Raw genomic sequence first — 55,787 nt, 5'->3', positions numbered from 1 at the left:
GCATCTCTGCCACAACCAGTCGGGCCTGCGCGACTACTGGGCCCTGACCGTGCTGCAGGGCGCCATGGCCGACGGTGTCTTCCGCCGCGAGGACGCCCGGCCGCTGCTGTCGCGCGCCCGCTCGACGCATTTCGAGCCGGGCACGCGCTATTCCTATTCGAACGGCAACTACCGCATCCTCGCCGACCTCATCGAGGACCATACGGGCCGGTCCCTGTCCGAACTCTACGACCGCAGCACCTTCGGTCCGGCCGGCATGACGACCGCGGCGCTCACCCCCGATACCAGCATCTCGCCGAACGGCGTGATCGGCTACGAGGGCAACGAAACCACGGGCTACTTCGAAGCGGAGAACCGGATCTATTGGGCAGGCGACGCCGGTATTTCGGCGACGCTTGACGACATGCTCGCCTGGGAATGCTTCATCGACCGGACACGCGACGACGACGATGGCCTCTACCGCAGACTATCCGCGCCGCAGACCTATGCGGATGGGACCGCGGCAACCTACGGCTTTGGCCTGGCCCATGAAACGATTGGCGACGTCGCGATATCAGGCCATGGCGGCGCGTTGCGCGGCTTTCGCTGCCGCCGCCTGCACGCGGCCAGCGAACGTCTGTCGATCGTCGTGATGTTCAACCATGAGGCCGACGCCCATGCCGCCGCGACGGCACTGATGAAGGTCGCGCTCGGCCACCGCGATGCCGAGGCGGAGGTCGGAGCCTGGGAAGGTCAGCAATTCGGCAGCTACCTCGAACCGGAGACCGGCCTTGCTCTGTCGACCCGACCCTTGCCAGCCGGACGGCTTGAACTTCGGTTTGCGACCGCGGGAGACGTCCTGCAGATCGGAATGGATGGTATCGCCCGCTCCGGTGCGGTCTCGCTTTCGGCAAACGACACCGGCCTGCAGATGGCGCGCGAGCGCGAGAACCTCGTAACGACAGCCCAGAGGATCGCCGGCAAGGCAAAGCCTGACATCGCCGGACGCTACCGCTCATCCGAGCTCGACGCCGAGATCGAGATTGTCTCGACCAACGGCATGCTTTTTGCCGGCTTTGACGGCTTGCTCGGCAAGGGCGCGATGCATGCGATGCAGCCGCTCGCGGACGATATCTGGCTTCTCAGCTGCAAGCGTTCCATGGATGCGCCGGCGCCCGGCGACTGGACCGTGCGGATCCACCGCGACGGACGGGGCGCCGTTTCCGGATTGACGATCGGCTGTTGGCTTGCCCGGCAGATCGGCTATATCAAGGTCGACTGAACGACAGTTCCCGGGCCTGACGAGACGCGTCGGCAACAGAGATGGACGGAGACGACCCGACGTGCGGCAGAAGCGGCCGATAGCAGGACGAAGCGAAGGCGCTGGCCGCATGACCGGCGATGTTGGCAAGCGCGTCACCATCGCTCGCGCCCTTTCCAAGCTCGGCTACTGCTCGCGCACGCAGGCGGAAAAGCTGGTGCTCGAGGGTCGGGTCAGCATCGGTGGCCGCAAGGCCACGGATCTCGCCCAATGGGTCGATATCGAAAAGGACAACCTTGCCGTCGACGGCAAGGCCGTTCAAGCCGAAGACAAGATCTACCTGATGCTCAACAAGCCGCGCGGGCTGGTGACGACGCGCCACGATCCGGAGGGGCGCCCGACGGTCTTCGATTGCCTTGGTGATAATGACGCACAGTTCCTCTCCCCCGTCGGACGATTGGACAAGGCGAGCGAGGGGCTGCTGCTCTTCACCAACGACACAGTGCTTGCCCAGCGTCTGCTTGACCCGCAAACCCATCTCGGCAAGGTCTACCACGTGCAGATCTCGGGCGAGATCGGAGACGCCAAGCTTCGGGCGATGGTCGACGGTGTCGCAGAAGGTGGCGAGCACCTGCGCGCGGCCCGCGCCGAACACTTGCGGGGCGGCGATAAGAACAGCTGGATCGAGGTGGAGCTCAAGGAAGGCCGCAACCGTCAGATCCGCCGCATGCTCGATGTCCTCGGTTTCGAGGTCTTGCGGCTCGTGCGTGTCTCGATCGGCGAGATCGTGCTTGGGGCGCTTGCCAAGGGCGCCAGCCGTTCGCTGACAACGGACGAAGTGCGGTATTTGAGGCATCGTACGGGACAACAATAGCGGCCCGAATGTCCGGCCGGATGCGACGCCGCAACATCCTGTCGAGCCGCCCGGCCCACAATGGGTGGAAATCCACCCACTGAACGAGCCTGTTGTTTCAGATTCTACCCAAACCCGGACAACCGGCGGCAGAAATGCGCAAGCGTGCACAGCAAAGCCGTTGTCTGTGCTAAAATTCCGCCCGCAAATGGGTCAACCAGAATCGGCATGGGAGGAGCCTTGCCGGCTGGTCGCTATTTCATCCGGGAGGAAAAGATGAAAACCCTGAATGCGCTTCTGGGCGCCGTTGCCGCCCTGTCGCTTTCTGCCGCTTCCGCCAATGCGCAGACCTATCCCGACCGCTCGATCACCATGGTCGTTCCGTTCTCGGCCGGCGGCCCGACGGATACTGTCGCACGGCTCGTCGCCGAATCCATGTCGAAGGACCTCGGCCAGCAGATCATCGTCGAGAACGTCGGCGGCGCCGGCGGCACGCTCGGCGCCGGTCGTGTCGCCCAGGCCGATCCGGATGGCTACACCGTTCTGCTCCACCACATCGGCATGGCGACCAGCGCCACGCTCTACCGCAAGCTCGCCTACGACACGCTCAACGCCTTCGAATATGTCGGCCTCGTCACCGAGGTGCCGATGACGATCGTCGCGCGCAAAGATCTCGAGCCGACCGATCTCAAGGGACTGGTCGAATACGCCAAGGCCAACAAGGATACGGTCACCGTTGCCAATGCCGGCATCGGCGCTGCCTCGCACCTTTGCGGCATGATGTTCATGAGCGCCATCGAAACGCCGCTGACGACCGTTCCCTACAAGGGCACCGGTCCGGCCATGACAGACCTGCTCGGCGGGCAGGTCGACATCATGTGCGACCAGACCACCAACACCACCAAGCAGATCCAGGGCGGCACCATCAAGGCCTATGCCGTCACCTCGCCCGAGCGCCTCAAGGTCTTCCCGGACCTCCCGACGACGACGGAAGGCGGACTTTCCGGTCTGCAGGTAGGCATTTGGCACGGCGTTTACACGCCGAAGGGCACGCCCGCTGACGTGAACGAACGCCTGTCGAAGTCTCTGCAGGTGGCGTTGAAGGACCCGAACGTCGTCGCCCGCTTCGGCGAACTCGGCACGATACCGTCAAGCGATGCCGAGGCGACCCCAGCAGCCCTGAAGGCGAAGCTTGAAAGCGAAATCACCCGCTGGAAGCCGGTGATCGAAGCTGCCGGCCAGTACGCCGACTAAATCGAAGTCATACCCGCCACGATCCGACGCCGCGAAAGACCAGGATCGTGGCGGGTTTTCCGCCTGATGCAGCGCATTCGCATAAGGTGGATGCTCATTCGTGCCGGAAGTTGGCTCCCGCGATACCCAAGAGGTGTTGCCCGAACATAGTCATCGCACGACACCGCCGGCACCTGGCAGTCCGAGCTTGCGTTTGGCCTTTCCGGCCGACGAAAAGCCAAAAGAACCAAATGGGGACACGATGAAATCAATCTCCTTCGACAGCACCAATGCGCTCTGCGGCGGCATTCTCACGGCCGTCGGGCTGTTTTTCGCCTGGCAGGCCTTCAACCTCGAACTCGGCACCGCCTTCCGCATGGGGCCCGGTTATTTCCCGCTGGTGCTGGCCGTCATCCTGACGCTTCTCGGGATCGTGATCCTCGTTCAGTCAACCCGGGTCGAGGGCGAGCCGATCGGGCCGATCGCGCTGCGCGGCATGCTGTTCATCCTGCCGGCGCCGGTCTTCTTCGGCCTGACGGTGCGTGGCCTCGGTTTCGTCCCCTCGTTGTTCTTCACGGCCCTGATCGCCTGCTTCGCCTCCGGCCGGATGAAGCCGCTCACCGCCATCGCGCTGTCGCTGGCTCTCACGGCTTTTTCCGTCGCAGTCTTCAGCTACGGCCTCGGCTTGCCCTTCCAGCGCTTCGGCCCCTGGACCCAGTTCTAGGAGACGGATGATGGATCTTTTCAGCAATCTCGCCCTCGGCTTTACAACGGCGGCCTCGCCGGAAAACCTGTTCTTCTGCCTGATCGGCGTTCTGCTCGGCACGCTGATCGGCGTGCTTCCCGGCATCGGTGCAACGGCGACCATCGCCATGCTGCTGCCGATCACCTTTCAGCTGGAGCCGGTCTCTTCGCTGATCATGCTCGCTGGCATCTACTACGGCGCGCAGTATGGCGGCTCGACCACGGCGATCCTTATCAACATGCCGGGCGAATCCTCGTCCGCCGTCACGGCGATCGACGGCTACCAGATGGCCCGCAAGGGCCGCGCTGGCGCAGCGCTTGCCATCGCCGCGCTCGGCTCGTTCTTCGCCGGTACGGTCTCGACTTTTCTTGTCGCGGTCTTCGCGCCGCCGCTCACCGAGATCGCGCTGAAGTTCGGCGCGGCCGAATACTTCTCGCTGATGATCGTCGGCCTCGTCTCCTCGATCGCGCTGGCACACGGGTCGATCGTCAAGGCCCTGGCGATGGTGGCGCTCGGGCTCCTGCTCGGCCTGGTCGGCACCGACATCTACACCGGCACGCCACGCTTCACGCTGGGGATCCGGGAGTATTCCGATGGTCTGAACTTCGTTGCCCTGGCGGTCGGCGTCTTCGGCATCGCCGAAATCCTGCGCAACCTCGAAAACGAACGCACCCGCGACGTGCTGATGGCCAAGGTCACCGACCTGATGCCGACGCGCGACGACTTCAAGCGCATGGTCGGCCCGGTCCTGCGCGGCACGGCCATCGGCTCGGCGCTCGGCATCCTGCCCGGCGGCGGCGCCATCCTTGCGGCCTTCGCCTCCTATACCGTCGAGAAACGTGTCTCCGACCGGCCGGAAGAGTTCGGCCACGGCGCCATCGCCGGCGTCGCCGGCCCGGAAAGCGCCAACAATGCCGGCGCCCAGACCTCGTTCATCCCGCTCTTGACCCTCGGCATTCCGGCCAATCCGGTCATGGCGCTGATGATCGGCGCGATGATCATCCAGGGCATCGTGCCCGGCCCGAACGTCGCCTCCGAACAACCGGCGCTGTTCTGGGGCATCATCGCCTCGATGTGGATCGGCAACCTGATGCTGGTGGTCTTGAACCTGCCCTTGATCGGGCTGTGGGTGCGGCTGCTGAAGATCCCGTACTACGTGCTCTTCCCGATCATCATGGCCTTCTGCTCGATCGGCGTCTACAGCGTCAACTCCAACGTCTACGACCTCTATGCCGTCGCCTTCTTCGGTCTCGTCGGCTACCTGCTTTTGAAGCTGCGTTGCGAACCCGCCCCGCTCCTGCTCGGCTTCGTCCTCGGCCCGCTGCTCGAGGAAAACCTGCGGCGGGCGATGATCCTGTCGCGCGGCGACCCGACCACCTTCGTTACCCGCCCTATAAGCGCGATCCTGCTGTTCATCGCCGCCATGGTGTTGGTGGTTGTGTTCCTGCCGAGCGTCAAGGCCAAACGCGAGCAGGTCTTCGTCGAGGAAGAGTGATCCAGGGGATGCGGCATTCTGCCCCTGCGCGGTTTGCCACATTGAGCTTTGTCAAGAACCTCGCCTATCCCTGAGCCGACAGATCGGCATAGGGATAGGGATAGGCGGATAGAATGAAGCCTCGCACGAGGACAAGAATGCAGCAGGCCATGCGCATGTTTGGCGCATTGGCCGTGCTGCTTCTCGGCTTCGCGCACCAGGCGCCCGCGGCCGCAGCGGCGCTGTCGCCGGCGGAGCGCGCGCAGTTCGTGCTCCCCGACGGTTCCCTGCCTGACCTCTGCCTGCCCGGAGCCGGCAACGACGACGGCAACGGCAAACAACTCTCCCACAGCCACTTCTGCGGCGCCTGTCGCATCTTCTGGGCCCTCCCGCCGGCGCCGGCCGGCGCCACGGACACGATCGTTCGCAAGACCGGAAAGGTCCTGCCACCGGCACAGCCGGGCGGATCCGCCCGATCGCAGCTTCCACCCAATGCGAGCCCGCGCGGGCCGCCAGCTTCAAGATTTCACATCTGAAACCCAAGTCACGGCCGATCGTGACGGAACGCTGATGCCTGATCTGTGGCGCGTCGCATAGCGACGATCCCGACGAGATCGCAATACGGATCGCCCACCCATGCCCGATACCAGCACTTTTGCGGAAACAACGCTTCCGCCGCCCCCCTCCGCCGCCTTCTCGACGGCAAAACTGTCCCCCAACCGCCAGCGTCTGGTTGGCGAACATGCCACGTTGCTGTTCCAGGGCGGGCGAAATCGCCATCTCTATCGCGTCGTCGACGGCTGTGTCGCACTGTCGCAATTGCTCGACGATGGGCGCCGCCAGATCACCGACGTGCTTGGCCCCGGGCGCCTGTTCGGCTTCACCCATGACGGTCGCAATATCGCCACCGCCGAAACACTGACCTTCGCACGGATAGAGACGCTCGCCGGCAGCAACGTCGACGATGGCGACCAGGGACCAGATGTCGCCGCCGAACTGAAGGCGACGCTACACCGGATGCAGGCGCATGCGACCCTGCTCGGCCGCAAGACCGCGACGGAAAAGGTTGCAACGGCGCTCATCGATCTCGCGGATCAATTCGCATGGCGCGGCAGGGCGGCCAGCCGGAACCTGTTCAGCTTCAATCTCTATCTCTCGCGCGCCGATCTTGCCGATTGGCTGGGCCTCACGGTCGAGACCGTCAGCCGCTGTCTCAACCGTTTCAAGCGCGACGGCCTCATCGACTTCAACCACCCAAAGACGGTGCGCATCCTCGACGAACAGCAATTGCGGGCACTGGCCGGATTGGCGCGCCGGGACTGACCCGCGCGCGACCGGCCACTCCCAACAGATCACGGCGGGCTTTACGTCCACCCCATAGAAAGGCTCAAAAACAATGATTGCGAAAATGGTCTATCACGTGCCGGTGTTCGGCTGGATGCTCAAGGAAGCGGTGCGGGGCTCCGGCACCGCCAAGGTGCTGTTCCTCGTCAACTGTGTGCTGATCTGGCTGCTGGCGATCGTCACCTTCGGTTATCCCGCCATCATCATTCCCGCGCTCGCCATGGTGCTGGTGGTCTTCGTTCTCCTGATCCTGATCACCACGGGCTAGCGGGCGTCGATCGCGTGAACCTGTAGATGCTGCGGGAAAACACGGGACATAATCCTCCGTCGAGGGGACCTCCACGGCGGGCTTCGCCCACTTGCGGCCGCGCCTTCACATAGGCCTCGTTGATAGTATTGAACCAGGCCGAGTGGCGCTGACGGTCGTGTGGCCAAGCGTCTGCTAGTCGACGGTCCATACCTTCGGCAAAACCGCGCAGAGACGGCAGGTTGTGGGTTGGCGGACCGTAGTTTTCCAGCACGAGAAGCACGGTTGAGTAGGCGTGCTCGATCGCCTGATGGAGCTGGAAAGCTGCGAGGGCGGCATCGCCTTCGGCTATGCAAAACCGCGCAACACTGAGGAAGCCTATGGCATGCGGAAGTCGGCTTTCGTAATGTTCGCGTGCGATCTTGAACTGCTCTACAAGACCGATCGGCCTCGGCTCCACCAGCGGCTCGCTATCGAGCTCGAAAAGCACAATGCCTTGCTGGCGAATGTCGCGGAAGCTTTCCCGCCGAATTGGTCGCCGGCGCGACAGGGACACTCTCCTATCGCCTTCGCAACAAAACATGACTAATTAAATCATGTTAATCATGCAACCGAAGATATTTCCATACTCGGCATGGAAGTCGCCCAAAGCGATGTCGGATGATCCGCCGATCCGCTGTGGGTTGTGGTCGATTGCAGTAGTCTGCGGCGGCCTCTCCCAACTGGGTGCGGGCTCAGACAGACGTATAATGTGCAAGGAACGGGTGTGAGATAGCGGCAATTGCCGAGGTGTAACCAGTCACCAAGGCACAAAACGCGTTTTGTTGATCGTGACTAGAGAACCTGCGGCCATCTCTGGTCAGCGTGCATGACGGTGAGAATCTCGATGTCCCGACTTACGCGGTAGGGAATGATATAGGGGATATCGGCTAACACGAGCTCGCGCGTGCTCTCGATACGACCAGCTCGCCCATTGGCAGGGTACTCTGCTAACATATCCACGGTAGTGACAATCCGCGCCACGACGCGGGCCGCCGCATCCGGATTTTCTTTCTCGATATACGCGCCGCCGCAACGCCCGAAGCGTCCAGCGAACACGCCTCCCACTCATGATTGACGAGCAGACTTGACGTACTTCCCGAAGACTTTCGCCACATCTTCATCACTCGCAAACTCACCCCGTTCGACCTCGGCCAACCCGGCTTCAATCTCGGCAAGCTGCCATTCCTGCTGATCAACGAAAGCTTCGATGGCTTCCGCAGCCATATAAGATCGGTACCGATCCAGCTTCTCAGCAAGCTGATCCAGCTTGCTCGCGGTTTCGTCTTTTACACGCACGGTAAACGCAGCGGTCATGGGGCCTAACTTTCTGTGGTTCGACTTGCTTGTCGGCGAACCACTCTGGTGCGTCAAGGTTCGGATCGCTAATGCATCCATCAGGCGCTTCATCAATCGGTTTGCTGCTCTTTAGAAACTCTCTGGTGGGCCCGTAGCTCAATTGTCTAGAGCCGTCGGCTCACAACCAACTGATTGCAGGTTCTAGTCCTGCCGGGACCACCATTGCAATTTCGCCCGGCACGATGGCCATCCATCATATTCTCGATAAGCACGTCGCCGGCGCGCCCTGCTGGAAAGATGTGGCGCGAGGAGTCTTGCATCCGAGCGGCAGGATCGACGCCTTAGCTGCACATCGTGCAGCCTTCGAACAACGGTACCGCACTCCTCGCCTCACCGGCGGTTTACCCGGATCTGTACCTGGAATTGCGTCCTCCCGGTTTGGCCCCAGCCGCTGTCACATCTCCGGCAGGCCAGCCTTTCGGAAGCCGTCGACAAAGTGGTCTCGTACAGATGCATCGCGCAGCGGCTGGGAGCTGAGCCAATGGCCGATCGTGAAATGAGGGTGGGCGATCAGGAACAATTCTGCTTCTCGCCGCGCCTCCTCACGGTGGCCCAACTGCGCAAGCGTGGCAGCCAGAAATTTGCGTGAGTTGGTACGATACGTGTCTTTCCTGCGGAGTGTAGCGGTTGCCGCCTCATAGTCACGCGCGGCGTATTGCGCCTGGCCAAGATGACAAAGATACCAGCAGGCTGGATATGGATTGAGCCTAAGAGCTTTCTCGATCTGCGCCAGACCGTCGGCAACCCTGCCGTCCAGCACGGACATGTCCGACATAGCGGCCCAGGTGTCGGCGTGGTTGGGGTCCAGCTCCAGGGCCTTGGCGAAGGCGGCCTCCGATTCCTCCCATCGCCGCTCATAAGCTAAAATGGTCCCAAGAACGTAACGGCAGCCGGCATCGTTGGGATCCAGGTCGACCGCCTTCTGCGCGAACGTCGCCGCCATCCGACGGTTAGGATCTTCGGGCTCGCCGAAATGAGTCCAGGCAAGCCAACGGTTATAGGCGAGCAGACCGACCGCCTCGGCATAGGATGGCTCGAGCTCAACCGCGCGCTGGAGCAGCATATAGGCCTCACGCTCCGTTTGCGGCGACTCTTCCGTCAGGAGGCGGGCGCGCACACACAGATCGTACGCCTCAAAGTTCTTCGGCCGATTGCGCTGAGTCGGGATGGTCAGCCGGCCGACGAGGGCTTCAACAATCTTGGCGTTCACTTCATCCTGTAATTCGAAAACATCTTCCACCGTCCTGTCAAACCGGTCGGCCCACAAGTGCTGGCCGCCAAGCGCGTCGATCAATTGGGCATTGATGCGGACACGGCCCATTGCGCGCCTGGCGCTCCCCTCGAGGACGTAGCGGACGCCGAGTTCCTGGGCGACCAGCCGTACGTCGACCGCCTTGCCCTTGTAGCCGTAGACGGAATTGCGCGCGATGACGAACAGGCCAGCCGTACGGGAAAGGTCGGTGATCAGGTCTTCGGTCAAGCCATCGACGAAAGGCGCGTCCGCTTCATCCCCACTCATATTCGTGAACGGCAATACAGCGATCGAGGGACATTCGGGCAGGGGCAATATGCTCTGCAGTGCATCCGGCCAATGCCACACGTGGACCGGTCGAGTCAGGTTTTTCAGGTAGCGTTCGCCTGCATCAAAGAACCGCTCGCCGATCTTGCCGACGATCTCGCCGTGAACTTTGGCTGAAATGCAGATACCTCCCGGCGCGGCCTGCGTCTCAAGGCGCGCCGCGACATTGACTCCGTCGCCGAGAACGTCTGAACCGTCGTCAATGACATCTCCCAGATTGACGCCTACACGCAAAAGCAGCCGCCGGTCTTCGGAAGCCTCAATAGCAGTGGTGGCCCGTTGCATTTCCAACGCTGCTACGACCGCGTCCACCGCGCTACCGAATTCGATTAGGAATCCGTCGCCCATGGCCTTGAAAATGCGACCGTTGTGGCGCATCACAGCCGGCTCGATAACGCCAGAACGGAGTTCCCTGAGGTTCGACAGCGTAGCGACTTCATCAGCCTCCATCAGGCGTGAATATCCCACCACATCGGCAACGACGATGGCGGCAAGGCGACGCTGAAGAGATTGATCCGTCATGTGAGGACAAGCCTAACGACCGAGCCCACAAATTATTGTTCAACCGCGAGTGAGTCAACAAGTGGTAAGAGGTAATGTCCAGGCGACCACCACCTCCATCTCCATAGAGCCGTCATCGTTCTTTGTGACCGACGGCGTCGAAGTGGACGGTTCTTGAACGTCTGGTGATGGACAGCAAGCGGGAGGGCTTTCGGCGGAAGTGCCCAGCTCTGTTCGCGAAATGGCGTTCCGGGGAGACCCGAACTCCAAATGCGCTAAGTCTGCATTTCCGACCAACTCTCCTGATGCGGCCAGTCTCCTTCCCGCCCAATTGAGACGCTTAGGTCGCACTGACCAAGTACCCGCTCCTGACGCTCCTCGGGCGATCAGATCACTCGACGACAGCAAGCCGGCAGCACGGATGTCTCCTATCCCTCACCTTGAAAGGAACCGAACCATCGTTGCCTCTAGGAAACTGTCGAGCTTGTGAACCAGCTACTCGGTAAATGAGCGCACCAAGTGTCGGCAGCGTCGGTGTCAGGACTTGTTCGCGCGCGGCTTGACCGGCAAAAAGGGTCGCGCGCCAAGAGGTTTAGCATAGCGCCGGCCAAGCCACCGCCAAATGAGCGAAGAATTGTCGCCGGTCGGATGCAGGTTTTTCAGCAAGCCGCATGATGATCAACGCATTGCCAGCACCATCAGGGAAACGACGGCGGCGAGCTACCCGTCGGGGGGCTCGCCCTCCCAGGCGAGCCCCGCTTCTTTGTCACGGTCTTAGAAATCCATGCCGGCGCCGGCTGGAAGCGCTGACGCCTTCTCCTGCTTCGGCTTTTCTGCAATCATCGCTTCCGTGGTGATCAGAAGGCCCGCCACGGAGGCTGCGTCCTGGAGAGCCGTCCTTACAACCTTTGCCGGGTCGATTACCCCCATTGCGAACAGATCGCCATATTCTCCGGTCTGCGCGTTCCAGCCGAACTGCAGATCAGACTTTTCCCGAAGTTTGCCAACCACGATGGACCCTTCGGCCCCCGCATTTTCAGCGATCTGGCGAACCGGGGCCTCGACCGCGCGCCGAACAATATCGATCCCGACACGCTGCTCGTCGTTGGCGAAGGCAAGATTGTCGAGGGCCTTGGTGGCGCGAAGCAGCGCCACGCCGCCGCCAGGCAGGATGCCTTCCTCGACGGCAGCACGGGTTGCGTGCAATGCGTCGTCGACGCGATCCTTCTTCTCCTTGACTTCGATTTCCGTCGACCCGCCGACCCGGATGACGGCCACGCCGCCGGCGAGCTTGGCCAGGCGTTCCTGCAACTTCTCGCGATCGTAGTCCGAACTGGTCTCTTCGACCTGCGCTCGGATCTGGGCCACGCGGCCATCAATTTCCGCCTTTGAGCCGACGCCGTCGATGATCGTGGTATTTTCCTTTTCGATCACCACCTTCTTCGCACGACCAAGCATGTTGAGGGTGACGTTTTCCAGCTTGATGCCGACATCCTCGGAAACGACCGTGCCGCCGGACAGGACGGCGATGTCTTCGAGCATCGCCTTGCGCCGGTCGCCGAAACCGGGGGCCTTGACCGCTGCGATCTTGAGGCCTCCGCGCAGCTTGTTGACGACGAGGGTTGCCAGTGCCTCGCCTTCGACGTCTTCTGCGATGATCACAAGCGGCTTGCCGGACTGCACCACTGCTTCGAGAACCGGCAGCATGGCCTGCAGGTTGGACAGCTTCTTTTCGTGGATGAGGATATAGGGATCTTCAAGCTCGACCCGCATCTTGTCCTGATTGGTCACGAAATAGGGGCTGAGATAACCCCGGTCGAACTGCATGCCTTCGACCACCTCAAGCTCGGTTTCAGCCGTCTTGGCTTCCTCGACGGTGATTACCCCTTCATTGCCGACCTTCTCCATCGCTTGGGCGAGATATTGGCCGATCTCCTCGTCGCCGTTGGCCGAGATGGTTCCGACCTGGGCGATTTCCGAATTGTTCGAAATCTTGCGGGCGTTGGCTTTCAACTCCTTCACGACGGCGTCAACGGCAAGATCGATGCCACGCTTCAGATCCATCGGGTTCAGCCCGGATGCGACAGCTTTTGCCCCCTCCTTGACGATTGCCTGGGCGAGAACGGTTGCGGTGGTTGTGCCATCACCGGCAAGATCGTTGGTCTTCGAGGCGACCTCGCGCAACATCTGCGCGCCCATGTTCTCGAACTTGTCTTCCAGCTCGATTTCCTTGGCAACCGAGACACCGTCCTTGGTGATCCGCGGGGACCCAAAAGATTTTTCGATCACGACGTTGCGGCCCTTTGGGCCGAGCGTGACCTTTACGGCGTTTGCCAAAACATCGACCCCACGCAGCATGCGTTCACGGGCATCGACATTGAATTTGACGTCTTTCGCAGCCATGTGTTCACTCCTTCAATAGGCAGCTAGATTTGACTGATGGGTTGTAGCGCCGGCCGATCAGGCGGCTTTCTTCTGTGCCGCCTCGACTTCGATGACACCGAGAACGTCGCTTTCCTTCATGATCAGCAGGTCTTCGCCGTTGATCTTGATTTCCGTGCCCGACCATTTGCCGAATAGGATACGGTCGCCGGCCTTGACATCGAGCGGCTGCACCTGGCCAGCCTCGTTTCGAACGCCGGAACCAACGGCGATGACCTCGCCTTCCTGCGGCTTTTCCTTGGCGGTATCGGGGATGATGATGCCGCCTTTCGTCTTTTCCTCGGACTCGATGCGGCGCACGAGAATGCGATCGTGAAGCGGTCGGAACGTCATGTTTTCCTCCATGGACAAACGATGATGATCAATAGTTCCCTTTCCGGGCCGGGAGACCAATCCGGAACGGGTGCCGGACCCATGAGGCATCCGGCGGCGATCGATTTAATTTTGCGGAATTCCGGTTTCAAGGGTCTCGGGCAAAAAAATAGCAGTCAAACTTCTTTGCTGCCAACCGACTGTTCCGGAACAGCAATTCGTCCCAACAACCGATTTTTGATTGCACAGCGAGTGCACCTTTGGCAGCATTGTCCGGTTCTTTGGATGGAGATGGAGCATGAAGTTTTCATCAGACCTGGAGCAACAACTCCATGGATATGGCCTGACCACAGCACATATTCTCTACCGCATTCCCGATTTCGAATCCGTGCTGCAGAGCTGTGTCTGGCAGCACTATGACGTTGCGCCAGAGTTTCCGGAGATGAGGAGATTTCTCAATTTCTGGCAGCAGACGCTCGATGGCCCACTCCATTCCATACGCTATACGCACAGACGGCTGATAGGCCCGAACGAATGGCGTCAGATCGATGGGGAGTTCGATCTGCACTAACGAAGTGTCTCGTGGCAGACATTTAGGTCATCACGCTGCAGGGCATCCTCGACGCCCTGCAGTATCATTGATCCAAGCGCCGCTGTTCCAACGCTTAGACGTTCTCGGAGCTATAGCATTTGCTGGTTGCTGCCGCGCGTGTTGCGCCCCGCGACGGCGATGTCGACTGTTGGGGCGATCAAATCATGTTTTTCCGCGAAGGCAACAAAAACGCCTCGGGCGGTCTCCGCCTCAATTTCGCCCCTCAGTGCGGCTCGGCATGCTTTCAATGCGAATGCGCGGGCTGGATCATGAGGGGAAGCTGGCCAGTCCATCAGAAGCCGGTAAGCATGCATCACCGTGCGGACTTCCGTCGGGATACCGAGGCCCGAAAGAATGGTTACGGGTGCTTCGAAAATATCGGGTTTCATCGTGTTCTCCTTTCGTAAGCCCGATCGTTGAGCGGAAAGAATGGGCGCCGACAACGGCGCCCACGCATGCACTGATCATCTCAGGCGGCCGTTCGGCTGCCGATCTTTGGAGCGTTCTGCGTCTCCGCGAGAGTTGCGTTCGTCTGGATGTCGATTTTCCGCGGCTTCATTGCCTCGGGGATTTCCCGGACCAGATCAATGGACAGCAACCCGTTAGTCAGATCAGCGCCCGAAACCCTGACGTGGTCAGCCAGCTCGAAGCGGTGTTCGAAGGGACGGCCCGCGATCCCACGATGCAGATAGCCTTCGCCCTGAGGTTCGCCCTTGTTGCCGGCAATCGTCAACAGGTTGGATTGAAATGTGAGGTTGAGATCATCCTGCGAGAAACCGGCGACCGCGATCGTGATGCGGTAGGTATCGTCACCCGTCTTGACAATATCGTAGGGTGGCCAGTCGCTGACGGTGCGGGCACGCTGCGCATTTTCCAGAAGATTGAATACGCGATCGAAGCCAACACTCGAGCGGAAGAGTGGTGCGTAGTCATAAGATGTTGCCATAGCCATATCCTCCTTGAAGCAACATGGATACGGGGGCGCCAGACGCCCCAGCACTTGCTGGCGCTTAGAGCCACCAGCGATATTGAGTTGGTTTTTATCGCCTGCAGTTTCAAGATTCTGGCTGCAAAAAATGCAGGCTTTCAAAGGCCCTTTGACAAGTCTCGGACAGCCAACGGCATGAACTGGGAATCCTTTGGAGATGACACCAAGCCTCGTATCCTCGGTCATCGACCGGGGACGCTATCGCACACTGTGTGGGTGGCTCGCACATTCCGAAAGCTGATTGGGACACACATAGTGCCCCAATCGCAGCGCTTTTCAGGCGACTGATCGCTGTCCGCCGGAGCCGGGGCGAGCGAAATTAGCTTCTGCCGCAGTCGCAGACATGCCAGCGTCAAGACAGGCGTCAACAAACGCCTCTCGAGCGATCGCAACCGGCGTTACCCGGTTCAGGGCGCGACGACAGGTTTGAACCGCACGATTGTGCTTTCTGCCGCGCAGCATAGACCAATCCGCTTCGAGGAAATCGAGCGCGTCGTTGACTGTTGAGAAAATGTGCTCGGTTCCGTCTTTCAAACGGAGTGAGACGGGCGACATCCAAATCATTTCCGGATTGAACATGGCATCCTCCTTTCGCACACACACCCGGATGAAAAAGAAGCATTAAAGATGTTGGCGCGAGCTGCATCGATGTCAAGAGCAGAATCCCATCGTTTTGCGTGGAAGAATTGGCATCTTGTCGAACGATTTCATCGCACTATCCTGTAGCAAGGAGGAGAGATCGATGCCGAAGATAACCCCGCCCAAGCTTCCTGCATGTCATCCGGACCGTGGCTCGCAGTGCCAGAAGGCACTTGAGACAGAATTCCAATTGCTGGCCTGTCGGGCCGAGGCAGCGGGTTGGTCACCTGAAGAGGTTGCAGCAGCTCTCATCGACCTCGCCGACAATCATTTCCTGTCTATGGACTCGGGTGAGGAAATGTTTGAGCTCGGCGCCGGCGTCGTCTTGATCGCCCGGAAGCGTCAATAGAGGCATGTCGCTGAAGACGTTGTGTCTTGCTCGGAAGCTGCAAAGCCGATGCCGACATTTCACCGGCACCTGACCCCACCCCCGCATCGTGTTTCCATTCACTGGTGATCGCCTTGTCGCCCAGATGGCCGGACGAAATCACACTGTCACGTCAGACGTCCGCAAGCTCCCATCAGAGCAAAGACAAATAGCGTTCAAGGGCCTCGGCGGGTGCGGGGCGCGTCCCATGTAGAGGGCGGCGCGCACGTGGCTTGAATGGCCACAACACGTGGAGCCCTTCAAGATGTTCGGAGATTGACAGTCTCGACCATTGAATCGGCAGGCGGAGGACCGATCCACACGCCTGGCGGCAACGAAGGGATACTATTCGCCAATCCATCGAGCATGCCTTGCAGGACGCTCTCGCTCAGGTCGTCCGTCTTTTCGCTTGGGCCGACCAGGCGGTCTACCAGCAGCAAAGTCAGACCATGCATCTGCGACCAGAAAATTAGAATGGCACCATCAATCTGATGTGTGTTTGCCGCGGAATTCGGAATGAGGCGCCCGAGTGCGCCATCACGTATTGCGCCCACCAGCAGCGCTTTCATGTTCTCAGCCGCGGTTCTTTCTATCGTAGGACGCCCATTATCCTGCCCCGAAAGATAACCGCCGAACATCAATCGGTAGAGCGCAGGATTGTTGACGCCGCCGCGAACATAAGCGCGCGCCATGGCTGCCAGCCGCTCACGCGGACTGTCATGTTCCTTCGTCGCATCGGCCATCTGCCTCGCAAGAAGCTCGAACCCAACGGCCGAGACGGCCGCTAGCAAATCACGCTTGTCGGCGAAGTGTTTGTACGGGGCGTTGTGACTGACGCCTGCTCGACGGGCGAGCTCCCGAAGCGAGAACTCTGTGCTTTGAGATTCGCTGAGGACATCGAGTGCGGCACCTACGATCGCCCTGTGCAGGTCACCATGATGGTAGGGGCGCGGATCTGCGCTGGTGGTGGCTTTGGTCATGCTGGTCCATCTAGGCCCTTATGTTGCGCTCGTCAACTTTTCTGCTGGAGCAATGTTGACGTCGTCTACTTTAGTCCTTAAGTGGACGCCGTCAACATCAGGCCATCGCCCTTAGAACCATCAGATTCGAAGTCCGCAGGCGAACCCGCCGGCTTTCTGATGGTTGCCAACGGCAACGGAGAAAAAATGAAGTCACTTCAAATTCTGGGAATTGGTCTCGCCTGCGCCTGCCTCGCCGCCTGCGACGACAAGACTGCAGCCACGTCGCCCGCGCCGCAACAGGTGCGGGTTATCGCGGCCGCCTCGGTTCAATATCAGCCGGGTGCGGAAATTACCGGTGAGGTGAAGGCGCGGAACCAGACCGACCTCTCATTTCGCGTGAGCGGCAGGGTGATCGACAGGCAGGTTGATGTGGGTGCGCACGTTCGCGCCGGCCAGCTCCTGGCGCGCATCAACGATACCGAGCAGCAGGCAGATGTCAGCGTTGCAAGAGCTGCACTGGCGTCGGCGCAGGCGGTGGTCAAACAGAAAACGCTGGCATTCGAGCGATCAAGGGCCCTCGTGCAATCGCAGGTCATTTCGCAGGAGACTTTTGACGAGGCTCGTAAAGACCTGACGAGTGCCCAAGCCAACTTGGAAGCTGCTGCGGCTGCGCTGGCCACAGCGGAAGATGCACTGTCCCATACGGAGTTGAAGGCTGAAGCCGACGGGATCATCACCGCCCGCAGCTTAGAAGTGGGGCAGGTTGTCTCGGCAGCGCAGTCAGTCCTCACGCTCGCTCATGACGGCCCGAGAGATGTGGTGTTCGATGTCTTCGAGGCTTTCTTTCTGGATGGCCCGCCGTTGTCGGATGTCGCGGTGGCACCGGTTGGGGATCGGGCACTCGAAGTGCACGCGAACATCCGGGAACTCTCCCCAGTGATTGACCCCAAAGGCGGTACAATCAGGATCAAGGTGAGACTCCAGGAAAACTCTTACTGGCCCCTTGGCACACCGGTGGTCGGCATACTCCGCTCCGCACCACGCGAAGGAATCGTGCTGCCCTACACCGCGATTGCCTCCGCCAAGGGCGAACCCGCGGTTTGGCTGATCAACGACGAAAATCTCTCCGTTACCCTTCGGAAAGTTGCGGTCAGCCGCTACCGCAAAAGCGACTTCGTCGTGACCGGCGGCATCGCCCCGGACGACCTGATTGTTACGGAGGGCGGAAAGTTCCTCAAGGAAGGCCAGGCAGTAGCTTGGGAAGGCAAATGACAATGATCCCCAGTCGCCGATACACCACTCTTCCTCTTTTTCTGTCGATCTCGCTCATTGCCGGCTGCGAGCAGAACTCGACCTCTGGGGAAGAGACGAGCCCCCGTCCCGTCAAATCCTTAATTGCCCGAAGTGAGCAGGAAGCTGTCGAGCGCTTGCCCGGCATAGTGCGGGCCCGCATCGAGACCGACCTAGCGTTCCGAACATTGGGACGAATCGTATCCCGCAATGTCGACGTCGGCGACCTCGTGCGGAAAGGTGATGTCGTGGCGGAAATCGATCCGCTCAGTCTGCGGCTCTCAGTCAGGAGTGCAGATGCAAACTTGCGCGATGCCCAGGCGCACCTGACGAACGCCGTTTTGACAGAAGGGCGTAAACGAACGCTCGCCCACAAGAACGCCTCAAGCATTGCCGATCACGAACTTGCCGAACAACAATTGAAGTCGGCCGAGGCCAACGTCGCAAGAGAGACCGCCAGCCTCGCCAAGGCACAAGAGCAGCTTGGCTACGCGACACTGAGGGCGGAATTCGACGGTGTCGTCACGGCCACATACGCAGAACCGGGCCAGACGGTCTCGACGGGCCAACCGGTCTTGAAACTGGCGCGTCTCGAACAGCGCGATGTGGTCGTTGATGTTCCCGAAGCGCTGCTTTCATCCGGACACCTGGGCGACAGCGTCGATGTCGCACTTCAACTGGACCGTACGGCGCAAACTGTTGGTGTCGTTCGCGAAATCGCGCCTCAGGCCGATCCCACGACCCGCACCCACCGGGTCAAACTCGCGATCGATCAGGCACCTGAGGTTTTCCGTCTCGGTGCGGTGGTCACTGTCAAGCCGTTGGCTGAAGGAAACGGATCAATCACCCTGCCAAGCACCGCCATCAGAGACAAAAATGGCGTCGATCACGTCTGGGTCGTGGATCAATCAACGAGCACGGTCACGCCAAGACCGGTTGAGCTCGCCAACCGCACCGCTGAGTTCCGCTTCGTTCGTATTCTGTCCGGGCTACGGGATGGAGAAGAAGTCGTCGTCGCCGGCGTCAACCAACTTGCCGATGGACAGAAGGTGAAACGCGTACAGGAGCGCCACCCGTGACAAAATTCAATCTTTCTGACTGGGCGCTCGAGCATCGTTCTCTGGTCTGGTATTTCATGATCATCTTCGTCGTGGCGGGCGCCTATGCGTATATGGCTCTCGGCCGCGAAGAAGATCCATCCTTCACCATCAAGACGATGGTCATCCAGGCCCAGTGGCCCGGCGCCTCCGCCCAGGAAGTAACGCAGCAGGTGACCGACCGCATCGAAAAGAAACTGCAGGAACTCGACAATCTCGAACATACCCGCAGCATCTCCACCGCCGGCCAAACGATCGTTTTCGTCGATCTGCTGCCGAAGACGAATGCGCGGGATGTGAAGCCCACCTGGGCACGGGTGCGCAACCTTATTGACGATATTACGCACGAATTTCCGCAGGGCGTTATCGGGCCGTTCTTTGACGATCAGTTCGGTGATGTCTACGGCAACATCTATGCCTTTACGGCCGACGGGCTAAGCTTCAGGGAACTGCGCGATTTCGCTGAGGACGCGCGCACGCAGATCCTCGGGATTCCGGATGTGGGCAAGGTTGACATCGTCGGAGCGCAGGAAGAGGTCATCTATCTCGAATTCTCGACCCGCAAGATCGCCGCCCTTGGCATCAATCGCGCCGACATCATTTCCACGTTGCAGGCGCAGAACGCCGTCACCCAATCCGGTTTCGTCCAGACTGGACCGGAACGCATCGCCTTGCGCGTCGGCGGACGTTTCATCTCCGAAGACACATTGCGCGGCATCAATCTCAGGGTAAACGACCGCTTCTTCCCGTTGACCGACGTCGCCAACATTACGCGCGGCTATGTCGACCCGCCACACTCGCTCTTCCGCTTCAATGGCAAGCCTGCAATTGGGCTCGCGATCGGTATGAAGACGGGCGGCAACGTGCTTGCCTTCGGGGAAGCGCTCGAAAAGACGATGGTGAGGATCATTCAGGATCTTCCGGTCGGCGTCTCCGTCGAACAGGTCTCGGACCAACCAGAAGTCGTGCACGAGGCTGTGGGGGGCTTCACCAAAGCCCTGTTCGAGGCCGTCGCAATCGTACTCGCGATCAGTTTCATCAGCCTCGGGGTCAGGGCTGGCCTGGTTGTCTCGATCGCCATCCCGCTGGTCCTGGCCATCACATTCTTGGTCATGCAGTATTCGGGCATTTCGCTGCAACGCATCTCGCTCGGAGCCCTCATCATCGCCCTCGGCTTGCTCGTCGATGACGCCATGATCGCCGTCGAGATGATGGTGTCGCGGCTCGAGATGGGTGACAGTCTCAGGAAGGCCGCCACCCATGTCTACACGTCCACCGCCTTCCCGATGCTGACCGGCACGCTCGTGACGGTCGCGGGCTTCATCCCGGTCGCGTTCAACAAGAGCAGCGCCGGCGAGTTCACGTTCACACTCTTCGTCGTCATCGCCGTTTCGCTCATCGTATCCTGGATCGTCGCGGTGTTGTTCACCCCGCTCATCGGCGTAACCATCCTGCCAAAGACGATGAAGAAGCATGCCGAACACAAGGGCTGGTTCGCGAAGGCATTTTCGGAGCTGCTTCAGTTCTGCCTGCGCTGGCGCTGGATGACGATCGTTGCGACGGTCCTGATGTTCGCGGGATCGGTCGCCGGCCTGACAATGGTGCAACAGCAGTTCTTCCCGAGTTCCGACCGGCCGGAACTCATCATCGACTGGAACCTGCCGCAGAACAGCTCAATTGCCGAAACGAGCCGCCAGATGGGGCAGTTTGAACGTGAGATGCTGGCCGGCAACCCAGAGGTCGAGCACTGGTCGACCTATGTCGGACGGGGCGCGCCGCGCTTCATCCTTTCCTTTGACGTACAGCCGGCTGACGTTGCCTTCGGCCAAACCGTCGTCGTCACCAAGGGCCTCCAGCATCGCGACAAGCTGAAGCGGGAAGTGGAAGCTTACCTTCACAAGACGTTCCCGGGAACCGATGCCTATGTGAAGCTTCTGGAAATCGGGCCGCCGGTCGGAAAGCCAGTTCAGTACCGCGTGTCGGGGGAGGATCTGCAGACAGTGCGCGAATTGGCGCAGAAACTGGGGTCTGTAGTAGGCACCCATCCTTCCATCAGGAACCTTGCCTTCGACTGGAATGAACCAGCTCGCGTCGTCAAGGTCGATGTGCTGCAGGACAAGGCGCGCCAGCTCGGCGTCTCGTCGCAGGATATCGCGATGGCACTCAACACCGTCGTGCAAGGTAGCGCTGCTACCCAAGTGAGGGACGATATCTACCTGGTCGATGTCGTCGGCCGCGCCTCGGAAATGGAGCGCCGTTCGATCGACACTCTGCTCGACCTGCAACTGCAGAGCAGCAGCGGCCACTCCGTCCCGCTATCATCGGTCGCAACCTTCCGCTATGAGCTCGAACAGCCGACGATCTGGCGCCGCGATCGGGTCTCGACCATCACGATCAAAGCCGGAATTGCCGACGCCACTCAGCCTGCGACAATTGCGAAGGCACTCGCCGACAAGGTTGCGGCCTTCGAAAAGACGCTGCCGGTCGGATACACCGTCCAGATTGGAGGAGCGGTCGAGGAAAGTGCCAAGTCCCAGGGTCCGATCGCAAGCGTTGCACCGGCCATGCTGCTCATCATGGCGACGCTGCTGATGATCCAGCTTCAGAGCTTCCACAGATTGTTCCTGGTCTTCTCGGTTGCCCCGTTGGCGCTAATCGGTGTCGTGGTGGCGCTGCTTGCCAGCAACACCCCGCTCGGCTTCGTCGCGCTCCTTGGCGTGTTGGCCCTCGTGGGCATCCTCATCCGAAACTCCGTGATTCTTATCGTGGAGATCGAGGTCCTGCGGGCGAAGGGGGTGCCGCCTTGGCAGGCTGTCGTCGAGGCAACCGAACATCGCATGCGGCCGATCTTGCTTACTGCCGCGGCCGCGACCCTCGCCCTTATCCCGATCTCGCACGAGATCTTTTGGGGTCCGATGGCCTACGCGATGATGGGTGGCATTGTCGTGGGAACGGCGCTGACCCTTCTGTTCCTGCCGGCGCTCTATGTCGCCTGGTTCCGGATTCCCTGTGAAATCGAGCAACACTGATATGACAATTTCCAGGCGCTCTTTCCCCGGGCGAAACGGCGCCCGGGGAGCGCAACGGACTGCGCGACCGTACCGGATCTCTGCAACATATGCGTTCCCACGGCGGGCGCTTGCGTTCCTGCTGGTGCTATCTATCCTCGCACCCGGCTGCGCCACTCGGGTGGAGAATGTCCTTCAGCCTCCTGAGGTGACCGCCCGCGACGCCAGCAGAGTGAACATGCTGGTTGCTACGACACGCAAGCCTTCGGGAAGCCCCGGCAAACTCTATACCGGCGAGCGCGGGACGGCGATCTCGCTCAACAGCGTCGCCGTCTCCATTCCACCGGATCGGAATCGCAAGATCGGCGAGGTGCAGTGGCCATCTCGCGTGCCGCCGAATCCGGAAAAAGAATTCGCGGTACTCGAGGTAACCAAAGCCGACACCGAACGTCAGGCGCTCGAATGGTTTCGGAAAAATCGAAACGCCAAGCGTCAGGTGCTCATCTTTGTACACGGCTTCAACAACACATATGCCGATGCGGTCTTCCGCCTGGCACAGATCGTTCACGACGCTGGAACGGATGCGGCGCCGATCCTCTTCACCTGGCCGTCGCGAGGCCGCGCGTTCGACTACCTCTATGACAGGGAGAGCGCCAACTATTCGCGTCGCGCCTTGGAAGATCTGATCCTTCAGGTCGCAAAAAGCCCTGATGTGCAGGACGTGACGATTCTCGCTCATTCCATGGGAGGTTGGCTCGCAGCAGAGGCGCTCCGGGGCGTCGCGATGCGCGAAAAGTCAATCCCGGTGAAGGTCAGAAACGTCATTCTGGCATCACCGGACATCGACATCGACGTGTTTCGTCGTCAGTTCGTCGAGATGGGGCCAAAGCGACCGCACTTTGCGATCTTGACGTCCACACGCGACAAGGCGCTCGAGGTGTCTGGCTGGCTGTCGGGCGGCGTGGACCGTGTCGGCGGATCCGATCTCAGACCCTATGCCTCCGTGCTTGAAGAACTAGGCGTTTCGGTCATCGACACGAGTACCGTCGCGACCAAAGATCCGCTCGGTCACAATACGTTCGCCGACAGCCCTGAAATCGTGGCCATGCTTGGACGTCGGCTAGCCGGTCAGACGCTGGCGAGTGGAGAGGCGACATTCGCGGATCGCGTAGGGGTCGCGGCCGCAAATTTGGCTGGATCGGCAGCGCGCGTGGCCGTCGCGGCGCCGGCCTCCGTCATCAGCGGCGAGGCTCGCGAAGTCTTGAAGCGCGAGCTTACCCCATCAACCGGCCAGATGGTGAACGGACAGATCATGTACTGAGTTCAGACCCACTTGGCAGCCGGCAGCCCCCCACGTTTGCGTGGCCGCGCTCCCGATCACCTCGACCTCTCAACGGCGCTACATGCATGCGTGCCTCAAGTGCGCAGGCCGATCGCGACCTCAAGCCCAGAAGCTACACATTCGAGCGATACCTATAGGCTCGGTGCACGGCGACAAGCCGAACCGCGCCCGTCTTTCGCTTACAACGCAATGCTGCCGCGTCCGGACGTCTGTTGTGCAAGGGAATCGGAGGTGTTGTCGCCAAATTTTACAGGCGTAAGATGATGCGGACGGCGAGGTAGAGAGACCCAACTGCCAGCGGGCCGACCGATGGTGCGTCGGCCTCCCCCGCTGCGGCCCGCACCTTCCGGCGCATCGAGATGTCATCGACTGGGGGAAAACTAAAAGTTGACGAACAGATCAGTTGTCTCTATCAGTGATTTACCGATATTTGCTTGCTGAGCTTTGGTTACCGCGCATTTAGCAACCGCGCCCTGAACGAACCTTCCTTTCAAAAATCGCTATCATCATCCGCAGCGCTTCCGCGCGGCGGTCATTCAATATGCTATGAAAGGGTTCATCATGACCACTGGCACAGTTAAATGGTTTAATTCCACCAAGGGCTTCGGCTTCATTCAGCCTGACAACGGCGGCGCTGACGCCTTCGTTCACATCTCCGCCGTCGAGCGTGCTGGCATGCGCGAAATCGTCGAAGGCCAGAAGATCGGTTTTGACCTCGAGCGCGACAACAAGTCGGGCAAGATGTCTGCCTGCAACCTGCAGGCCGTATAATCGGTAACTGCTTTCCTTTGACCACGGATGTACTGGCACTGTCGAAAGCAAATTACCAATCGAGGTCAGGCAAATTGCCTGGCCTTTTTTTGTGCCTGTTTGCCCAACAGCACGCGCTGGCTGGCGATACGGCCGTTGTGACAGGAGGGTTCAATGACGAACCAAGCCAACGAACTTCAGGCAATCAACACAGCATGGCAGATCGCCATTCAGGAAATCCTGAGGATGGTTGTTCGAGACCTCTATAAATCTGGAGATGAGGCTTCCTTCAATGCGCATATCAAACGCATCGAAGAGGCAGCAGTCGACAGCATATACACGGGGCTTATGCTGCGCGGGACCGATGAATGGACCGAGGTTCTTGTCAAGGAAAAGGCCAGCAACTTCGTGACGACGCTTTTGACGTCATTCACCTACGATAAGGCCTGATTGATTTCCCCTGCCCTTCCAGCCCCTGTCTGATGGCGCGCGGCAAACCAAAGCGCTATTTTGAAGGGCAAGGGCGGCATATTCTTTAATATCTATCATAAAAAACCTCAAAATCAGAAGGAACCAAGCCTGTGCCCGGGAAGATGGCAAAATCTATCCGGCGCTCGTCCCATAGCCATCCGAGCCCGGCCGTCACGTCTTTCGCAAGGTCGGCGTCAGTAGTGCTCAACTTAGCACTTGAGAAGCGTAACTTCTTGCCAGCGATGTTGACTGCCTCAGTGAGGCTGACCCAGGTGACTGAACGAGGGTTTTCTTCATCTGCCAGAAAAACGATTTGCGGCAACTGAGTTGCCGAAAGCTCCCTGGAACCACCAACGGATCCCAGCCGCCTTCGAAGTTAGCTCGACTGCTGGCAGATTGCGCCTCGTAAGCTATGCCGAACACTCCAGGACTGAAATCGGATGACGCTCCAGCCGCATTCGGCCGGCGATCTGCTGCGGCGACCAGCCATGCATGATCCGCTCGATCACTGAGCGGCGCACATGCGCAAACCGAGCAAGCTTGCGCAACTTGGCTCTGCGCTCAAGTGCCATCTCATTGGCGGTGACACAGTAGTAGCCGCTGAGCTCCGGCGTTTGCGCATCTTGGAAAGCATTGCGGCTGAGCTCACGGAAAATCGTCGAGCAATGCCGCCCAAGCTTCTCGGCGATCACCGTGGCGCTCAGGCCGGCCGCTCGCCACTTAGCGATCCTGCGACGTTCATCCATATCGATTTGGGAGTAGGTCCGTCTCATGAGACATTCCTTGCGAGTGACAACCCATTGGTATCTATCGCAAGTCGCACTTCATCCTTGAACCCACCACCGGGCCATAGCTTCGGATGCACTTCGGCGGAGTGCGAAACAGTTGACGACCGTCCTGTTCAACGGCACGCCAAAGCCAATGCTTGCGACCGGCGATGGAAATCACAACCTCGTCCAGATGCCAGATATCCTTTCGCGACGGCTTCTTTCTGCGCAACCGCTTCGCGTAAGCCGCGCAGTCAGCCAGCGTAACCGGCAACCTTGAACGAACTTGACTCACCTGACCTAAGAGGTCCAATCCTCCACGCGCAGGCCGGGTACGCGATCGAATTCGCGGCGATTGTTTGTTACGACTATGAGACCTCGGGAGCGCGCGTGCCCGGCTATCAACTGATCATATGGACCAATCGGCGTACCACTCCGAGCGAGTTCGGCGCGCAACTGCCCTGTATGACTTGCGGCTACCTCGTCATAGTGGAGTATCTCAAGGCGTGCGGCAAAACCCTCTATGACAGAAAGATTCCTTTCAGGCATTGCGGATTTTTCTGCGCCATAGATAAGCTCCATCAAGCTGATCGAACTCATGCACAGTTGACCATGATGGCGGTTGAACGCGTCGCGAACCTGTTGGGGACGGTTCTTCACCGTGAATATACAGATGTTCGTGTCGAGCATATATTTCAGCACTATAGAGCCTCGCGCTCCTGCAAAGCCGGCTGATCTCGCTCTGTCATGAAATCGGTTGATACAGCCTCGCCATCGAACCAACTATCCCAAGCCTCACCGGCAGGCGTTATGATCCGCGTGCGGCCGACCGCAACGATATCGACGCGCTTCACGTCTTCAGGTAGCGCTACGGCCTTTGGAAGCCTGACCGCCTGACTCCGATTGCTTTGAAACACTGATCCTTGTTCCATGATCGACACCTTTTTTGGATATGCCTCAGGTATATCCATATCGGCCCTGCGTTGGGATATGTCAATGGGATATACCGCACCAGTACAAGCTAAGCCTGCTGGTACTTCACGATTAACGCCGCAGTTCGCTGCGAACGGGACCGGGCATTTCCTGATCGACGAGGCTGAATTCGTCGATCAGCGCAATATTGGCGAAGCCGGCGGCGGCGCAGATCGCAGGGCACCGGCCTCGCATCCACAAGACTGCGTGTCATCTGCCGTTAATCCGCCTTGAAAAGAGAGCGCAGAAGCCAGGACTTCCCTTTATGCCGAAAGAGCCTTGAACTCTGCGAGGATGGTTTCGCCCATCTCGATGGTTCCGACCTGGCGTGCGCCTTCGGCCATGATGTCGCCGGTGCGGATGCCCTTGTCGAGCACGGTGGCGATCGCCTTTTCCAGATTGTCGGCTTCCTTCGTAAGGTTGAAGGAGTAGCGCAGGCACATGGCAAAGGAGGCGATCATCGCGATCGGGTTGGCGATGCCCTTGCCGGCAATGTCGGGCGCCGAGCCGTGCACCGGCTCATAGAGCGCCTTGCGCTTGCCGGTAACGGCATCCGGTGCCCCGAGCGAGGCCGAAGGCAGCATGCCGAGCGAGCCGGTCAGCATCGCCGCCACGTCCGACAGCATGTCGCCGAACAGGTTGTCGGTGACGATGACGTCGAACTGCTTGGGCTGGCGCACCAGCTGCATGCCGCCGGCGTCCGCCAGCATATGCTCGAGTTGGACGTCGGAGTATTTTGCCTTGTGGGTCTCGTTCACCACCTGGTTCCACAACACGCCCGACTTCATGACGTTGCGCTTTTCCATCGAGCAGACGCGGTTGTTGCGGGTGCGCGCCAGTTCGAAGGCAACACCGGCGATGCGCTCGATCTCGTAGGTATCGTAGACCTGGGTGTCGATGCCGCGCTTCTGGCCGTTGCCGAGGTCGATGATTTCTTTCGGCTCGCCGAAATAGACGCCGCCGGTCAGCTCGCGCACGATCAGGATGTCGAGGCCCTCGACCAGTTCGGGTTTGAGCGACGATGCGGCGGAAAGGGCGGGGTAGCAGATCGCCGGACGTAGGTTTGCGAAGAGCTGCAGGTCCTTGCGCAGCCGGAGAAGGCCGGCTTCGGGGCGAACCTCGTAAGGAACGGCATCCCACTTCGGACCACCGACGGCGCCGAACAGCACGGCGTCGGCGGCAAGCGCCTTTGCCATGTCCCCTTCCGAAATCGCCTGGCCGTGGGCATCATAGGCCGAGCCGCCGACAAGGCCTTCGTCCGTCACGAAGCCGGCGCCAAGCTCGGCGTTCATGTAGGCAATGATTTTGCGGACTTCCGCCATGGCTTCCGGGCCGATGCCGTCGCCGGGAAGGATGAAAAGCTTACGAACGGCCATATCGGCACTCCTGTTTTTTTTCGGTCTGTCGAAGTCGTTCAAGCGGCGATCTTCGGCCAGGGTCGCTGCTGCGGCCGCAGGGTCTCGAAAGAGCGCGCGAGCCGCAGGACGCCGATATCGTCGAATTGCTGGCCGATGATCTGCAGCCCGATCGGCAGGCCGCCTGCGGTGTAACCGCAATTGAGCGAGATCGCCGGCTGTCCGCCCATGTTCACGGCGACCGTGAAGGCGATGTGCTCGAACGGCTTTTGGGGATCGTTGACGGGCGAGGCCCATTCGGCCGGATAGGACGCAGTCGGTGCGGTCGGCGAAAGGATGAAATCAAAGCCGGCCAGTGCCGCGTGGATGGCATTGCGCATGGCGTCGATCTGGGCAAAGCCGGTATAGACTTCGCGGCCGGAAAAATCCTTGGCCGTCTCGATCCAGTTGAAGATGTAAGGCAGGATCTGCGTCTGCTGTTCAGGCGAGAGGCGCGAGACATCCTCCCAGCCACGCGCCCGCCAAAAGCGATCCAAACCATCGATCATCTCGCGGGTGAGGAACGGCCCAACTGGCTCGATGATCGCGCCAGCATCGGCGAAGAGTCTCGAGGCCTGGCTGACCGCAGCTTCCGTTTCAGCACTGACCTCCTGGCCAAAGCCCGCATCGAGCCACAAGCCGATCTTCAGGCCCCTGACATCGCGATCAAGGTCAAGCCAGGGAATGTCGGCATAGGGCAAGGACATGGTGTCGCGTGCATCCGGTTTCGACAGCACGGACATGTAGAGCGCCGTGTCGGCAACGGTGCGGGTCATCGGCCCGGCAACCCGGCCGATGAACGGCGGATTGATCGGGACACGGCCTGCCGACGGCTTCAGCCCGACGATGCCGCACCAGCCGGCCGGCAGGCGGACTGAACCGCCGATATCCGTACCGATATGCAGCGGGCCGTAGCCGGCCGCAGCCGCTGCACCCGCACCGGCGCTCGATCCGCCGGGATTGGTCGAAAGATCCCATGGGTTGCGGGCGAGTTTGTGGAAGCTCGACAGACCGGACGAGAGCATGCCGTAGTCCGGCATGGTGGTCTTGGCGAGAAGAATGCCACCCGCCTCAATGGTACGCGCTGCCGGCGGCGCATCCGTGGTGGCCGGCACCAGCGGTACGGCGGCACAGCCGAGCGGCACGGCCGTTCCCTTGGTCGCGATGTTTTCCTTGATCGTCACCGGCACACCGTCGATCGCGCCAAGCGGTTCGCCCTTGGTCCAACGTGCTTCCGACGCCTTTGCGGCTTCGCGCGCCGCGCCCGGATCATAGGCCCAAAGCGCATTCAGTTTCCGCTCCGAGGCTTCGATCCGCGCGATGACCGCGTCGGTTACCTCGACGGGAGAGAGCTTTCGCGAGCGATAGGCCTCGACAAGATCGACGGCAGAGAGATCGGCGAGATCAGACATGTGCGAATTCCTAGGCAAAATGACAGCGGGCAGACCAGGTCGGCGTCACCGGCTTGGCAATGGGTGTTTGTGTCAGGCAGATCTCCTGCCTCACCGGACAGACGGCGGCATAGGCGCATCCCGTCACGGTGGTTGCAGTATGCACCGGCGTTTGCGGCGGCGCGTCGGAGCGCACGCGCTTGCGGCGACCGGAAAATGGCTTGGGTACGGCCGCGACAAGCGCCTGCGTGTAGGGGTGGCGCGGGTTGTCGAACACCGCGCCTGTCGGCCCCTCCTCGACGATCCGGCCGAGGTGCATGACCGCGACCCGGTCGGTGATGGCGCGAACCACGCCGAGATCATGGCTGATGAACAGATAGGAAAGCCCGAGCTTTTCCTGCAAATCCATCATCAGGTTCAGGACCTGCGCCTGGATCGACACGTCGAGCGCCGAAACGGGCTCGTCTGCTACGATCAACGCCGGCCGAGTGATCAGTGCGCGCGCGATTGCGATCCGCTGGCGCTGGCCGCCGGAGAACTCGTGCGGATATTTGTCGGCCGACGCGAGCGGTAGGCCGACGGCCTCAAGCACTTCGGCGATCCGCCGGTTGCGCGCGGCAGCGTCGATGCCGCGCTCCAGCGAAACGACCGGCTCTGAAATGATCGTCCTGACCGTATGGCGCGGATCAAGCGAGCCGTAGGGATCCTGGAAAATCGCCTGGAAGCCCTTGCGCGCCTCACGCAGGTCCGCCCCGTTCAGCGCATAGATGTCGTTCCCAGCAATGTTGACCCTGCCGGACTGTGGCCGTTCCAGGCCCATGACGGCGCGCGCAAGCGTGGATTTGCCGGAACCGCTTTCGCCGACGATGCCGAGACTCTGACCCGCGGCAAGCTCGACGCTGACCCCATGCAGGACACGCAAACTCGCCTGTTTCGAGAAAATCGACGGCCGCGGCATCTGGTATTCGCGCACCAGATCGGTGGTTTTCAGAATGACCTCGCTCACGGCGCCACCATCCTTGCGCGGGGATGAAAACAGGCGGCGCGATGCTGCACATTTCCATCGGTATTGATCAGATCGAGCGGCGGTATCGCCCGCCGGCAATCCGGCTCGGCGAAGGAACAGCGCTCGGCGAAGGAACAGTAAGGCGGTCGGGCAAAGGGGTCCGGAACGATGCCCGGGATGGCGTTCAGCCTCGGCCTCGCCTCCCCCGCCTGCCGCCGAGCAAGGGCTGCACCATGCGGCGAAGCGGCAAAGAGCCCCCGCGCATAGGGATGCGCCATGCGTGCGAAAACATCGTCCGTGCGCCCCGTCTCGATGATCCGCCCGGCATACATGACAGCGATACGGTCGGTCATCTCCGAGACGACGCCGAGATCGTGGGTGATCAGCAGCAAAGCTGTACCGGTATCTTCGATCAGATCGTCGAGCAGGTCGAGGATCTGCGCCTGCACCGTGACGTCGAGCGCCGTGGTCGGCTCGTCGGCGATCAAAAGGTCCGGTTCGCAGGCGATCGCCATGGCAATCATCACCCGTTGCCTCTGGCCGCCCGAGAGCTGATGCGGATAGAGATCCAGATCGAAGCGCGGCGCCGGAAGACCGACGCGATCGAGTAGCGCGCGCGCCTTGGTTTCGGCATCGGCCCTGGTCTCGCCGAGATGAAGGCGCCGGCCTTCGGCGATCTGGGCGCCGATCGATTTGACCGGGTTCAGCGCGGTCATCGGCTCCTGGAAAATCATCGCGACGCGCCGGCCGCGATAGCGGCAGTATTCGGCCTCAGGCAGGCCAGCGAGATTGCGGCCGTCGAAAGAAAGCTCGCCGCGCACCCGCATACGTTCGGGCAACAGGCCCATCACGGCCAGCGCGGTCATCGACTTGCCGCTGCCGGATTCTCCGACAATGCCGAGGCGCTCGCCGCGATTGAGCTCGAGATCGACATCGCTGACGATATCGACCCGGCTCGGGCCCGCCGACAGTTCGACCGACATGCCGGCCAATTGAAGCAAGGGTCTGGTCATCTTTGCCGCCTCACGCGGGGATCGAGGATGTCGCGTAGACCATCGCCGAGAAGGTTAAGACCGAGCACGGCGAAGGTGATTGCCAATCCCGGGAAGATCGCCAGCCACGGCGCCTGATAGATGAAAGTCTGGGCATCGTTCAGCATCTTGCCCCAGCTCGGCATCGGCGGCTGAGTGCCGAGCCCGACGTAGGAGAGCCCGGCTTCGGCAACGATTGCCAGGGCGAACTGGATCGTCACCTGCACGAGCAGTATGTGGTTGATGTTCGGTAGGATGTGCAGGAGCGTGATTGCCACGTCGCCGCGGCCGGCACAACGCGCCGCCTGCACATATTCGCGCTTCCACAGCCCCATCGAGGCGCCGCGGGTGACGCGGGCAAAGACGGGAATGTTGAAGATGCCAATCGCGATCATGGCATTGGTGGCTCCAGGGCCGAAGATCGCGGTGATGATGACAGCCGTCAACAGCGCCGGAAAGGCGAAGGCAAGGTCGCTCATGCGCATGACCAGTCCATCGACCCATCCGCCGCGGGCCGCCGCCCAGGCACCGAGCGGCACGCCGATGCCGGCGCCGACCAGCACCGCGACGATCGAAACAGAGATCGAGTTGCGGGCACCGACCATGATCATCGACAGGATGTCGCGACCGAAATTGTCGGTGCCGAACCAATGGGCAAGGCTCGGCCCCTGCAGCTTGTCGCGGAAATTCATCGCTGTTGGCGAATAGGGCGTCCAGACATAGGACACCAACGCCATCGCCACGAGGATGATTGTGACGACCGCGCCGAGGGTCAGGCTTCGGCTGCCGAGCAACTTGGAAAAAAGTCCGGGTTCCGACGTGATTGCGGTATCCGACATCAGTGCCCTCCCCTCGACAGGCGCGGATCCAGATAGCCGTAGACGAGATCGACAAGGAAATTGATGGTGATGACGGATGCGGCAAGCAGCGTCACCAGTGTCTGCACGGTCACGAGATCGCGCTGCGCAATCGCCTGAAACACCAGGCGGCCGATGCCCGGCAGGTTGAAGACATTCTCGATGATGATCGTGCCGGCAAGAAGAAACGAAAACTGCAGGCCGATGATGGTGACGACCGGGATCAGCGCGTTCGGAACCGCATGCTTCCACAAAGCGCCGGCGCGCGTCAGCCCTTTGGCGCGCGCGGTGCGGATGAAATCCTCGCCCAGCGTTTCGATGACGGCCGAGCGGGTGACGCGCCCAAGAATGGCGGCGAGCGGCAGGCCGAGCGCAAAGGCCGGAAGGATGAGCGAGTGCAGGCCGTTCCAGATGCCGTCCTGCCAGCCTGAAAAGCCCGAAGCCGGGAACCAGGCAAGCTTCAGCGCAAACAGCAGAATGAAGAGAAGGGCAAGCCAGAAGTTGGGGACGGCGACGCCGACCTGGGCGATGCCCATGACGACCGTATCGCCCGTCTTGCCGCGGTTGGCCGCGGCATAGACGCCGATGGCGATGGCCACGACAACCGAGATCGCCATGGAAAGCAGAGCCAGAGGCAAGGTCACCAGAATGCGCGGCCCGAGCAACTCGCGGATGGGAACCGAATAGGTGAGGCTCGTGCCAAAATCGCCGACGACGAAACCGCCGATCCACTGGAGATAGCGGATCCAGATCGGCTGATCGAGGCCCAATTGACGGTGCAGCGCCGCGATCGCGTCGGCATCGGCATTCATGCCGAGCATGAGCACCGCCGGATCCCCGGGCAGGACCTGCATCAGCAGAAAGACGATGACTGAGGCAACCAGGGTCGTCAGAATGAGCGACACAAGGCGACCGCCAACAAAGGAAATCACATTAACCTCCCGGATTGCGCTGATGTCGACCGCCACCGGGTGCGGCGGTCGACGTCTGACCTGCATCCGCCCCTTGAGCGCAGGGGCGGACGCTCATGCGGGATGAGGAGTGCGGCGTGCCGTTTTGCCCGCCCCCTCCCCGCCCCATAAGAAACGATCAGTTCTCCCAATAGGTCTGGGTCTGGTCGTCCGCGGGCACTGGCATGTTCTTCCAGAGACCCTTCACCTTCTTGTTCCAGACGCCGATCTTGGGAAGGGCGTAGAGGAAGACGTTCGGCTCATCGGCCGCCAACTTGCGCTGCAGCTGGCCGACGAGATCGAGCTGCTCGGCCTCCTTTGAGGCGAGCGTGAAGGACTTGTAGAGCGCCTTGTACTCGGGGTTCTGGTAGTTGAAGTAGTATTTGTCGCGCGCATAGATATCGAGGTCACGGGCCTCGGCATGCGCGATGATCGTCGCGTCGAAATCCGAGTTCTTGAACACCTGGTCGAGCCACTGCGCGAACTCGATTGGAACGAGGTTCACTTTGACGCCCACTTCGCTGAGCATCGCTGCGATGATCTCGCCGCCGCGACGTGCATAGGCCGGCGGTGGCAGCATGATCGTCATTTCCAGACCTTCGGCGCCCGCTTCCTGCAGCAATTGCTGCGCCTTGGCAGGGTCGTAAGGGTAGGTTTCGTTGAGATCGACATAGCCGGGCTCGACCGGCGAGTAGTGCGAACCGATCGTGCTGCCGAAACCAGAATAGGTGCCTTCGACCAGTGACTTTCGGTCGATCGCGTGGGCGAGCGCCTGGCGCACCCTGACGTCGTCGAACGGCTTCCGGGCATTGTTGAGCGCAAGCACCACCTTGCCCGACGTGCTGCCGACCTCGACCTGGAGATTGGGATCGCTCTCAAACTGGCTGACGAGTTCTGCCGCCTGGAACATCGGGAACGCATCGACATTGCCGGCAAGAACGGCCGCTGCGGCCGCCGAGGGGTCGCTGATGAACTTGAACGTGACTTCGCTGAGCTTGGCCGGTTCGCCCCAATAGTCGGCGTTCTTTTCGAGCACGACCTTGTCGCCCTTGGCCCATTCCTTGAATTTGAACGGGCCGGTGCCGACAGGCTTGGTCTTGTTGTCGGCGGCCGACGTCGGCGCGATCATGACCGCGTCGCCCCACGCCATGTTGAACAGGAAGTTGGATGCCGGGCGTTTCAGCGTCACGACGGCCGTTGCCGGATCGGAGCATTCGGTCTTTTCGATCGGCTCGAACAGGCCCTTCTGCGCATTGGTGGAATCTGCCGAGACCGCGCGCTCATAGGAGAACTTGACGACCGAGCAGTCGAACGGTGTGCCGTCATGGAACTTGACGCCATGGCGAAGCTTGAACGTGTAGCTTTTTTGGTCGTCGGACACCGTCCAGCTTTCAGCCAGAAGCGGTTTCACCGTTCCATCCTCGACCACTCGCACCAGGCCCTCGAACAGGTTGGCATAGGTGATGTAGCGGATTGGTGCGGCGGCACCCGCCGTCGGGTCGAGGCCCGGCGGCTCCAGCACCTGGCCGACCGTAATCGTGTCCTTGGCCATAACAGGCGTCAGTGATGCGGCGATCAAGCACGAGGCAAGCGCCCATTTCGTCAAGTTCATCATGGTTCCCCCGCTTTGCGGTTGGTTGTTTATTGTCGCAGTGGTCAGATCGAAGCAATCAAATCGAACGGCCGCCGTCCACATCAAGCGCGACGCCGGTGATCATCGATGCCTGTGGCGAGGCGACGAAGGCAGCAGCTTCGGCAAGATCCTCGGGCTTCAGCAGACGCCCGAGCGGAATGGAATCGCGGAACTTCTGGCGGATCTCCTCGCTGTCCTCGCCCATGAAGGTCGTCAAAAGCGGAGTTTCGCCGGCGACCGGATTGAGCGCCACGACGCGAATGTTGAAGGGGGCGAGCTCGATCGCCAGCGCCTTGGTGGCGGAAACCACCCAGCCCTTGGTCGCGTTGTACCAGGCAAGGTTCGGGCGCGGCCGGTTGGCGCCGGTCGAGGCGATGTTGACGATCACGCCGGATTTGTTCGCCTTCATGTGCGATAGCAGCGCGCGTGTCATCAGGTAGACGCCGCGCACGTTGACGCCGAGGATCCGGTCGAACTCGTCCGGCTCCACCAGCTCGGCATTTTGAGGCTTGTGGCCGATGCCGGCGTTGTTGACGAGAACGTCGATGCGCCCGAATTTCTCGAGCCCGGCCGCAACGGCGGCCTCGACATCCGCCTGCTTGGCGATATCGGCAACGACGGCAAACGCATTGCCGCCAAGCTCGTTCGCCACGCGCTCGGCGCCCGACGCATCGCGGTCGACGACGACCACCTTTGCTCCACCTTCGATGAAACGCTTTGCAATGCCCTCGCCGAAACCGGAGCCGGCGCCGGTGATGAGAGCGACTTTACCTTCTAGTGACACATGTTCCTCCCGAGGCAATCTTGGATCGTAGGCTGGAGCGGAATACGGGCGGGAAACCGCGCGCGGTTTTCCTCGCCCCGTTTTAACCGTGGTAGACGGAAATGGTTTTCATGCTGGCAAAGCCGTAGAGAGCCTCAAAACCCTTCTCGCGACCGTGGCCCGACTTCTTGACGCCGCCGAAGGGCAGCTCGACGCCGCCACCGGCACCGTAATTGTTGATGAAGACCTGGCCGGCCTGGACGGCGCGCGCCAGACGCAGCTGCCGGCCGCCGTCATTCGTCCAGACGCCGCAGACGAGACCGTAGGCGGTGCCGTTGGCGAGCCGGATGGCCTCCGCCTCGCTATCGAACGGCATGATCACCTGCACCGGGCCGAAGATTTCCTCCTGCACCGTGCGGTGCTCGTGCGGCACGTCGCGCAGAAGCGTCGGTGCAACGTAGGCGCCGTCCACGGGTGCATCGGCGACGATCTCGCCTTGAGCGGCAACCTTCAGTCCATCCTTCTCGGCATCGGCAAGGAAGCCCTCGATAATCGTCTTCTGCCGTTGCGATACCACCGGGCCGACGGAGAGATCGGCACCCGCGGGGCCGACCTTGAGCGTGCGGTATCGCTCGCTCATGCGCGCCACGACTTCTTCGTAGACGGCGCGCTCAACAAGGATGCGCGACGAGGCCGAGCAGGTTTGGCCGGCATTCTGGATCCCGGCATTGACCAGGAACGGAACAGCTCGGTCGAGATCCGCATCGGCAAAGACGATCTGCGCCGACTTGCCGCCAAGCTCGAGTGTCACCGGAACAGCGTTCCTCGCGGCCGCCGCCTGCACCATTCCGCCTGTTCGAACCGAGCCGGTAAAGGAGATGTGGTTGATATCAGGATGTTCGGAAAGGGCCGCGCCCGCTTCCGCGCCGAAGCCAGTGACGATGTTAAGCGCTCCCGAGGGCAGGCCCTCTTCTTCAGCGATGCGGGCAAACTCAAGGATTGTCAGGCACGCCTCCTCGGCCGGCTTGACGACGGCGGCGTTGCCCATGGCAAGGGCCGCCCCCAGACTGCGACCGAGGATCTGCATCGGATAGTTCCAGGGGATGATATGGCCGGTGACCCCATGCGGCTCGTAAACGGTCAGCACGGTGAAGCCGTTCTGGTAGGGGATGGTGTCGCCATGCACTTTGTCTGCGGCGCCGCCGTAGAATTCGAGATAGCGCGCGAGCGCGACGACATCCGCCCGTGCCTGCGTCAGCGGCTTGCCGACATCGCGCGCCTCAAGTTCCGCCAAAAGGTCGATGTTGCGCAGCACCGCCGTCGCGATCCGGCTCAGCATCCGTCCGCGTTCAGTGGCGGTCATCTGCCCCCAATCGCCTGACAATGCCGAACGCGCCGAACCCACTGCCAGCTCGATATCGTCCCGGGTTCCCCGGGCAATGCGGGCGAAGACCTCGCCGCTGGAGGGGTCCCGCACATCGATGTGCTCGCCGCCGATTGCGTCCTGCCAGGTGCTCGCGATGAAATTGCCGTAAGTCTTCACATCATGCCTCGTTGTCAGTCTCGCCCCGCGGGAGCAGCGTTTTCAACCTCATGGCCGTCGCATTGATATGCGCACGCGCCAGTTTTTCGGCCCGATCGGGATCCCTGGCCGCGATCGCCTCGACAATGAGCCGATGCTCGGCAACTGCTGCGCTGGCGCGTTCGCTGGACAGCGAAAAGGCCGGCGCAAAGACCTGCGAGGTCATCCGCAGAAGCGGCCCGAGCGAAGCCAACGATGCGTTGCGCGATGCGCTAACGATGGCCTCATGAAAGACGACATTGGACTGGGTATAGGCGCCGGGCTCCCAGCGCTCGACGACTTTCTGCTGGTGTTCGATCTGCTCCGATAGTGCTTTGATTTCGGATGCGGTCGCGCGCTCTGCGGCATTGCGCGCTGCTACGCCGTCCATTGCCTCGCGCACAGCATAGGCATCCAGAAGCTTCGGCAGGTCGGCGGTGGCCACCCTGACCCCACTCCCGGGTTTGTTCACAACCAGTCCGTCGCGCTCCAGTACCCGCAAGGCCTCGCGAAGCGGCGTGCGACTGATGCCGAATTCGGCAGCGATCCGCTCTTGGCGCAACGTCGCTCCAGGCGGATAGACACCGGCATAGATGCGCTCGCGAAGCGCCTGAGCGATTTCGTCGAGAAGGCGCGACTGGCTTCGCCATTCGAATGTTTGACTCATTGACCCCTCCCAAGATCGCGCCAAATTGTATCCAGGATACAGACGATGTCAATCGCGGTTGGTCGGCCAGTGACCAGTTGCTCACATCATGTTCAGGGCCCGCGAAGAAAAGCTTGCCAAGGAATCCCGACACGCCTGATGCGGCGCCTCACTTTTCGGGTGCAATCTGGAGGTTCGACGGCGCAATGATTTTTTACCCTCGATCATCTCGCCTCGACCAGCAGATCGCGTGGGTGGCAGTCGGCGGGAAATATGGAGGATCCGCCGCACTGCCTTTGCATCGCAGAGGCGAGATCAGGTTCCCACTGGATCGATGTGGACCTTTTTGCTGCCGTCGCGTGAAATTCCCGGAACAAACCTGCGCCACTGGCGTTGGAAACGCTTCGAGCCGCAGGCAGTCCTGGCGAGATCACATGCATTTGAATTGATCTACCGACGACATGGCGGTTGTCTGCTTCATCACCTCCCTGGCCGGCCTCTGCGATTACAAACCCGGCTCCCATTTTCTGAACATGAGCCGACCTCCACTTGGCTCCGTTGGAAGGACGCATGGACATGGTGACTTTCACTTTGAACGGAAAAACACGGACTTTCGACGGCGATCCCGAGACGCCTCTGCTTTGGGTCATCCGGGATTTCGAGAAGCTCACCGGCACGAAATACGGGTGTGGCGTGGCGCAATGCGGGGCTTGCACCGTCCACCTCGACGGCATGCCTCGGCGGTCCTGCATAACGCCAATTGCCATGATCGACGGTTCGGATGTGATCACGATCGAAGGCATCGCCGGCAAGGAAGCCGAGGCGGTCCAGACCGCGTGGGCCGGTCTCGACGTCCCACAATGCGGCTACTGTCAATCCGGACAGATCATGTCGGCAGTGGCTCTCCTGCAGATGGTCCCCAAACCAACTGACGACGAGATCGACGGTGCGATGACCGGCAACCTCTGTCGATGCGCCACTTACCATCGCATTCGAGCAGCGATCCACAATGCCGCCAACGCGATGGAGGGTTGAGCTATGACCATTCATGATATCACGACCAGCCGCCGCGCATTCCTCGCCGGCACCGGGCTCGTCATCGGCGTGGCCATCGCGCCAAAATTCCTTTCAGCGGCTCGGACAGGCGTACCGGCTGGCGGCGCGGGCGATCTCAAACCGATGAATGCCTTCGTCAAGATCGGCACCGACGATACGGTCACCGTGCTCTCCAAGCATATCGAGTTTGGACAAGGTCCGTTCACGGGACTTGCGACGCTCGTGGCAGAGGAGCTCGACGCCGACTGGAGCCAGATGCGTGCGGTCCATTCGCCGACCGACAACAAAATTTACGCCAACCTCGCCTTCGGCCTGCAGGGTACCGGCGGGTCGAGCTCAATTGCCAACGCCTACGAGCAGATGCGCAAGGCAGGCGCCACCGCACGCGCCATGCTCGTTGCCGCTGCTGCCGAAGAATGGAAAGTGCCGGCCGCCGAAATCACGGTCGAAAAGGGCCGCATGAAACACGCGGGCTCCGGCAAGGAAAGCGGCTTTGGCGCCTTCGCCGACATGGCGTCGAGACAGACCCCTCCGGCGGACCCGAAGTTGAAGGATCCCAAGGATTTCGTGCTGATTGGAACAGACCTGCCGAAGCTCGATACCCGCGAAAAGACCAACGGCGCGGCAATCTTCACGCTGGACATCATGCCTGATGGCCTGCTCACCGCCGTGGTCGCCCACCCCAAGCATTTTGGCGCCGTCGTCAAGTCCTTCGACGACACGGACGCCCGAAAAGTGATGGGCGTGGTCGACATCAGGCAAATCCCGCAGGGCATTGCAGTCTATGGGGAAAATACTTTCGCCGCGCTGAAGGGGCGCGATGAACTCAGGATCGATTGGGATCTCTCCAAAGCAGAGACCCGCTCCTCGGCGGAACTGGCGGCCGAGTACATCCGCCACTTCGATAAGCCGGGCTTGGAGGCGACGAACACCGGTGATGTCGCTCAAGCCTTCCAACAGCCGGGATTGCAGACCGTCGAAGCTCAGATCGTCTTTCCCTTCCTCGCGCATGCGCCAATGGAACCGCTCGACGCGGTGTTCATCAAGGCCGCCGACGGCTCCGTCGATATCTACAATGGTGCGCAGTTTCCGGGCTTCGATCAGCAGGTCGCGGCAAAGATCCTGTCGCTCGACGAAACAAAGGTGCGGGTGAATACCCAGCTCGCAGGGGGCAGTTTTGGCCGCAAGGCGCAATTCGGCTCGCCCTATATGCAGGAGGCGGCTTCCGTCTACGCCGCGATCGGCGGCGACCGACCGCTCAAGCATATGTGGACCCGCGAGGACGACATCCAGGGCGGCTTCTATCGCCCGATGTACGCGCATAAAATGCGGGGCGCCGTCGATGCCAAGGGCCGGATCACCGCGTGGGAACAAATCATCGTCGGGCAGTCGATCATGGCCAAGGCCGACCTGGATTCCACCTCGGTGGAAGGCGCGTCTAACCTGCCCTACCGGATTCCCAATCTCAAGGTGACCTCGCACAACGTCACGCTGCCGATCCCACCACTCTGGTGGCGGTCGGTCGGTCACACCCATACCGGCTTTGCCGTAGAAACCTTCGTCGACGAACTTCTGACCCGTGTCGGACGCGATCCGGTGGAAGGCAGGCTTGCACTTCTCGACGCGGCGTCGCGCCATGCCGGCGTCCTTCGCAAGGCGGCCGAGATGGCGGATTGGGGGGTGACGCTCCCTGAAGGGCGCGCCCGCGGCGTCGCAGTCGTCGAAAGCTTCGGATCGTTCGTTGCCCAGGTTGCCGACGTCTCCGTCGGCGCCGATGGAGCACCCCGCGTGCACAAGGTCTGGTGCGCGGTCGATTGTGGCGTTGCCGTCAATCCCAATATTATCAAGGCGCAGATGGAAGGCGGCATTGGCTATGGGTTGGGTGCCGTGCTCTTCGATGCCGTCACCCTCGACAAAGGCGGCCGCATCATGCAGTCAAACTTCCACGACTATCGCTCGATCCGCATCAATGAGATGCCCGATGTTTCGGTGGAAATCATCAAGTCGACGGAAAAACCGACGGGGGTGGGCGAACCCGGCGTGCCACCCATCGGCCCGGCGGTTGCCAACGCGTGGCGAAAGCTGACCGACGCGCCCGTGCGCCAGCTTCCCATTGTCAGTATCATGTCGTCCTGAGAGGGCCACCAGATGAAGATCACGCTGCTGTTCTCCGGCATCGCCGTCAACTGTCTTGTCGTCGGCGTTGGCATCATGCTCGCGCCGGCGTCCAAAGCGCAGAACGCGGGCTCGCTCCGTCCCGTGGAATCCTTCCAGTCCATATCCGACAAACGGGCGCGCTCCGTCGCTCTCTTCGAGGAGGCCGGCAAGGTCATCCAGCACCCTCGGTGCGTCAACTGTCACCCTGCAACGGAGCGACCGCTGCAGGGCATGTCCATGCGCCCGCACCAGCCGCCGGTCTTCCGGGGCGATGCTGGCATGGGCCTGGTCGGCATGCAGTGCAACACCTGTCACAGCGAACAGAACACGCCGGTGGTCGGCCAGGCGGACACCCTGAAGAGCATCCCCGGCAATCCTGCCTGGCATCTCGCTCCCATCGAAATGGCCTGGGAAGGTAAGACCCTTGGCCAGATCTGTGAACAATTGAAAGACCAGAAACGCAACGGCGAAAAAACCATGGCGGAGATGGTCGAGCACATGGCGCATGACGAACTGGTTGGGTGGGGGTGGCAACCGGGCGACGGTCGCGAGCCCGTTCCAGGTACACAGGAGGAATTTGGCAAGCTTATCCAGGCGTGGGCGGATACCGGCGCCGCCTGCCCGTCACCTTAGGCGCAACAGCAGAGCCCAGACTGGTAGCAAGCTCATTCACCGTTTGGCGGGCGCCGGCCTATGCTTCAGAGAACTGGTCCTTGCGCACCGGCGCTCCGCAGCGGCAAGGCCATAGTTCCTGTCTCAAACGGCGTCCGCATCGACCGCGCCGTCATTCGCCATAAAAGGTTTGGGCTTCTTGCCTTTGCCGGATGTGATGGCCTGCATGGAGCGCCCCGACGCGACCGACGTTTCATTCTCCTCAACGACGGCCGCTCCGTTTTCTCGCGTGCCCCCCTCGCGCTTTTGTTTGTACATCGACAGTTTGTCACTGGTCATGGCAGTCCCTCACGCCGTTCGCCAGCCGCATCCGCTGTTTTGGTGTGGTTGTCGCGCATCAAATGTCTTCGCCACTGCGCACCGCTTCAGACCGCTTTCCCGTCCATATGGATTGGGAGTGGCGGCTGCATTTCTCAGACGTCTGCTCACATGCATCCAATCGGGGGCTGAAACGTTAGACCTTCGAACGAGCGGAGCTTTGATGTCGGTGCAACGCGAGACGATAAATCCCACAACTGTGATTGCAATCGGCGGGGTTGTGCTCGCCCTTATTTGTCTGGTCGTGTCGAAACACCCTGCAGCAAATGCGTGGACCGTGACCCGCCCAAATGGCGAAGATCCGGCTCAAGATGACGCGCATGGCCGCTTGGCGATGATCCCGGAAGAAATTCCCGCGCCGGGTTTGCGAGACGTTTTTTGGCGAGTGATGCAGGAACTATCTCAAGATCGCGTCGCGTTCATCGCCGCCGGAGTCGCCTTCTATCTGCTGCTTGCCTTGTTTCCAGCACTTGCCGCTCTTGTTTCCCTTTACGGATTGATCGCCGATCCCGCGGCGGTTTCAGATCACATGCGCGACATGGCCGGCGTGCTTCCCCCCGGAGCTTTCGACATCCTTGCCGATCAACTCCAACAACTCGTTCTAAGACGGGAGACTACGCTTGGAGTTGCCTTCTTCGTCGGTCTCGCCATTGCCATCTGGAGCACCCACAACGGCACTCTGGCAATATTCGACGCGATGAACGTTGCCTATGAGGAAACGGAAAAACGCGGTTTCGTCAGGCTGAATATCGTAGCGCTGGCATTCACAGTCTGCGCGATGATAGCCGCAATTGTTACGATCGGCATCGTAGCGTTGCTTCCCGCCGTTCTGGAATTTGTCTGGCTCGATCCGTGGAAAGAAACCTTGGCCCTTATGGTCCGCTGGCCACTCTTGCTGGCTTTGGTGTTTTCGGGGATGACGGCGATTTACCGCTTCGGTCCAAGCCGGCAACCAGCCAAGCTCAGGTGGCTGACCTGGGGCGCGGTTCTAGCTACCGCAGGGTGGCTCCTCATGGCGTTTGCATTTTCATGGTACGTCGAGACATTCGCAGACTACAACGCAGCCTATGGTGCATTGAGCGGGCTCGTCGGTCTTTTTATGTGGATCTGGCTATCCATATGCGTCTTGATCGTTAGCGCTGAACTCAACGCGGAACTCGAGCACCAGACAGCCAAGGATACAACAACCGGCCCAGCCAGGCCCTTGGGAACGCGTGGCGCACACATGGCTGATACGATCGGAAGGTCGGTGCACTAATTTGCTTGCTCGAGGCCAGTGGGAACAAAAGCCTTCTGGTCGTTACTCCGACCGCCTGCGGTTCAGTCGGCCACAGGCTTGTTGAATGGTGCTCATCGGTTGACGCCTCCCGAAGGCGCAGGTGGGCCTCTGCACCCGTAAAGTGCGTGTGGCCCCGAAGCAGCTTTCCCTAGCATGACATGTCAAAGTTAATTGCGACGTCTTCCGAACGCCTCTTAAATTCCTTGAGGATGCAGGGAGGCCTGAGTTGGCTGGCAACGAGAAGCGGCTGCGCTGCTGCAGGAGCGAATGTTAGCCCGATCTATTGCATGCAGAAGGTATCAGACTGCATCCCTTTTCGGACTAGAACGGATTCTGCAAATGCCAGATTGGCGCGCCGTAATTGTCGAGCAGGCCGAAATCGCTGTGGCGGTCGAAAACGTTGTCATAAAGGCGCTCGCGCGCACGGACCTTGCCACGGCCGAAGCATTGCGACTGTGGTCGAAGGTGGGAGAACTTTTCACCAAGGCACAGACAGTAGGGCGTGACTTGGGCAACAGTCAGGCCGACCCGGAATCCATTCGGGACTTCGAGGCCATCAAGGATATCTATCTTGCACTCCATGGGCTGCTTGATGCCCGTCTCTTCCTGATGGCCGGTCTAAGACCGACAGGACCGTCGGGAGGCCTTCACTGACCGCGAAATGGCTTTCGTGCCCTATGGCAAATGGTGGAGACGAGGTGAGCGCGTCGAACTCGATAATGGGAGGTGGATCATGTCGCTAACCGATACCAAGAAGAACATCGGCACGGTGGTACGTGGTTGGAACGCGCGTTACGATCTCGAGGAGTTCATAGACGCCTACCACCTCGCGCCTCTGGAGGCGCGCGAGATTTTTGCTCGCATCGGTCCTTACAAGGTGGACCTGGACCAGGCGATGAAAGCCCGCGCGCAGACGATCGCCAAGAAGTAAACCAGCCCCCCCCAGGGCTTGGTGTCGCTCTTCCTGCACCTCGAAGATGGTGGTGCTTGTCACCTCAGCCACCCGCCGGTTAAAGCCTCCAACCATGGCTAAAGCTGGCGGCGACGAAAAGACGAAGGCCCGTCCGCTCCCGCGCGCGATATCGATGTTGCGAAAGCGCACGCCGTCAAATTCGCTCCTCATTCTGCCGATCGCAATTCTGCCGGCGAAAGTGGGATCCATCCGGCCGTTCGCGACCGGCCTATGGAAGAATATCCAACCACTCTTGCGAGCCGGTTTGAGCGGGCTGCTGTGCGAATGGGTTTCCGATGTGGACTGGATGCCTGTGCAGTAACAGTGCGACAGCTTCAAAAAAATGAGATGCGTGCCCGACCGCAGAGCGTGGGAGTTTCTCGACAAACTCTGTCTGAACGGTTGCAAAATGTGAGGAACCGATTGTGCGTTGTGCCGTTCACTCCTTGTGGAAGCCGGCATCGTGCCGGCGAATGGAGAACCATAGTTATGTTGAAACCAATCGCTACTCTCGCCTTTGTCGCCGCCTTGGCCTGCCCTGCATTTGCACAGACCAATGTCGTCTGTGACGAGGCGTCGATCATGAGGGCCGAACAGCAGATCGCGCAGATCAACGACGGCACCAAGAAAATCGAGTCTGCCAAGGAGTTGACCATGGCAAAGGACGCCATGACGGCAAATGATCTGGAGAAGTGTAAGTCACACCTGGGCAATGCGATCAAGGGCATGGATGCCATGTAGAACCTGACGCGGGGCGGCGTCCTGTCTCCCCGCGTTCACTTTTGCAGAACCTTTCGGGAAGCCTTCCGACATGGCGTAAAATATTGCGGCACAACAACAAGAGACACTCTTCTTTCTCTGTCAGCGACTGACTTCGAGGCGGTTTATGATCTGAGCGCCAGCCACGCTCTGAAGCTGTGCACCCGCGTCGGGCCGATGCAATCGAAGCTCGATACGTTCACGCCCCTTGTTCGCCAGGCAATAAACTCGATGCCGTGATCCGGCATGTGCCCCACCGGATCTCGGGACGGCTGGAGGAGAGACACAATGCCCGAGCAAGACTTTGTCCGCTTGCCGACATTTCAGCTATTCATGGATTTCGATTTCCGCAGTGAAAACCGTACCGTTGCGGCGCTCATAGATGAACTCGCCTCGAAGCTGGCCCACGACTCCCTCGACAATACGCATACCCATTCCTGTAACGGCCGCGCCCTTGTCAAATCCGACGCCGTTATCCGCAATCACCAGGCAGGCCCGTTTGTTTTGGAGTGATCGCAACGCCACAGTGATGACCCCACTACGGTCATTCGGGAACGCGTACTTGAGCGCATTTGTAACCACCTCGTTCGTCAGGAGCGCAAGCGGCGTTGCGTGGTCTGCCGCGATGTCGATATTTTCAAGTTCATAACTGACACTAACGCGGTCGCCGCAGGCGATCAGCAGTTTGTCCACCACTGCGGGTATCAACTCCCGCGTAGACACCGTCGTGAACTGATCGCGGCTGTAGATCTGCTCATGGACCGCCACCATCGCTGCAATTCGGTCGAGGAGAGATTGCTGCATAGGTTTGGGGAGTTGCTGGGTCCGGATCAGCGATTGGACGGATTGAAAGTTGTTTTTGACGCGGTGATGGATTTCGCGCATCAAAAGTTGGTTCTCATCCAGCGCCGCAGTAAGGCGCTCGGATTTGGCCGCGTCTATGCTCAGCAGATACTTGATCCACGCACCTGCGGCCAACAATCCCACCACTGCAAGCAGCAGCACTGTTCCCGCGATGAAGACATCGTTCCAGAACCGCACCATGCCTGCGCTCCGTTCAGCCGACCCGACAGCTACGAAGTCCGTTCCTTCAACGACCGTATATCCAACGATACGGGAGACGCCGTCGGCGGGAGACACGGCCTGATACGTCCCGGAGGGAGCGTCCGGCAGGAGATCGGTGAAGAGTGTGTACTTGCTCATGTCAAGGGGGCCCGCGGGCGCAGGATACCGTGCGACCAGTTGCCCATCTCGCCGTATGATACCAACTGTCGAACCCTCACCAAGGTCGACCGTTTCCCAGACCCCCGCCAGTACCTTGCCTTGGAAGGCTACGGTCGCTACGCCGGCGAATTCACCCTTCCGATCCAAGCGTCGACTGAAGACGAAAATTTGCTCCCCGGTAAGCCGACTGACCAGTAGGTTGGATACATGTGTCTTTGCCCCCTTTGCCAATTCCGAGAAATAGGGGCGGTCGGTGATGTTCATCGGCTTGATGGCTGGATCCGTCGAATACAATGTATTCCCGTTGCGATCCACGACATAGGCCTGAACCCCGCCCGGGAGGTCGGCGACCGCACCATTGATGTCGCGAACTGTGTCGGTGGCAATGCCGATATCCGGTCCCAAGGAATCGTCGATGCGTTGAAGTGCCTGCCAGGCGAGCGCGTCGATCCAGGCCGCGTTTGTAGCCACGATCTTGGCGGCGGCCGTGGCTCGCTCTTCGGTGCGCCTGACCGAAGCCGAGTAACTCTCATGCAGCCAAAGGCCGAGAAGGATGAGAAGTGCGGCAAACATGGCCGCAATTACGGCTGTGGCGGCCGTCGCAACAGTCGGCGTACCCTGTTTGATGACCATTTGACCTCTGCTTCGCACAATCCTCCAGAGCGAGCATTATCCGACGCGTCGGCGGTTGTCACTTGTCGCCGTTGCGCCAGATCAAATCACTTTCCGCGAAAATTTACCGCAATGGACAGACTGCCTTCCCCGACACGATGACCGGCGAGGTCGGACCGTAGCAAAGGATGCCAGCACCTGCGCGCAAACGGTGCCGACTTGCTCAGATCTGCCTCCTTGCCGGCTGGGCTCTTGAGCGAGGACAGAGTGCTTAAGGTCGGTCAAGCGGGTCTTCGCCCGCGTCCACGATGTTGAGGGCTCGCATCGGCCGTTTGCTGCGCTAGACACCCTGTTTGGGTTAGAAAGCCCCAGAGGCCTTGGCCGCCGGAGGTTGCATTAGATAAGGCCGCGATGTCGCCCGGCCCTTTCCCGGACCACCGAAGGACATCCTGACCGGCTTCATCGGAGGTGAAGACAAGGCGCGGGGACGGCCCGTGGGGCTTGCCATCGCTCGGCAGGGTGCGCATTTCGTCGGCAACGTAATCTGGCGGGTGACGCCGGCCAAGTGACTTTCCCTCCGCTTCTGCGGACAGGCCGTCGAGAATTTGGAACCGCTTGCCGCGCGCGCCGTTTCCTTCCTGATACGGAAATCCGAGCCGCCTTTCCACGTAATCAATCGCGGCCAAACGCTGAAGGAGACGGCAATGTCCAACAATGTCCAAAATGGCGGCACCGCAAAGTCCACCGGTGAGAGCGAAACGGAATTTGGCATGTCCATGGAAAGCAAGGCCCAGTTTGCCGACGCGCGTCGCCAGGCCACCGATTTCGTAGGGGAAGGCGGTCCCCTCAACGTTTACCGACTGGTGCCGATCGCAGCCGCAAACGACCCTCGATGGCAAAATGCCCTAAACCAGGGCGAAGTATTGGTCGCCGCCCGTTCATCCGGAGATGCTCGCGTCGTCGCCGCAGGGTGCGAACTCGACTATATGGAAGTTGATGCAGCACCTGCCGAAGGCGTGAGCACGCTGGACGCGAGCGCGTTCCGTGACGAAAAGCTCTATACCGTGATCGAAGTCGAGCATGCGAAACCAGGATTGGTGCGTGGTCTGATGGAAGGCAACATATCGGTGGCAACGATCAAGCCGGTACAGATCTGAGCCTCCATCCACGCCAGCGATTGGTGGGAGTAGAGCTGCGAGCTCAGGTCAGAGATATTATCCTGAAGGCTCTGGGTCTTGAGGCGGCTCCCATCCGAAGACACTGCGTCCGCCGAGTGACGCTGAGCGGCTAAATTCGCCGGCAACGATTTCCTTCAGATCGGGGCCGGTCACGTAGTGTTCGAGGCGACGCGCCTGCTCATCTAGACGCCGAATCGCCTCAAGTTCTTCTGTATATCCGAGCTTGCTCTTCGAGACGGCCGACTTCATCACCCTGATCGTTTCATCATAGACCTTCAACGGAACAGGAAACGGATGACGATCCTTGCCGCCGTGAGCGAGCGAAAAGCGAGCCGGGTCTGAAAAGCGGCACGGTGCGCCGTGAACCACTTCAGCGACCATGGCCAGCGCCTCTACCGTTCGGGCGCCGACGCCGGGCGTCAGAAGCAGTTCCTGGAAGTCCTTAGGGCCTCGCTCGGATGCAGCAGCGAGTGCTGCATGCAGACGGCTCATGTTGACGTCCTTTTCCCGCACGTCGTGATGGACCGGCATGAGCAGATGGGGAAGCGGCAGCTGATCTGGAAGACTTTCAACAGCAGGGTCGGTGCGTCTGACTGCGACGACTTCGCGAACGATGCGGTCGGGACCCATGTTTGCGAGCAGATCAAGCTGACCTTCTCGCGACCGTTCCGCCCGTCGGTCAGCAAGATTGACGATGACACCCTGGGTGTTTCCTTCAATCGCCGCATGTGGGCTGTCGAGAAAGTTCTCCAGGTTTTCCGACAGCCAGTGATAGCGCCTGGCCTGCCGTTGATCGCCATTCATGCCCTGCTGGACAACGACCCAATGACCATCGTCGGTGACGATGAAGCCGTGCAGATAGAGGTCGAAACCGTCCTGAACCGCGGCACTGTCTATCTTGGCGACGAGGCGGCTGGTTGTCACAAGATGCTGGGCGTCAAGACCCACCCGATCGCCGATGGCAAGCAGCTCTGCCGGAGTTTTGCGCGACTGCGCACCTCGCCCACCGCAAACATGGAGCCCGAGCTCAGATGATATTGGCGTCAGGCCGCGCTTCAGCGCGCCGATGACGCTGGTGGTGATGCCAGAAGAATGCCAGTCCATGCCCATGACTGCACCAAACGACTGAAACCAGAAAGGGTGTGCCATCCGACGCAGAAACTCATCGCGGCCGTAGTGCAGGATAATGGCTTCGGTGATCACGGCGCCGAGCCTGGTCATGCGATCTCCAAGCCACCTGGGCACGCGCCCGCCGTGGAGTGGGAGATCGGCACTACCCGAACGTTTTGCCATGAGTTTGTCCTGTCGACACACAATGACCGAGGGTGGGCTTTAGCATTTGCGGCGCAGAAGTTCGACCGTGAAACGGACGGTCCCAGGCTGGATGGGTAAGAAGCTCGGCTGCCCTTTCGTTGGCCAAAAGGAGAAAGCGGAAAAATCCTGATGTTCTCCATCCCCATCGCGTCCGCTTGGCACAGCCTGCGACCTCTTTAGGGAACACAATCGCCGCTGGAATGTTCCACCTTCAAGTTGCGTGATCGATTGTCGGTCACTCATTTTGCTCGAAATCCGGCAACGGGAAAGGCTCGGGAAATCTCCGGCTCAGATAACGCGAACCCTTTGCGCCGAAGCGCCACGGTCGATCGACCGCCTGACTGATGCCGACCCGCGGGCCTTGACATAATTCGACCATGGAGTGACCCGCTGAAAGCCGGAACGGCGCAGAAGAGAGCGAAAGCCCATCAAGCTTCTGCGACACCGCGAGAGCCTGGCAGAGCCGCCCCGGGCCGGCACAGAGAAGATAGCCGTTGGCGGTTGCACGCCGCTGACGCATTGTTTCTATGCCAATGGTCGGTTCAAGTGCCCGGATCAGTACTGCGCTGCCTGCTTCGCAGACAAAATTTAGGCACCAATGCAACCCATAGGACCGGTAGACATAGGAGTTGCCGGCCGGACCGAACATCGCGGCATTTCGTTTCGTAGGTCCCTTATGGCTGTGGGAAGCGGGATCGGCCATTGTATAGGCTTCCGTTTCGACGATGATGCCGCCGACGCCGTCGACTTCAAACTCGGTCCCTATCAAGGCCTCGGCAACGCCAACAGCGTCCCGATTGAAAAATTCGGGCGAGATCAACGATGTTTTTCCTTTCCTGAAGCCGCCCAATAAGAGGAGGTTCGAATTCCAATGGGATTTCGCGCAAACCGGGCGCCAGATCCTAGTGGGAATAAGCAGGTTTTCCGCGCGAACGCGATATGGTTTTGTTCCGCCAGCGTCTGGCTGATGAAAAACTGACGCGCCTGGCTCTAATGATCCGAGAAGCTTTCGGCTCCCATCCCCACCTTCTCACCGGTTCCGGCAATTTGAAGTGGCAGGTCAGCGATAACCGCCATTCACGGGCTTTAGCGCCCCTTCGTCCAACGAGGCCGACGGGGTTGGCTTGCCTAGCCATGCTCCTCATCCACGTGTGAGACTTGATGGTTTCTTGAGCACTGACCACTTGCGGCGCGATCGTATTTGGGCCTGCGGCTCGCGTTCCCTAGCGTCTCGATGCACCCCAGAGGTATCCGATGAAACCGGCCGCGATGAGGACCGGGGCAAGATGGCTCCTGATCCTGTTCTGCGTCGTTTCAAGTAGAATGGCCGCCTCCGTTACAGCCAAGCGGGACGTGCCTGAAATAATCGACCCGAGCTCCCCGCGAAGGGTCGCAAGTTCTGCTCGCAGCGCCTCGAGCTGAGCCTGTGGGGTCAAAGTGGCATTGCTTTCGGAACTGGTCTCCAGCACCTCATCGACAACCCCCGCTATGGTGACATTGTCACCGGTTTCGTAGCCACTGTGACCCATAAGCCGTCTCCTCTCGCGTGAAGGCGATGCCACCCAACGGTGGAGACATGGCATTGTTCCATCGGTATGGCTCGCTGACGAAATCTGGCATCACAGTTTGAGCAGTCGTGAGAAGTGACCCTGTGGCTTTCGCAAGCGTTAGCCGCCTTGTCAAACATGATTTCGGTGACGACGATGCCAAGCCTAAGCAATCGCTGAGAGCGAACCGCGGCTGGGAGCAACAGCGGCATTTGGCCTTGATCGAATGATGGTAGAGCGATTCCGCAGGACTTGCCCCGCGCTCGCTGGAACGAGGAGCTGGCAGTTGGTTCTTACTGGCAAGACCGCTGGCAAGCGCATTGCGCAATAGCGAACGCCGCCGGCGGCGCTATCCAGTTGCAGCCGGGGCGTTCCTACCGATCGGTCGGGCGATCATGACGCTCTCCTACGGCGTGGTGGTCCCCATCGAGCCGACGGGCGAATTGGCTGCGCAGGATGTTTTGAGGCGTCTCTATCCGCATGCTGCAGCGGACGAACGCGATTTCATTTGGCTCCGTTGGCGGGCGGCGCCCTTCTTTGAACTGGTGGCGACCTGACCCGACTTCTAGAAGGCTCGGGTGGTGGAGGCCGGATCTTGACGAGTTACGTGTCCCCCGCGCGCAGGCGTGAAGTCTTGAAACGCAAGAGGCAAAGCTGACGACCGCGCGTCCATGGGGAGAAATCTGCTCCCGCATCACTTGAAGGCACGCAGTGAGCCACGTGGCAAACCGCCGGCTTCGCTCCCACTCAACGTTTACCTGTCTGGCCACCCATTCCAGCGACGATTTAGGGAACAATGACGCTGTTTCAGACTTTCCTTTCGAGCGGAGGTTGAGCCAGATGACGCGTTACTTCTTTGATCTTAACAATGGTGACGGCAAGACGGTCGACGAAGAGGGCCAGGAACTCGGTTCGCGTAACGCGATCATGCAAGAAGTCACCCGCATCCTCGTGGATGTTGCTCGGGATGAATTGCCTGTTGGCCAAGGCACTGAAATTTCAGTGTCGGTGCGCACTGGCGTCGGCAAGGCCGTTTCTGTCGCTACCCTGACTTTTGAGAACGAGTGGCTCGATTGACGGTCGCGGATTGATGTTGGCGCTCTGCGATCGACAGACCCATGAGCTGGGCGCGTCTGGTCACATGGCCGGGCAGCAATCCCGAACGCTTAAGGCAATCAAAGTAGCTAAGCCCTAACTTTCGTCCGGGAGACGCGTCGCGGGTGCCGTCACGAGTTTCTCCTTTGCGCCGGAACCCGAGCGCTCGATGGCGTCGACCACCTTGACGAGAATGCTCGATGGCTGGGCGTCGACCGCCGTCAGCGTCGTGCGCACAGCGTCTTCGATCTTCCGGCTGACGGCATCGGCATCGACCCCCGGAAATACCGAGACCCTGATCTCCAACCCCTCGCGCAGTGGTGCGAACTGGAATTGGCGCACGCCCGCCGAGCTTGTTAGCGGCGAACGCAGACGGTGGGCATGGACATTGACGGTGCCGCCGCCACGCCTGGGAAAGCGAAGCATTTCCTCCCGGCGCCCGGTGATCGAGGCGATACGCCAGAACGGAAGGCCGCAGGAACACGGTTCGGTTGCCATCGTGACGATGTCGGAGATTTCGTAGCGCACCAGCGGCACGATGCGGTTTGTCAGCGTCGTGACCAGAAGCTTTGCGCCCTCAATTCCGTTCCGCAGGGGCCGATTGTCGGCATCGACCACTTCGAACACGAACGCATCTTCCGCCAGATGCAGGCCATCGGCACAAAGGCATTCGTGTCCCATCGGCCCGGCTTCGGTGCAGACATAACTGTCTGCGACCGTCGACTGCCATGTCTCGGCTGCGATGTTGCGCACATCCTGCGTCAGCGTTTCGGCGCTGGTGCGGATCAGCCTCGGCTTGATCCGCAACCGTCCGGCCTGCTGCTCTGCGGCCAGCACGCGGACGAACGAGGGATAGGTGGAAATGACTTGGGGTTGATAGGCATTGAGCGTTTCGACGATCGTCTCGATCGGCATCAGCACATTCAGCCCCGGTGCATTGGGCCGTATAGCCCGCAGCTCGGCGCCAATGCGATGGGAGATATGGATGGGAGACGACGCAAAAACCGCCATGCTCCGTGTCGTCTCATCGATGCCGACTATTCTCTGAAACCGCAGCATGGTGGCGATCGCGGCCAGCCAGGCCGCTCGATCGAAAGCGGTGATGCCGCGCTCGCCTGTCGTTCCGCCCGTCGCTGCGACGTTAAACTCTCCGAGGAGCAGGCCTCCGGGGTTGTCGCCGTCAAGGTGCTGCTCCACCTGACGTCGGTTGAGCCGCGTATCTGTGACGATTCGGTCGAAGTTTTCCATGAGCACGCGCTTTGTCAACGCGGGAAAGTCTTCCAGGGGCGCACCGCGCGCCACCGGAGCACCGATGGTGTCACGATAATACGGCGACGAATGGACGGCGTGCCGCAACATCGACTGCAGCTCCGCCCGTTGACGAGACAGCAGTTTCTCTCGCGACCATTGGCAACGGCTGAAGAGTTGTTCGGAATGCTGCCTCAGGCTGGTGAGATCAAGCGTTGCAAGAGATGGCGACATCGAAGTAGCCTTGTTCCTGTTGCCGATCTGGCCCGGCGAGCTCGACATCACCCAGCTGATCGGGAACGCCGAGCGGATAAAGCTCTAGTCCACGACCATATCAGATCACGAAATTAGGAAACAGATTGATCGTAGCAGGTCGTCCGGGAGTCTTTGCTCCAGGCAAAGCGACCTTGCATCAACCACAGATGCTCACCTTCAGAAGCTCGAAGTTGCGGTTGGGCATATCAAGCGTCCATTCCGGCGCACAGTCAATGCCGGGTGTCAGGCGGTCGAGTCGAATTGGAGAGCAGTTGCGTCTTCTATCTCGAAGGCAATGCGGAAATCGACCCTCTCAGCATGTCATCAGAATGACGACTGGTAGCATTTTTGCATTCGCAGGCGAGCGATCTCAGACCTTGGACATCACGGCCCCAAGGGCCCCGGTTTCGGCGACCGGCGCAAGGCGATGCTCGAAGACATCGCCGTCCTGTCCGGCGGCACGGTCGTTTCCGAGGATGTCGGCATCAAGCTGGAAAACGTCACCCTCAACATGCTTGGTCGTGCGAAGAAGGTGGTGATCGAGAAGGAAAATACCACGATCATCGACGGTGTCGGCTCAAAGGCGGAAATCGACGGCCGCGTGGCCCAGAAGACCAGTTCGGACTACGATCGCGAGAAGTTGCAGGAACGCCTGGCCAAGCTCGCCGGCGGCGTGGCCGTCATGCGCGTCGGCGGCTCGACGGAAATCGAAGTCAAGGAGAAGAAGGATCGCGTCGACGATGCATTGCACGCAACCCGTGCTGCCGTCGAGGAAGGCATCCTGCCTGGCGGCGGCGTGGCGCTGCTGCGCGCCACCAAGGCCCTCGACAATCTTGCCTTCGCCAACGACGAGCAGCGTGTCGGGATCGATATTGTTCGGCGCGCGGTCGAGGCCCCGGTTCGCCAGATCGCTGAAAATGCGGGGGCGGAAGGGTCCATCGTGGTCGGCAAACTTCGGGAAAAGTCTGATCTGCAGTTCGGCTGGAACGCGCAGACCGGAGAGGATGGCGATCTGTTCGCAATGAGGGTAATCGACCCGGTAAAGGTTGGAAGGACGGCTCTCCAGGACGCAGCCTCCGTGGCGGGCCTTCTGATCACCACGGAAGCGATGATTGCAGAAAAGCCGAAGCAGGAGAAGGCGTCAGCGCTTCCAGCCGGCGCCAAAATGGCAGTCGCTGACGTGGATCAAAAGATCACGACTGTCGATCCGGCGCGCGTCGCATGGACCAAACGTACGGTTTCCGACAATTGCAAGCTTTCGCGACGCCTGGACTTTTCTGACTTTCAGCTTGTTCGAAAACAATTTCCAGAACAGATCAAATTGGCCGACTGCTCCAGGAACCGATATTTTTGATCTGAAACGAATAAACCAACGTATCGCCGTCGTTGATTCAGATCTGGAGTTTTTTCATGGATGCATTCGTCAACGATGCGGACACTTTAGCTTCCACGCAACGCCCCACACAGGAGGAAGCCGAGGCTGCTGTGCTCACGCTGATACGGTGGTCTGGCGACGATCCCCTTCGCGAGGGTTTGCGCGACACACCGATGAGAGTCGCGAAAGCCTATCGCGAGCTATTCTCCGGATACGAAGCCGCTCCTGCAGACGTGCTGGCACGGACATTCTCAGAAGTGAAGGGTTACAAGGACATGGTGATCGTCAAGGATATCCCGTTCTTCTCCCACTGCGAACACCATATGCTCCCCTTCCATGGAATGGCCCACATTGCCTACATGCCCGACCAGAGGGTCCTTGGACTTTCGAAGATGGGACGTTTGGTCGATCTTTACGCCCGCCGCCTGCAGACCCAAGAAGCGATGACCTCACAGGTCGCCCATTCTCTCGATGAGAGACTCAGGCCGAAGGGAGTCGCTGTTATGATCGAGGCTGAGCACACGTGCATGGCCATGCGCGGCATCCGCAAGCAGGGTTCAAAGACACTGACGACCACGTTCACCGGTCTATTTGAGACGTCCCCTGCCGATCAGGCGCGCTTCATGACGCTTGCCCGGGGATAACCGCCCTGCCCAGGGACACCTCTGACGGAGCACTGAATAACTGATGACTGATAATGGATCGGTTGGATGCCGGCTATTCCTGGTTTGTTACTACGGATTGCGGCGGAATTTGACGTGCCATGACGTGGGAGTTGGATGACGACGGTAAGGACGGATGATTGTCCGCCTTTCGCCGCGAAGTTCAATTTCAGCGTCAGGGATGAGGACGGTCAGTACCGCAGCAAAATCTTTAAGGTTGAAAAAGGTCGATGGCATCC

Annotated in this window: 56 protein-coding genes and 5 pseudogenes (1 of these 61 running past the window's edge); 30 read left to right on the top strand and 31 right to left on the bottom strand. The window is 60.3% G+C overall.

Features of this window, described 5'->3' with window-relative positions; all coding sequences use genetic code 11:
- From HT585_RS24425 to HT585_RS24390, 8 genes are all read left to right on the top strand, one after another.
- On the top strand, nt 1–1,261 hold the 3' portion of the coding sequence (locus HT585_RS24425; RefSeq protein ID WP_176355371.1) for a D-aminopeptidase. Its footprint begins 302 nt before the window's first position; 1,261 of the gene's 1,563 nt are visible here — the last part of the coding sequence; its start codon lies beyond the left edge, outside the window; the stop codon is at nt 1,259–1,261.
- Between the two features lie 61 nt (nt 1,262–1,322).
- Nucleotides 1,323–2,114 carry a pseudouridine synthase gene (locus HT585_RS24420; RefSeq protein ID WP_425513782.1) on the top strand — a complete coding sequence of 264 codons (792 nt, stop codon included), beginning with the start codon at nt 1,323–1,325 and terminating at the stop codon, nt 2,112–2,114.
- A gap of 255 nt (nt 2,115–2,369) precedes the next feature.
- Nucleotides 2,370–3,347, top strand: a complete 978-nt coding sequence (locus HT585_RS24415; protein WP_176355369.1) for a tripartite tricarboxylate transporter substrate-binding protein — start codon at nt 2,370–2,372, stop codon at nt 3,345–3,347.
- A gap of 241 nt (nt 3,348–3,588) precedes the next feature.
- Nucleotides 3,589–4,050 carry a tripartite tricarboxylate transporter TctB family protein gene (locus tag HT585_RS24410; RefSeq protein WP_176355368.1) on the top strand — a complete coding sequence of 154 codons (462 nt, stop codon included), beginning with the start codon at nt 3,589–3,591 and terminating at the stop codon, nt 4,048–4,050.
- Nucleotides 4,051–4,060: 10 nt separating this feature from the next.
- A complete protein-coding gene (locus HT585_RS24405; protein WP_176355367.1) occupies nt 4,061–5,566 on the top strand; it encodes a tripartite tricarboxylate transporter permease in 1,506 nt (501 codons plus the stop codon).
- Between the two features lie 137 nt (nt 5,567–5,703).
- On the top strand, nt 5,704–6,081 hold the full coding sequence (locus HT585_RS24400) for a hypothetical protein (RefSeq protein ID WP_176355366.1): 378 nt from the start codon (nt 5,704–5,706) through the stop codon (nt 6,079–6,081).
- A 100-nt stretch (nt 6,082–6,181) separates the two neighbouring features.
- On the top strand, nt 6,182–6,868 hold the full coding sequence (locus HT585_RS24395; protein ID WP_176355365.1) for a Crp/Fnr family transcriptional regulator: 687 nt from the start codon (nt 6,182–6,184) through the stop codon (nt 6,866–6,868).
- Between the two features lie 73 nt (nt 6,869–6,941).
- Complete coding sequence (locus tag HT585_RS24390) at nt 6,942–7,157, top strand: hypothetical protein (RefSeq protein ID WP_077505129.1); 216 nt, start codon at nt 6,942–6,944, stop codon at nt 7,155–7,157.
- On the opposite strand, the gene HT585_RS24385 is transcribed toward HT585_RS24390, so the two are convergent.
- The 6 genes and pseudogenes from HT585_RS24385 to groES all read right to left on the bottom strand — a co-directional run bounded on the left by HT585_RS24385 (nt 7,144) and on the right by groES (nt 13,389).
- Entirely contained in the window at nt 7,144–7,692 is a 549-nt protein-coding gene (locus HT585_RS24385) for a HEPN domain-containing protein (RefSeq protein WP_343214074.1), read from the bottom strand. The genes HT585_RS24390 and HT585_RS24385 overlap by 14 nt on opposite strands.
- 278 nt (nt 7,693–7,970) lie before the next feature.
- Nucleotides 7,971–8,247, bottom strand: a pseudogene (locus HT585_RS24380) (type II toxin-antitoxin system RelE/ParE family toxin).
- Entirely contained in the window at nt 8,244–8,492 is a 249-nt protein-coding gene (locus tag HT585_RS24375) for a CopG family ribbon-helix-helix protein (protein WP_176355454.1), read from the bottom strand. Before HT585_RS24375 ends, HT585_RS24380 begins: the two are co-directional and overlap by 4 nt.
- Before the next feature lie 436 nt (nt 8,493–8,928).
- Nucleotides 8,929–10,635 (bottom strand): adenylate/guanylate cyclase domain-containing protein, encoded by a 1,707-nt coding sequence (locus tag HT585_RS24370; protein WP_176355363.1) that lies wholly within the window; start codon nt 10,633–10,635, stop codon nt 8,929–8,931.
- Between the two features lie 753 nt (nt 10,636–11,388).
- The gene (gene groL, locus HT585_RS24365; RefSeq protein ID WP_176355362.1) at nt 11,389–13,017 is read right to left on the bottom strand and encodes a chaperonin GroEL; all 1,629 of its coding nucleotides are present in this window, start codon (nt 13,015–13,017) and stop codon (nt 11,389–11,391) included.
- 57 nt (nt 13,018–13,074) lie between these two features.
- Nucleotides 13,075–13,389: a co-chaperone GroES gene (groES, locus tag HT585_RS24360; protein ID WP_176355361.1), complete on the bottom strand. Its 315-nt coding sequence runs from the start codon at nt 13,387–13,389 to the stop codon at nt 13,075–13,077.
- A 277-nt stretch (nt 13,390–13,666) separates the two neighbouring features.
- Here groES and HT585_RS24355 point away from each other — a divergent pair, with 277 nt between their 5' ends.
- Nucleotides 13,667–13,939, top strand: coding sequence for an usg protein (locus HT585_RS24355; RefSeq protein WP_176355360.1), 273 nt, complete (start codon nt 13,667–13,669; stop codon nt 13,937–13,939).
- A gap of 110 nt (nt 13,940–14,049) precedes the next feature.
- Here HT585_RS24355 and HT585_RS24350 read toward each other — a convergent pair whose 3' ends face one another.
- The 3 genes from HT585_RS24350 to HT585_RS24340 all read right to left on the bottom strand — a co-directional run bounded on the left by HT585_RS24350 (nt 14,050) and on the right by HT585_RS24340 (nt 15,527).
- Nucleotides 14,050–14,349 (bottom strand): DUF982 domain-containing protein, encoded by a 300-nt coding sequence (locus HT585_RS24350; protein ID WP_176355359.1) that lies wholly within the window; start codon nt 14,347–14,349, stop codon nt 14,050–14,052.
- A gap of 80 nt (nt 14,350–14,429) precedes the next feature.
- Complete coding sequence (locus tag HT585_RS24345) at nt 14,430–14,906, bottom strand: Hsp20 family protein (protein WP_176355453.1); 477 nt, start codon at nt 14,904–14,906, stop codon at nt 14,430–14,432.
- Nucleotides 14,907–15,224: 318 nt separating this feature from the next.
- Nucleotides 15,225–15,527, bottom strand: coding sequence for a DUF982 domain-containing protein (locus tag HT585_RS24340; protein ID WP_176355358.1), 303 nt, complete (start codon nt 15,525–15,527; stop codon nt 15,225–15,227).
- Between the two features lie 163 nt (nt 15,528–15,690).
- On the opposite strand from HT585_RS24340, the gene HT585_RS24335 reads away from it, so the two are divergent.
- Nucleotides 15,691–15,936, top strand: a complete 246-nt coding sequence (locus HT585_RS24335) for a hypothetical protein (protein WP_176355357.1) — start codon at nt 15,691–15,693, stop codon at nt 15,934–15,936.
- A gap of 278 nt (nt 15,937–16,214) precedes the next feature.
- Here the strand turns inward: HT585_RS24335 and HT585_RS24330 are convergent, their stop codons facing one another.
- On the bottom strand, nt 16,215–16,934 hold the full coding sequence (locus HT585_RS24330; protein ID WP_176355356.1) for a TetR/AcrR family transcriptional regulator: 720 nt from the start codon (nt 16,932–16,934) through the stop codon (nt 16,215–16,217).
- Nucleotides 16,935–17,120: 186 nt separating this feature from the next.
- Here HT585_RS24330 and HT585_RS24325 point away from each other — a divergent pair, with 186 nt between their 5' ends.
- The 6 genes from HT585_RS24325 (at nt 17,121) to HT585_RS24300 (ending at nt 24,853) form a co-directional block, all read left to right on the top strand.
- Nucleotides 17,121–18,188 (top strand): efflux RND transporter periplasmic adaptor subunit, encoded by a 1,068-nt coding sequence (locus HT585_RS24325; RefSeq protein WP_176355355.1) that lies wholly within the window; start codon nt 17,121–17,123, stop codon nt 18,186–18,188.
- On the top strand, nt 18,185–19,285 hold the full coding sequence (locus HT585_RS24320) for an efflux RND transporter periplasmic adaptor subunit (RefSeq protein ID WP_425513781.1): 1,101 nt from the start codon (nt 18,185–18,187) through the stop codon (nt 19,283–19,285). The genes HT585_RS24325 and HT585_RS24320 overlap by 4 nt, the downstream gene beginning before the upstream one ends.
- The gene (locus tag HT585_RS24315) at nt 19,282–22,332 is read left to right on the top strand and encodes an efflux RND transporter permease subunit (RefSeq protein ID WP_176355354.1); all 3,051 of its coding nucleotides are present in this window, start codon (nt 19,282–19,284) and stop codon (nt 22,330–22,332) included. The genes HT585_RS24320 and HT585_RS24315 overlap by 4 nt, the downstream gene beginning before the upstream one ends.
- A gap of 1 nt (nt 22,333) precedes the next feature.
- Nucleotides 22,334–23,632 carry an alpha/beta hydrolase gene (locus HT585_RS24310; protein WP_176355451.1) on the top strand — a complete coding sequence of 433 codons (1,299 nt, stop codon included), beginning with the start codon at nt 22,334–22,336 and terminating at the stop codon, nt 23,630–23,632.
- 582 nt (nt 23,633–24,214) lie between these two features.
- Nucleotides 24,215–24,424: a cold-shock protein gene (locus tag HT585_RS24305; protein WP_027687039.1), complete on the top strand. Its 210-nt coding sequence runs from the start codon at nt 24,215–24,217 to the stop codon at nt 24,422–24,424.
- Nucleotides 24,425–24,577: 153 nt separating this feature from the next.
- Nucleotides 24,578–24,853, top strand: coding sequence for a hypothetical protein (locus HT585_RS24300; RefSeq protein WP_176355353.1), 276 nt, complete (start codon nt 24,578–24,580; stop codon nt 24,851–24,853).
- An 85-nt stretch (nt 24,854–24,938) separates the two neighbouring features.
- Here the strand turns inward: HT585_RS24300 and HT585_RS24295 are convergent, their stop codons facing one another.
- The 5 genes and pseudogenes from HT585_RS24295 to vapB form a co-directional block, all read right to left on the bottom strand.
- Nucleotides 24,939–25,196: a hypothetical protein gene (locus tag HT585_RS24295; protein WP_176355352.1), complete on the bottom strand. Its 258-nt coding sequence runs from the start codon at nt 25,194–25,196 to the stop codon at nt 24,939–24,941.
- 106 nt (nt 25,197–25,302) lie between these two features.
- Nucleotides 25,303–25,647 (bottom strand): annotated as a pseudogene (locus HT585_RS24290) (transposase); the annotation flags it as partial.
- A gap of 118 nt (nt 25,648–25,765) precedes the next feature.
- Nucleotides 25,766–25,858: pseudogene (locus tag HT585_RS24285) on the bottom strand (DDE-type integrase/transposase/recombinase); the annotation flags it as partial.
- Nucleotides 25,859–25,941: 83 nt separating this feature from the next.
- The gene (gene vapC, locus HT585_RS24280; protein ID WP_176355351.1) at nt 25,942–26,343 is read right to left on the bottom strand and encodes a type II toxin-antitoxin system tRNA(fMet)-specific endonuclease VapC; all 402 of its coding nucleotides are present in this window, start codon (nt 26,341–26,343) and stop codon (nt 25,942–25,944) included.
- Complete coding sequence (gene vapB / locus HT585_RS24275) at nt 26,343–26,573, bottom strand: type II toxin-antitoxin system VapB family antitoxin (RefSeq protein WP_176355350.1); 231 nt, start codon at nt 26,571–26,573, stop codon at nt 26,343–26,345. The genes vapC and vapB overlap by 1 nt, the downstream gene beginning before the upstream one ends.
- On the opposite strand from vapB, the gene HT585_RS24270 reads away from it, so the two are divergent.
- Nucleotides 26,572–26,847, top strand: coding sequence for a hypothetical protein (locus HT585_RS24270; protein WP_176355349.1), 276 nt, complete (start codon nt 26,572–26,574; stop codon nt 26,845–26,847). The genes vapB and HT585_RS24270 overlap by 2 nt on opposite strands.
- Before the next feature lie 29 nt (nt 26,848–26,876).
- On the opposite strand, the gene leuB is transcribed toward HT585_RS24270, so the two are convergent.
- The 10 genes from leuB to HT585_RS24220 all read right to left on the bottom strand — a co-directional run bounded on the left by leuB (nt 26,877) and on the right by HT585_RS24220 (nt 37,866).
- Complete coding sequence (leuB, locus tag HT585_RS24265) at nt 26,877–27,989, bottom strand: 3-isopropylmalate dehydrogenase (protein ID WP_176355348.1); 1,113 nt, start codon at nt 27,987–27,989, stop codon at nt 26,877–26,879.
- Nucleotides 27,990–28,027: 38 nt separating this feature from the next.
- Complete coding sequence (locus HT585_RS24260; RefSeq protein ID WP_176355347.1) at nt 28,028–29,419, bottom strand: amidase; 1,392 nt, start codon at nt 29,417–29,419, stop codon at nt 28,028–28,030.
- 10 nt (nt 29,420–29,429) lie between these two features.
- On the bottom strand, nt 29,430–30,356 hold the full coding sequence (locus HT585_RS24255) for an oligopeptide/dipeptide ABC transporter ATP-binding protein (RefSeq protein WP_210270553.1): 927 nt from the start codon (nt 30,354–30,356) through the stop codon (nt 29,430–29,432).
- A 44-nt stretch (nt 30,357–30,400) separates the two neighbouring features.
- Nucleotides 30,401–31,417: an ABC transporter ATP-binding protein gene (locus HT585_RS24250; protein ID WP_176355345.1), complete on the bottom strand. Its 1,017-nt coding sequence runs from the start codon at nt 31,415–31,417 to the stop codon at nt 30,401–30,403.
- Nucleotides 31,414–32,274 (bottom strand): ABC transporter permease, encoded by an 861-nt coding sequence (locus HT585_RS24245; RefSeq protein ID WP_176355344.1) that lies wholly within the window; start codon nt 32,272–32,274, stop codon nt 31,414–31,416. Before HT585_RS24245 ends, HT585_RS24250 begins: the two co-directional genes overlap by 4 nt.
- A complete protein-coding gene (locus HT585_RS24240; protein WP_176355343.1) occupies nt 32,274–33,224 on the bottom strand; it encodes an ABC transporter permease subunit in 951 nt (316 codons plus the stop codon). The genes HT585_RS24245 and HT585_RS24240 overlap by 1 nt, the downstream gene beginning before the upstream one ends.
- A gap of 157 nt (nt 33,225–33,381) precedes the next feature.
- Complete coding sequence (locus tag HT585_RS24235) at nt 33,382–34,857, bottom strand: ABC transporter substrate-binding protein (protein ID WP_176355342.1); 1,476 nt, start codon at nt 34,855–34,857, stop codon at nt 33,382–33,384.
- Between the two features lie 55 nt (nt 34,858–34,912).
- A complete protein-coding gene (locus HT585_RS24230) occupies nt 34,913–35,659 on the bottom strand; it encodes a glucose 1-dehydrogenase (RefSeq protein ID WP_176355341.1) in 747 nt (248 codons plus the stop codon).
- A gap of 82 nt (nt 35,660–35,741) precedes the next feature.
- Entirely contained in the window at nt 35,742–37,181 is a 1,440-nt protein-coding gene (locus tag HT585_RS24225; RefSeq protein WP_176355340.1) for an aldehyde dehydrogenase family protein, read from the bottom strand.
- A gap of 1 nt (nt 37,182) precedes the next feature.
- Nucleotides 37,183–37,866 (bottom strand): GntR family transcriptional regulator, encoded by a 684-nt coding sequence (locus tag HT585_RS24220; RefSeq protein WP_176355339.1) that lies wholly within the window; start codon nt 37,864–37,866, stop codon nt 37,183–37,185.
- Nucleotides 37,867–38,421: 555 nt separating this feature from the next.
- Between HT585_RS24220 and HT585_RS24215 the strand changes: the two genes are divergently transcribed.
- From HT585_RS24215 to HT585_RS24205, 3 genes are read left to right on the top strand one after another with little or no spacing between them, the layout of a single operon-like run.
- Nucleotides 38,422–38,880: a (2Fe-2S)-binding protein gene (locus HT585_RS24215; protein WP_176355450.1), complete on the top strand. Its 459-nt coding sequence runs from the start codon at nt 38,422–38,424 to the stop codon at nt 38,878–38,880.
- Nucleotides 38,881–38,883: 3 nt separating this feature from the next.
- On the top strand, nt 38,884–41,037 hold the full coding sequence (locus HT585_RS24210) for a xanthine dehydrogenase family protein molybdopterin-binding subunit (protein WP_176355338.1): 2,154 nt from the start codon (nt 38,884–38,886) through the stop codon (nt 41,035–41,037).
- A 12-nt stretch (nt 41,038–41,049) separates the two neighbouring features.
- Nucleotides 41,050–41,691 carry an Isoquinoline 1-oxidoreductase subunit gene (locus HT585_RS24205; protein WP_176355337.1) on the top strand — a complete coding sequence of 214 codons (642 nt, stop codon included), beginning with the start codon at nt 41,050–41,052 and terminating at the stop codon, nt 41,689–41,691.
- A gap of 123 nt (nt 41,692–41,814) precedes the next feature.
- Here the strand turns inward: HT585_RS24205 and HT585_RS24200 are convergent, their stop codons facing one another.
- A complete protein-coding gene (locus tag HT585_RS24200) occupies nt 41,815–42,009 on the bottom strand; it encodes a hypothetical protein (protein WP_176355140.1) in 195 nt (64 codons plus the stop codon).
- A gap of 202 nt (nt 42,010–42,211) precedes the next feature.
- Between HT585_RS24200 and HT585_RS24195 the strand changes: the two genes are divergently transcribed.
- The 4 genes from HT585_RS24195 (at nt 42,212) to HT585_RS24180 (ending at nt 45,020) form a co-directional block, all read left to right on the top strand.
- Nucleotides 42,212–43,306: a YihY/virulence factor BrkB family protein gene (locus HT585_RS24195; protein WP_176355336.1), complete on the top strand. Its 1,095-nt coding sequence runs from the start codon at nt 42,212–42,214 to the stop codon at nt 43,304–43,306.
- Between the two features lie 360 nt (nt 43,307–43,666).
- Nucleotides 43,667–43,981 carry a hypothetical protein gene (locus HT585_RS24190; protein ID WP_176355335.1) on the top strand — a complete coding sequence of 105 codons (315 nt, stop codon included), beginning with the start codon at nt 43,667–43,669 and terminating at the stop codon, nt 43,979–43,981.
- Nucleotides 43,982–44,060: 79 nt separating this feature from the next.
- The gene (locus tag HT585_RS24185; RefSeq protein WP_176355334.1) at nt 44,061–44,258 is read left to right on the top strand and encodes a hypothetical protein; all 198 of its coding nucleotides are present in this window, start codon (nt 44,061–44,063) and stop codon (nt 44,256–44,258) included.
- A gap of 510 nt (nt 44,259–44,768) precedes the next feature.
- Entirely contained in the window at nt 44,769–45,020 is a 252-nt protein-coding gene (locus tag HT585_RS24180) for a hypothetical protein (RefSeq protein ID WP_176355333.1), read from the top strand.
- 345 nt (nt 45,021–45,365) lie between these two features.
- On the opposite strand, the gene HT585_RS24175 is transcribed toward HT585_RS24180, so the two are convergent.
- On the bottom strand, nt 45,366–46,895 hold the full coding sequence (locus tag HT585_RS24175; protein WP_176355332.1) for a sensor histidine kinase: 1,530 nt from the start codon (nt 46,893–46,895) through the stop codon (nt 45,366–45,368).
- 410 nt (nt 46,896–47,305) lie between these two features.
- Here HT585_RS24175 and HT585_RS31865 point away from each other — a divergent pair.
- Both HT585_RS31865 and HT585_RS24170 read left to right on the top strand, forming a co-directional pair.
- Nucleotides 47,306–47,443, top strand: a pseudogene (locus tag HT585_RS31865) (sorbosone dehydrogenase family protein); the annotation flags it as partial.
- Nucleotides 47,444–47,578: 135 nt separating this feature from the next.
- Nucleotides 47,579–48,031 carry a hypothetical protein gene (locus HT585_RS24170; protein ID WP_176355331.1) on the top strand — a complete coding sequence of 151 codons (453 nt, stop codon included), beginning with the start codon at nt 47,579–47,581 and terminating at the stop codon, nt 48,029–48,031.
- A gap of 57 nt (nt 48,032–48,088) precedes the next feature.
- On the opposite strand, the gene HT585_RS24165 is transcribed toward HT585_RS24170, so the two are convergent.
- From HT585_RS24165 to HT585_RS24155, 3 genes are all read right to left on the bottom strand, one after another.
- Nucleotides 48,089–49,345 (bottom strand): DUF763 domain-containing protein, encoded by a 1,257-nt coding sequence (locus tag HT585_RS24165; RefSeq protein WP_176355330.1) that lies wholly within the window; start codon nt 49,343–49,345, stop codon nt 48,089–48,091.
- Nucleotides 49,346–49,601: 256 nt separating this feature from the next.
- The gene (locus HT585_RS24160) at nt 49,602–50,216 is read right to left on the bottom strand and encodes a DNA-3-methyladenine glycosylase (protein ID WP_246707893.1); all 615 of its coding nucleotides are present in this window, start codon (nt 50,214–50,216) and stop codon (nt 49,602–49,604) included.
- 373 nt (nt 50,217–50,589) lie between these two features.
- On the bottom strand, nt 50,590–50,895 hold the full coding sequence (locus HT585_RS24155; protein WP_176355329.1) for a hypothetical protein: 306 nt from the start codon (nt 50,893–50,895) through the stop codon (nt 50,590–50,592).
- Between the two features lie 413 nt (nt 50,896–51,308).
- Between HT585_RS24155 and HT585_RS24150 the strand changes: the two genes are divergently transcribed.
- Both HT585_RS24150 and HT585_RS24145 read left to right on the top strand, forming a co-directional pair.
- A complete protein-coding gene (locus tag HT585_RS24150) occupies nt 51,309–51,470 on the top strand; it encodes a hypothetical protein (RefSeq protein WP_176355328.1) in 162 nt (53 codons plus the stop codon).
- A 283-nt stretch (nt 51,471–51,753) separates the two neighbouring features.
- A complete protein-coding gene (locus tag HT585_RS24145; protein ID WP_176355327.1) occupies nt 51,754–51,990 on the top strand; it encodes a DUF6894 family protein in 237 nt (78 codons plus the stop codon).
- 114 nt (nt 51,991–52,104) lie between these two features.
- On the opposite strand, the gene HT585_RS24140 is transcribed toward HT585_RS24145, so the two are convergent.
- A complete protein-coding gene (locus HT585_RS24140) occupies nt 52,105–53,490 on the bottom strand; it encodes a phenylacetate--CoA ligase family protein (protein ID WP_246707891.1) in 1,386 nt (461 codons plus the stop codon).
- A gap of 415 nt (nt 53,491–53,905) precedes the next feature.
- On the opposite strand from HT585_RS24140, the pseudogene HT585_RS24135 reads away from it, so the two are divergent.
- Nucleotides 53,906–54,679, top strand: a pseudogene (locus HT585_RS24135) (TCP-1/cpn60 chaperonin family protein); the annotation flags it as partial.
- Between the two features lie 242 nt (nt 54,680–54,921).
- Entirely contained in the window at nt 54,922–55,530 is a 609-nt protein-coding gene (folE, locus tag HT585_RS24130; RefSeq protein ID WP_176355326.1) for a GTP cyclohydrolase I FolE, read from the top strand.
- Nucleotides 55,531–55,787: the final 257 nt, after the last annotated feature.

Source organism: Ensifer oleiphilus (assembly GCF_013371465.1).
Taxonomy (GTDB): Bacteria; Pseudomonadota; Alphaproteobacteria; order Rhizobiales; family Rhizobiaceae; genus Ensifer; species Ensifer oleiphilus.
Note: the sequence above shows the minus strand (reverse complement) of the source record. Positions and strands in the feature narration are given on the sequence as shown.

What these genes read in the sequence shown, in the direction of transcription:
- HT585_RS24415 (WP_176355369.1), top strand. Translation starts at nt 2,370, where the DNA reads ATGAAAACCCTGAATGCGCTTCTGGGCGCCGTTGCCGCCCTGTCGCTT.
- HT585_RS24410 (WP_176355368.1), top strand. Translation starts at nt 3,589, where the DNA reads ATGAAATCAATCTCCTTCGACAGCACCAATGCGCTCTGCGGCGGCATT.
- HT585_RS24405 (WP_176355367.1), top strand. Translation starts at nt 4,061, where the DNA reads ATGGATCTTTTCAGCAATCTCGCCCTCGGCTTTACAACGGCGGCCTCG.
- HT585_RS24400 (WP_176355366.1), top strand. Translation starts at nt 5,704, where the DNA reads ATGCAGCAGGCCATGCGCATGTTTGGCGCATTGGCCGTGCTGCTTCTC.
- HT585_RS24395 (WP_176355365.1), top strand. Translation starts at nt 6,182, where the DNA reads ATGCCCGATACCAGCACTTTTGCGGAAACAACGCTTCCGCCGCCCCCC.
- HT585_RS24390 (WP_077505129.1), top strand. Translation starts at nt 6,942, where the DNA reads ATGATTGCGAAAATGGTCTATCACGTGCCGGTGTTCGGCTGGATGCTC.
- HT585_RS24375 (WP_176355454.1), bottom strand. Translation starts at nt 8,492, where the DNA reads ATGACCGCTGCGTTTACCGTGCGTGTAAAAGACGAAACCGCGAGCAAG.
- HT585_RS24370 (WP_176355363.1), bottom strand. Translation starts at nt 10,635, where the DNA reads ATGACGGATCAATCTCTTCAGCGTCGCCTTGCCGCCATCGTCGTTGCC.
- groL (WP_176355362.1), bottom strand. Translation starts at nt 13,017, where the DNA reads ATGGCTGCGAAAGACGTCAAATTCAATGTCGATGCCCGTGAACGCATG.
- groES (WP_176355361.1), bottom strand. Translation starts at nt 13,389, where the DNA reads ATGACGTTCCGACCGCTTCACGATCGCATTCTCGTGCGCCGCATCGAG.
- HT585_RS24355 (WP_176355360.1), top strand. Translation starts at nt 13,667, where the DNA reads ATGAAGTTTTCATCAGACCTGGAGCAACAACTCCATGGATATGGCCTG.
- HT585_RS24350 (WP_176355359.1), bottom strand. Translation starts at nt 14,349, where the DNA reads ATGAAACCCGATATTTTCGAAGCACCCGTAACCATTCTTTCGGGCCTC.
- HT585_RS24345 (WP_176355453.1), bottom strand. Translation starts at nt 14,906, where the DNA reads ATGGCAACATCTTATGACTACGCACCACTCTTCCGCTCGAGTGTTGGC.
- HT585_RS24340 (WP_176355358.1), bottom strand. Translation starts at nt 15,527, where the DNA reads ATGTTCAATCCGGAAATGATTTGGATGTCGCCCGTCTCACTCCGTTTG.
- HT585_RS24335 (WP_176355357.1), top strand. Translation starts at nt 15,691, where the DNA reads ATGCCGAAGATAACCCCGCCCAAGCTTCCTGCATGTCATCCGGACCGT.
- HT585_RS24330 (WP_176355356.1), bottom strand. Translation starts at nt 16,934, where the DNA reads ATGACCAAAGCCACCACCAGCGCAGATCCGCGCCCCTACCATCATGGT.
- HT585_RS24325 (WP_176355355.1), top strand. Translation starts at nt 17,121, where the DNA reads ATGAAGTCACTTCAAATTCTGGGAATTGGTCTCGCCTGCGCCTGCCTC.
- HT585_RS24320 (WP_425513781.1), top strand. Translation starts at nt 18,185, where the DNA reads ATGACAATGATCCCCAGTCGCCGATACACCACTCTTCCTCTTTTTCTG.
- HT585_RS24310 (WP_176355451.1), top strand. Translation starts at nt 22,334, where the DNA reads ATGACAATTTCCAGGCGCTCTTTCCCCGGGCGAAACGGCGCCCGGGGA.
- HT585_RS24305 (WP_027687039.1), top strand. Translation starts at nt 24,215, where the DNA reads ATGACCACTGGCACAGTTAAATGGTTTAATTCCACCAAGGGCTTCGGC.
- HT585_RS24300 (WP_176355353.1), top strand. Translation starts at nt 24,578, where the DNA reads ATGACGAACCAAGCCAACGAACTTCAGGCAATCAACACAGCATGGCAG.
- HT585_RS24270 (WP_176355349.1), top strand. Translation starts at nt 26,572, where the DNA reads ATGATCGACACCTTTTTTGGATATGCCTCAGGTATATCCATATCGGCC.
- vapB (WP_176355350.1), bottom strand. Translation starts at nt 26,573, where the DNA reads ATGGAACAAGGATCAGTGTTTCAAAGCAATCGGAGTCAGGCGGTCAGG.
- leuB (WP_176355348.1), bottom strand. Translation starts at nt 27,989, where the DNA reads ATGGCCGTTCGTAAGCTTTTCATCCTTCCCGGCGACGGCATCGGCCCG.
- HT585_RS24260 (WP_176355347.1), bottom strand. Translation starts at nt 29,419, where the DNA reads ATGTCTGATCTCGCCGATCTCTCTGCCGTCGATCTTGTCGAGGCCTAT.
- HT585_RS24255 (WP_210270553.1), bottom strand. Translation starts at nt 30,356, where the DNA reads ATGCCGCGGCCGTCGATTTTCTCGAAACAGGCGAGTTTGCGTGTCCTG.
- HT585_RS24250 (WP_176355345.1), bottom strand. Translation starts at nt 31,417, where the DNA reads ATGACCAGACCCTTGCTTCAATTGGCCGGCATGTCGGTCGAACTGTCG.
- HT585_RS24245 (WP_176355344.1), bottom strand. Translation starts at nt 32,274, where the DNA reads ATGTCGGATACCGCAATCACGTCGGAACCCGGACTTTTTTCCAAGTTG.
- HT585_RS24235 (WP_176355342.1), bottom strand. Translation starts at nt 34,857, where the DNA reads ATGATGAACTTGACGAAATGGGCGCTTGCCTCGTGCTTGATCGCCGCA.
- HT585_RS24220 (WP_176355339.1), bottom strand. Translation starts at nt 37,866, where the DNA reads ATGAGTCAAACATTCGAATGGCGAAGCCAGTCGCGCCTTCTCGACGAA.
- HT585_RS24215 (WP_176355450.1), top strand. Translation starts at nt 38,422, where the DNA reads ATGGTGACTTTCACTTTGAACGGAAAAACACGGACTTTCGACGGCGAT.
- HT585_RS24210 (WP_176355338.1), top strand. Translation starts at nt 38,884, where the DNA reads ATGACCATTCATGATATCACGACCAGCCGCCGCGCATTCCTCGCCGGC.
- HT585_RS24205 (WP_176355337.1), top strand. Translation starts at nt 41,050, where the DNA reads ATGAAGATCACGCTGCTGTTCTCCGGCATCGCCGTCAACTGTCTTGTC.
- HT585_RS24200 (WP_176355140.1), bottom strand. Translation starts at nt 42,009, where the DNA reads ATGACCAGTGACAAACTGTCGATGTACAAACAAAAGCGCGAGGGGGGC.
- HT585_RS24195 (WP_176355336.1), top strand. Translation starts at nt 42,212, where the DNA reads ATGTCGGTGCAACGCGAGACGATAAATCCCACAACTGTGATTGCAATC.
- HT585_RS24190 (WP_176355335.1), top strand. Translation starts at nt 43,667, where the DNA reads ATGCCAGATTGGCGCGCCGTAATTGTCGAGCAGGCCGAAATCGCTGTG.
- HT585_RS24185 (WP_176355334.1), top strand. Translation starts at nt 44,061, where the DNA reads ATGTCGCTAACCGATACCAAGAAGAACATCGGCACGGTGGTACGTGGT.
- HT585_RS24180 (WP_176355333.1), top strand. Translation starts at nt 44,769, where the DNA reads ATGTTGAAACCAATCGCTACTCTCGCCTTTGTCGCCGCCTTGGCCTGC.
- HT585_RS24175 (WP_176355332.1), bottom strand. Translation starts at nt 46,895, where the DNA reads ATGGTCATCAAACAGGGTACGCCGACTGTTGCGACGGCCGCCACAGCC.
- HT585_RS24170 (WP_176355331.1), top strand. Translation starts at nt 47,579, where the DNA reads ATGTCCAACAATGTCCAAAATGGCGGCACCGCAAAGTCCACCGGTGAG.
- HT585_RS24165 (WP_176355330.1), bottom strand. Translation starts at nt 49,345, where the DNA reads ATGGCAAAACGTTCGGGTAGTGCCGATCTCCCACTCCACGGCGGGCGC.
- HT585_RS24155 (WP_176355329.1), bottom strand. Translation starts at nt 50,895, where the DNA reads ATGGGTCACAGTGGCTACGAAACCGGTGACAATGTCACCATAGCGGGG.
- HT585_RS24150 (WP_176355328.1), top strand. Translation starts at nt 51,309, where the DNA reads ATGACGCTCTCCTACGGCGTGGTGGTCCCCATCGAGCCGACGGGCGAA.
- HT585_RS24145 (WP_176355327.1), top strand. Translation starts at nt 51,754, where the DNA reads ATGACGCGTTACTTCTTTGATCTTAACAATGGTGACGGCAAGACGGTC.
- HT585_RS24140 (WP_246707891.1), bottom strand. Translation starts at nt 53,490, where the DNA reads ATGTCGCCATCTCTTGCAACGCTTGATCTCACCAGCCTGAGGCAGCAT.
- folE (WP_176355326.1), top strand. Translation starts at nt 54,922, where the DNA reads ATGGATGCATTCGTCAACGATGCGGACACTTTAGCTTCCACGCAACGC.